This window comes from Burkholderia diffusa (assembly GCF_902499115.1).
GTDB classification, from domain to species: domain Bacteria; phylum Pseudomonadota; class Gammaproteobacteria; order Burkholderiales; family Burkholderiaceae; genus Burkholderia; species Burkholderia diffusa.
Window position 1 is genome coordinate 1 of sequence record NZ_CABVPN010000006.1, and the last position, 53,836, is coordinate 53,836.

General features: G+C 64.1%; 59 protein-coding genes, 5 tRNA genes and 2 pseudogenes. 37 read left to right on the top strand and 29 right to left on the bottom strand.

From position 1 onward, the window contains the following. Positions 1–123: 123 nt before the first annotated feature. The 3 genes and pseudogenes from BTE28158_RS07475 to BTE28158_RS07485 all read right to left on the bottom strand — a co-directional run bounded on the left by BTE28158_RS07475 (position 124) and on the right by BTE28158_RS07485 (position 1,331). Positions 124–210 (bottom strand) — tRNA-Leu (locus BTE28158_RS07475). 113 nt (positions 211–323) lie between these two features. After that, positions 324–1,062 (bottom strand): annotated as a pseudogene (locus BTE28158_RS07480) (type 2 periplasmic-binding domain-containing protein). Between the two features lie 182 nt (positions 1,063–1,244). Further along, positions 1,245–1,331 (bottom strand) — tRNA-Leu (locus tag BTE28158_RS07485). 249 nt (positions 1,332–1,580) lie between these two features. Here BTE28158_RS07485 and rnr point away from each other — a divergent pair. The 6 genes from rnr to BTE28158_RS07515 all read left to right on the top strand — a co-directional run bounded on the left by rnr (position 1,581) and on the right by BTE28158_RS07515 (position 8,807). Continuing rightward, positions 1,581–4,034 (top strand): ribonuclease R, encoded by a 2,454-nt coding sequence (gene rnr, locus BTE28158_RS07490; RefSeq protein WP_151048586.1) that lies wholly within the window; start codon positions 1,581–1,583, stop codon positions 4,032–4,034. A gap of 151 nt (positions 4,035–4,185) precedes the next feature. Continuing rightward, positions 4,186–4,929 carry a 23S rRNA (guanosine(2251)-2'-O)-methyltransferase RlmB gene (rlmB, locus tag BTE28158_RS07495; RefSeq protein ID WP_124629669.1) on the top strand — a complete coding sequence of 248 codons (744 nt, stop codon included), beginning with the start codon at positions 4,186–4,188 and terminating at the stop codon, positions 4,927–4,929. Positions 4,930–5,046: 117 nt separating this feature from the next. Beyond that, complete coding sequence (locus tag BTE28158_RS07500; protein WP_124905109.1) at positions 5,047–5,919, top strand: N-acetylmuramoyl-L-alanine amidase; 873 nt, start codon at positions 5,047–5,049, stop codon at positions 5,917–5,919. A gap of 107 nt (positions 5,920–6,026) precedes the next feature. After that, a complete protein-coding gene (rpiA, locus tag BTE28158_RS07505; RefSeq protein WP_151048585.1) occupies positions 6,027–6,719 on the top strand; it encodes a ribose-5-phosphate isomerase RpiA in 693 nt (230 codons plus the stop codon). 283 nt (positions 6,720–7,002) lie between these two features. Next, a complete protein-coding gene (locus tag BTE28158_RS07510; RefSeq protein ID WP_059603302.1) occupies positions 7,003–7,719 on the top strand; it encodes a FadR/GntR family transcriptional regulator in 717 nt (238 codons plus the stop codon). Positions 7,720–7,820: 101 nt separating this feature from the next. After that, complete coding sequence (locus tag BTE28158_RS07515) at positions 7,821–8,807, top strand: Gfo/Idh/MocA family protein (protein WP_151048584.1); 987 nt, start codon at positions 7,821–7,823, stop codon at positions 8,805–8,807. 64 nt (positions 8,808–8,871) lie between these two features. Here the strand turns inward: BTE28158_RS07515 and BTE28158_RS07520 are convergent, their stop codons facing one another. The 7 genes from BTE28158_RS07520 to BTE28158_RS07550 form a co-directional block, all read right to left on the bottom strand. After that, positions 8,872–9,564 (bottom strand): amino acid ABC transporter permease, encoded by a 693-nt coding sequence (locus BTE28158_RS07520; protein ID WP_059684552.1) that lies wholly within the window; start codon positions 9,562–9,564, stop codon positions 8,872–8,874. 122 nt (positions 9,565–9,686) lie between these two features. Then, the gene (locus tag BTE28158_RS07525; RefSeq protein WP_059603294.1) at positions 9,687–10,481 is read right to left on the bottom strand and encodes a cystine ABC transporter substrate-binding protein; all 795 of its coding nucleotides are present in this window, start codon (positions 10,479–10,481) and stop codon (positions 9,687–9,689) included. A 102-nt stretch (positions 10,482–10,583) separates the two neighbouring features. Next, entirely contained in the window at positions 10,584–11,621 is a 1,038-nt protein-coding gene (locus BTE28158_RS07530; protein WP_059603292.1) for a quinone-dependent dihydroorotate dehydrogenase, read from the bottom strand. A 179-nt stretch (positions 11,622–11,800) separates the two neighbouring features. Further along, a complete protein-coding gene (locus tag BTE28158_RS07535; RefSeq protein ID WP_059603289.1) occupies positions 11,801–12,631 on the bottom strand; it encodes an arginyltransferase in 831 nt (276 codons plus the stop codon). A gap of 33 nt (positions 12,632–12,664) precedes the next feature. Then, positions 12,665–13,429, bottom strand: coding sequence for a leucyl/phenylalanyl-tRNA--protein transferase (gene aat, locus BTE28158_RS07540; RefSeq protein ID WP_059532910.1), 765 nt, complete (start codon positions 13,427–13,429; stop codon positions 12,665–12,667). Between the two features lie 11 nt (positions 13,430–13,440). Then, positions 13,441–13,986, bottom strand: a complete 546-nt coding sequence (locus BTE28158_RS07545; protein WP_059603283.1) for an NUDIX hydrolase — start codon at positions 13,984–13,986, stop codon at positions 13,441–13,443. A 172-nt stretch (positions 13,987–14,158) separates the two neighbouring features. Next, positions 14,159–14,235, bottom strand: a tRNA-Met gene (locus BTE28158_RS07550). Between the two features lie 216 nt (positions 14,236–14,451). On the opposite strand from BTE28158_RS07550, the gene BTE28158_RS07555 reads away from it, so the two are divergent. Genes BTE28158_RS07555 through BTE28158_RS07565 form a run of 3 tightly spaced genes read left to right on the top strand, consistent with a single transcriptional unit; the run spans position 14,452 to position 16,471 of the window. Then, a complete protein-coding gene (locus tag BTE28158_RS07555; protein ID WP_124629673.1) occupies positions 14,452–14,949 on the top strand; it encodes a heme-degrading domain-containing protein in 498 nt (165 codons plus the stop codon). Between the two features lie 3 nt (positions 14,950–14,952). Then, complete coding sequence (locus BTE28158_RS07560; protein ID WP_124610684.1) at positions 14,953–15,291, top strand: DMT family transporter; 339 nt, start codon at positions 14,953–14,955, stop codon at positions 15,289–15,291. Between the two features lie 31 nt (positions 15,292–15,322). After that, entirely contained in the window at positions 15,323–16,471 is a 1,149-nt protein-coding gene (locus BTE28158_RS07565; protein ID WP_151048583.1) for an enoyl-CoA hydratase/isomerase family protein, read from the top strand. Between the two features lie 124 nt (positions 16,472–16,595). Here BTE28158_RS07565 and BTE28158_RS07570 read toward each other — a convergent pair whose 3' ends face one another. Then, a complete protein-coding gene (locus BTE28158_RS07570) occupies positions 16,596–17,024 on the bottom strand; it encodes a hypothetical protein (protein WP_124629676.1) in 429 nt (142 codons plus the stop codon). Positions 17,025–17,365: 341 nt separating this feature from the next. Here BTE28158_RS07570 and ssuD point away from each other — a divergent pair, with 341 nt between their 5' ends. From ssuD to BTE28158_RS07610, 8 genes are all read left to right on the top strand, one after another. Then, complete coding sequence (gene ssuD / locus BTE28158_RS07575; RefSeq protein ID WP_151048582.1) at positions 17,366–18,523, top strand: FMNH2-dependent alkanesulfonate monooxygenase; 1,158 nt, start codon at positions 17,366–17,368, stop codon at positions 18,521–18,523. Between the two features lie 16 nt (positions 18,524–18,539). Continuing rightward, positions 18,540–19,352, top strand: a complete 813-nt coding sequence (ssuC, locus tag BTE28158_RS07580; protein ID WP_059603273.1) for an aliphatic sulfonate ABC transporter permease SsuC — start codon at positions 18,540–18,542, stop codon at positions 19,350–19,352. Continuing rightward, on the top strand, positions 19,349–20,308 hold the full coding sequence (locus BTE28158_RS07585) for an ATP-binding cassette domain-containing protein (RefSeq protein WP_151048581.1): 960 nt from the start codon (positions 19,349–19,351) through the stop codon (positions 20,306–20,308). Before ssuC ends, BTE28158_RS07585 begins: the two co-directional genes overlap by 4 nt. A 57-nt stretch (positions 20,309–20,365) precedes the next feature. Continuing rightward, on the top strand, positions 20,366–20,581 hold the full coding sequence (locus tag BTE28158_RS07590) for a TOBE domain-containing protein (RefSeq protein ID WP_006400187.1): 216 nt from the start codon (positions 20,366–20,368) through the stop codon (positions 20,579–20,581). Positions 20,582–20,721: 140 nt separating this feature from the next. Next, on the top strand, positions 20,722–20,919 hold the full coding sequence (locus tag BTE28158_RS07595; protein ID WP_124629678.1) for a hypothetical protein: 198 nt from the start codon (positions 20,722–20,724) through the stop codon (positions 20,917–20,919). A gap of 55 nt (positions 20,920–20,974) precedes the next feature. Continuing rightward, positions 20,975–21,229: a hypothetical protein gene (locus tag BTE28158_RS07600; RefSeq protein ID WP_059524526.1), complete on the top strand. Its 255-nt coding sequence runs from the start codon at positions 20,975–20,977 to the stop codon at positions 21,227–21,229. A 126-nt stretch (positions 21,230–21,355) separates the two neighbouring features. Next, entirely contained in the window at positions 21,356–22,342 is a 987-nt protein-coding gene (dusA, locus tag BTE28158_RS07605; protein WP_059603269.1) for a tRNA dihydrouridine(20/20a) synthase DusA, read from the top strand. Positions 22,343–22,401: 59 nt separating this feature from the next. Beyond that, a tRNA-His gene (locus BTE28158_RS07610) sits at positions 22,402–22,477 on the top strand. On the opposite strand, the gene BTE28158_RS32410 is transcribed toward BTE28158_RS07610, so the two are convergent. Both BTE28158_RS32410 and BTE28158_RS32415 read right to left on the bottom strand, forming a co-directional pair. After that, positions 22,466–22,732, bottom strand: coding sequence for a site-specific integrase (locus BTE28158_RS32410; RefSeq protein WP_239007073.1), 267 nt, complete (start codon positions 22,730–22,732; stop codon positions 22,466–22,468). The genes BTE28158_RS07610 and BTE28158_RS32410 overlap by 12 nt on opposite strands. Continuing rightward, on the bottom strand, positions 22,723–23,295 hold the full coding sequence (locus BTE28158_RS32415; RefSeq protein ID WP_239007074.1) for a site-specific integrase: 573 nt from the start codon (positions 23,293–23,295) through the stop codon (positions 22,723–22,725). Before BTE28158_RS32415 ends, BTE28158_RS32410 begins: the two co-directional genes overlap by 10 nt. A gap of 73 nt (positions 23,296–23,368) precedes the next feature. Here BTE28158_RS32415 and BTE28158_RS07620 point away from each other — a divergent pair, with 73 nt between their 5' ends. After that, positions 23,369–23,605 (top strand): hypothetical protein, encoded by a 237-nt coding sequence (locus BTE28158_RS07620; protein ID WP_151048580.1) that lies wholly within the window; start codon positions 23,369–23,371, stop codon positions 23,603–23,605. Positions 23,606–23,658: 53 nt separating this feature from the next. Here the strand turns inward: BTE28158_RS07620 and BTE28158_RS32420 are convergent, their stop codons facing one another. Beyond that, positions 23,659–23,988, bottom strand: a complete 330-nt coding sequence (locus tag BTE28158_RS32420; RefSeq protein WP_239007075.1) for a hypothetical protein — start codon at positions 23,986–23,988, stop codon at positions 23,659–23,661. A gap of 370 nt (positions 23,989–24,358) precedes the next feature. Here BTE28158_RS32420 and BTE28158_RS07630 point away from each other — a divergent pair, with 370 nt between their 5' ends. The 5 genes and pseudogenes from BTE28158_RS07630 to BTE28158_RS07645 form a co-directional block, all read left to right on the top strand. Further along, entirely contained in the window at positions 24,359–24,946 is a 588-nt protein-coding gene (locus BTE28158_RS07630) for a hypothetical protein (RefSeq protein WP_151048579.1), read from the top strand. A 237-nt stretch (positions 24,947–25,183) separates the two neighbouring features. Then, on the top strand, positions 25,184–25,483 hold the full coding sequence (locus tag BTE28158_RS07635) for an H-NS histone family protein (RefSeq protein WP_059603047.1): 300 nt from the start codon (positions 25,184–25,186) through the stop codon (positions 25,481–25,483). 142 nt (positions 25,484–25,625) lie between these two features. Beyond that, positions 25,626–25,702, top strand: a tRNA-Met gene (locus tag BTE28158_RS07640). A gap of 276 nt (positions 25,703–25,978) precedes the next feature. Further along, positions 25,979–26,137, top strand: a complete 159-nt coding sequence (locus BTE28158_RS33185; RefSeq protein WP_496349939.1) for a DUF8602 domain-containing protein — start codon at positions 25,979–25,981, stop codon at positions 26,135–26,137. A gap of 64 nt (positions 26,138–26,201) precedes the next feature. Further along, a pseudogene (locus tag BTE28158_RS07645) lies at positions 26,202–26,449 on the top strand (transposase); the annotation flags it as partial. Positions 26,450–26,575: 126 nt separating this feature from the next. Here the strand turns inward: BTE28158_RS07645 and BTE28158_RS07650 are convergent. The 4 genes from BTE28158_RS07650 to BTE28158_RS07665 form a co-directional block, all read right to left on the bottom strand. Then, entirely contained in the window at positions 26,576–26,815 is a 240-nt protein-coding gene (locus BTE28158_RS07650; RefSeq protein ID WP_174919770.1) for a hypothetical protein, read from the bottom strand. A 45-nt stretch (positions 26,816–26,860) separates the two neighbouring features. Further along, entirely contained in the window at positions 26,861–27,055 is a 195-nt protein-coding gene (locus tag BTE28158_RS07655) for a YoqU family phage-derived protein (protein WP_174919771.1), read from the bottom strand. Positions 27,056–27,224: 169 nt separating this feature from the next. Next, a complete protein-coding gene (locus BTE28158_RS07660) occupies positions 27,225–27,749 on the bottom strand; it encodes an aspartate carbamoyltransferase (RefSeq protein WP_151048578.1) in 525 nt (174 codons plus the stop codon). Positions 27,750–28,060: 311 nt separating this feature from the next. Next, the gene (locus tag BTE28158_RS07665) at positions 28,061–28,768 is read right to left on the bottom strand and encodes a succinate dehydrogenase iron-sulfur subunit (protein WP_124626080.1); all 708 of its coding nucleotides are present in this window, start codon (positions 28,766–28,768) and stop codon (positions 28,061–28,063) included. A 502-nt stretch (positions 28,769–29,270) separates the two neighbouring features. On the opposite strand from BTE28158_RS07665, the gene BTE28158_RS07670 reads away from it, so the two are divergent. From BTE28158_RS07670 to BTE28158_RS07680, 3 genes are all read left to right on the top strand, one after another. After that, complete coding sequence (locus BTE28158_RS07670) at positions 29,271–30,356, top strand: NAD(P)/FAD-dependent oxidoreductase (protein WP_151048577.1); 1,086 nt, start codon at positions 29,271–29,273, stop codon at positions 30,354–30,356. Positions 30,357–30,837: 481 nt separating this feature from the next. Beyond that, on the top strand, positions 30,838–31,458 hold the full coding sequence (locus BTE28158_RS07675; RefSeq protein WP_151048576.1) for a hemerythrin domain-containing protein: 621 nt from the start codon (positions 30,838–30,840) through the stop codon (positions 31,456–31,458). Positions 31,459–31,538: 80 nt separating this feature from the next. Beyond that, positions 31,539–31,886 (top strand): hypothetical protein, encoded by a 348-nt coding sequence (locus BTE28158_RS07680; protein WP_124626086.1) that lies wholly within the window; start codon positions 31,539–31,541, stop codon positions 31,884–31,886. Between the two features lie 108 nt (positions 31,887–31,994). On the opposite strand, the gene BTE28158_RS07685 is transcribed toward BTE28158_RS07680, so the two are convergent. Continuing rightward, positions 31,995–32,549, bottom strand: a complete 555-nt coding sequence (locus tag BTE28158_RS07685; protein WP_239007085.1) for a c-type cytochrome — start codon at positions 32,547–32,549, stop codon at positions 31,995–31,997. Positions 32,550–32,666: 117 nt separating this feature from the next. Next, positions 32,667–33,929 carry a cytochrome C gene (locus BTE28158_RS07690; protein WP_174919805.1) on the bottom strand — a complete coding sequence of 421 codons (1,263 nt, stop codon included), beginning with the start codon at positions 33,927–33,929 and terminating at the stop codon, positions 32,667–32,669. 899 nt (positions 33,930–34,828) lie between these two features. Here BTE28158_RS07690 and BTE28158_RS07695 point away from each other — a divergent pair. Beyond that, positions 34,829–35,506 carry a class I SAM-dependent methyltransferase gene (locus tag BTE28158_RS07695; RefSeq protein WP_151048575.1) on the top strand — a complete coding sequence of 226 codons (678 nt, stop codon included), beginning with the start codon at positions 34,829–34,831 and terminating at the stop codon, positions 35,504–35,506. Positions 35,507–36,405: 899 nt separating this feature from the next. On the opposite strand, the gene BTE28158_RS07700 is transcribed toward BTE28158_RS07695, so the two are convergent. After that, positions 36,406–36,870: a plasmid fertility inhibition factor family protein gene (locus BTE28158_RS07700; RefSeq protein ID WP_124626090.1), complete on the bottom strand. Its 465-nt coding sequence runs from the start codon at positions 36,868–36,870 to the stop codon at positions 36,406–36,408. Between the two features lie 321 nt (positions 36,871–37,191). Between BTE28158_RS07700 and BTE28158_RS32425 the strand changes: the two genes are divergently transcribed. Beyond that, entirely contained in the window at positions 37,192–37,818 is a 627-nt protein-coding gene (locus BTE28158_RS32425) for a hypothetical protein (RefSeq protein ID WP_239007076.1), read from the top strand. Between the two features lie 411 nt (positions 37,819–38,229). On the opposite strand, the gene BTE28158_RS07710 is transcribed toward BTE28158_RS32425, so the two are convergent. Beyond that, on the bottom strand, positions 38,230–38,973 hold the full coding sequence (locus BTE28158_RS07710) for a DUF695 domain-containing protein (RefSeq protein WP_151048574.1): 744 nt from the start codon (positions 38,971–38,973) through the stop codon (positions 38,230–38,232). Between the two features lie 203 nt (positions 38,974–39,176). Between BTE28158_RS07710 and BTE28158_RS07715 the strand changes: the two genes are divergently transcribed. Next, positions 39,177–39,485 (top strand): phosphatidylserine/phosphatidylglycerophosphate/cardiolipin synthase, encoded by a 309-nt coding sequence (locus BTE28158_RS07715; RefSeq protein ID WP_124522221.1) that lies wholly within the window; start codon positions 39,177–39,179, stop codon positions 39,483–39,485. Positions 39,486–39,604: 119 nt separating this feature from the next. Beyond that, a complete protein-coding gene (locus BTE28158_RS07720) occupies positions 39,605–40,078 on the top strand; it encodes a VOC family protein (RefSeq protein WP_059606617.1) in 474 nt (157 codons plus the stop codon). 73 nt (positions 40,079–40,151) lie between these two features. Here BTE28158_RS07720 and BTE28158_RS07725 read toward each other — a convergent pair whose 3' ends face one another. Then, entirely contained in the window at positions 40,152–41,123 is a 972-nt protein-coding gene (locus tag BTE28158_RS07725; protein ID WP_151048573.1) for a GGDEF domain-containing protein, read from the bottom strand. 293 nt (positions 41,124–41,416) lie between these two features. Here BTE28158_RS07725 and BTE28158_RS07730 point away from each other — a divergent pair, with 293 nt between their 5' ends. Next, positions 41,417–41,635: a hypothetical protein gene (locus BTE28158_RS07730; protein WP_151048572.1), complete on the top strand. Its 219-nt coding sequence runs from the start codon at positions 41,417–41,419 to the stop codon at positions 41,633–41,635. Between the two features lie 182 nt (positions 41,636–41,817). On the opposite strand, the gene BTE28158_RS07735 is transcribed toward BTE28158_RS07730, so the two are convergent. Further along, positions 41,818–42,441 carry a phospholipase D family nuclease gene (locus tag BTE28158_RS07735; protein ID WP_151048571.1) on the bottom strand — a complete coding sequence of 208 codons (624 nt, stop codon included), beginning with the start codon at positions 42,439–42,441 and terminating at the stop codon, positions 41,818–41,820. A 206-nt stretch (positions 42,442–42,647) separates the two neighbouring features. After that, complete coding sequence (locus BTE28158_RS07740) at positions 42,648–43,130, bottom strand: winged helix-turn-helix transcriptional regulator (protein WP_151048570.1); 483 nt, start codon at positions 43,128–43,130, stop codon at positions 42,648–42,650. A 169-nt stretch (positions 43,131–43,299) separates the two neighbouring features. Here BTE28158_RS07740 and BTE28158_RS07745 point away from each other — a divergent pair, with 169 nt between their 5' ends. Beyond that, entirely contained in the window at positions 43,300–43,737 is a 438-nt protein-coding gene (locus tag BTE28158_RS07745) for a PaaI family thioesterase (protein WP_059606628.1), read from the top strand. 201 nt (positions 43,738–43,938) lie between these two features. Then, a complete protein-coding gene (locus BTE28158_RS07750; RefSeq protein WP_151048569.1) occupies positions 43,939–44,991 on the top strand; it encodes an NADP(H)-dependent aldo-keto reductase in 1,053 nt (350 codons plus the stop codon). Positions 44,992–45,081: 90 nt separating this feature from the next. Here the strand turns inward: BTE28158_RS07750 and BTE28158_RS07755 are convergent, their stop codons facing one another. Both BTE28158_RS07755 and BTE28158_RS07760 read right to left on the bottom strand, forming a co-directional pair. Beyond that, the gene (locus BTE28158_RS07755; protein ID WP_151048568.1) at positions 45,082–46,368 is read right to left on the bottom strand and encodes an MFS transporter; all 1,287 of its coding nucleotides are present in this window, start codon (positions 46,366–46,368) and stop codon (positions 45,082–45,084) included. Between the two features lie 35 nt (positions 46,369–46,403). Continuing rightward, a complete protein-coding gene (locus BTE28158_RS07760; RefSeq protein ID WP_174919773.1) occupies positions 46,404–47,825 on the bottom strand; it encodes a M20 family metallopeptidase in 1,422 nt (473 codons plus the stop codon). A gap of 164 nt (positions 47,826–47,989) precedes the next feature. Between BTE28158_RS07760 and BTE28158_RS07765 the strand changes: the two genes are divergently transcribed. The 4 genes from BTE28158_RS07765 (at position 47,990) to BTE28158_RS07780 (ending at position 51,758) form a co-directional block, all read left to right on the top strand. Next, positions 47,990–48,943, top strand: coding sequence for a LysR substrate-binding domain-containing protein (locus BTE28158_RS07765; protein ID WP_059606636.1), 954 nt, complete (start codon positions 47,990–47,992; stop codon positions 48,941–48,943). Between the two features lie 64 nt (positions 48,944–49,007). After that, positions 49,008–50,135: a tRNA 2-selenouridine(34) synthase MnmH gene (mnmH, locus tag BTE28158_RS07770; protein ID WP_151050232.1), complete on the top strand. Its 1,128-nt coding sequence runs from the start codon at positions 49,008–49,010 to the stop codon at positions 50,133–50,135. Then, on the top strand, positions 50,132–51,190 hold the full coding sequence (locus BTE28158_RS07775) for a permease (protein WP_124626104.1): 1,059 nt from the start codon (positions 50,132–50,134) through the stop codon (positions 51,188–51,190). Before mnmH ends, BTE28158_RS07775 begins: the two co-directional genes overlap by 4 nt. Positions 51,191–51,335: 145 nt before the next feature. Next, positions 51,336–51,758, top strand: a complete 423-nt coding sequence (locus BTE28158_RS07780) for a hypothetical protein (RefSeq protein WP_059449632.1) — start codon at positions 51,336–51,338, stop codon at positions 51,756–51,758. 51 nt (positions 51,759–51,809) lie between these two features. Here the strand turns inward: BTE28158_RS07780 and BTE28158_RS07785 are convergent, their stop codons facing one another. Further along, on the bottom strand, positions 51,810–52,643 hold the full coding sequence (locus BTE28158_RS07785; RefSeq protein WP_124906100.1) for an ABC transporter permease: 834 nt from the start codon (positions 52,641–52,643) through the stop codon (positions 51,810–51,812). Between the two features lie 6 nt (positions 52,644–52,649). Next, on the bottom strand, positions 52,650–53,564 hold the full coding sequence (nodI, locus tag BTE28158_RS07790; protein WP_059606650.1) for a nodulation factor ABC transporter ATP-binding protein NodI: 915 nt from the start codon (positions 53,562–53,564) through the stop codon (positions 52,650–52,652). Between the last annotated feature and the right edge of the window lie 272 nt (positions 53,565–53,836).

Sequence of the window (53,836 nt, forward strand, 5' to 3'; positions counted from 1 at the left end):
CGTCCGCTTGATCCCTTGCTCCATTTGGCACCTCTTCGTTTCGGCGAAAAAGTGTCAACCTATTTCAGGACGGGTCACTGAAAAAGAAAAAGGCCGGCTAAAAGCCGGCCTTTCTTAAATAAGTGGTGCCCAGGAGAGGACTCGAACCTCCACGGTGTTGCCACCGCTAGGACCTGAACCTAGTGCGTCTACCAATTCCGCCACCTGGGCACGTTTCGCTTGCTGCGATGCGAAGACCGCTATTTTAGCGTGTCTCGAGAGTCTGTCAATACAATTCGAGCGACGGCGATAAAAATTCCTTCGCCCGTCGCATGGTCGGAGCATCACGCGCCGAGCGGAACTGCACGCTTTGCAGCGAAATTCCAGCGCAGCGATTCAGCCGTGTCGCCGCGGGCAGGCAACGAAGCTACTGCGCGGAACGTATCGGCGATGTTCTGCTGCTCGCCGAAGTTCTGAGAGGCTGCGGAATTCGCACGTCGGGATTCGCGTCGACCGATGCGACGTACGGATCCCGCGTGATCCATGCATCGACGCTGCCGCGTTCGAACGTTGCGCGGCCGTCCGCCGGCGTCAGGTAGTGGATTGCCGCGTCGTTGGGGGCAAGCTTTGCGTGTGCGCCGGCGGCAAGCACCCGGTAGCGGCTTCCGACAGCTTTCGTGACGGCGATCCGCTTGCTCTTGAGATCGGCCAAGCGTGGGCAGCGCGCTGTCGCGTTTGGCGATGATGGCCTGCGCTTTCGGTGACGGCGCTTGCTGCGCGACGTACACGAAGACGAAGCGCGCATGCGCGGCTTGCGCGAAGACGGGAGCCGTGTCGGGCACGTCGGCGCTGAAATCGACTGCGCCGACGTTGAGCGGTTCGGTCAGTGGCAAGCCGCTTGCGAATTCATGGCACGACACGCGCAGGCCGAGCGGCGCGAGCGACTGCTCGAGCGTGCCGCGCGTCTTGAGCGTCGACGATTTTTGATGTCCGATGCGCAGCGTGGACGGGGTGTTCTCGGCGTGCGCCGGGATGCGGGCCCGGCATCGCGCGTGCGAACGCGCGGCGATTCATCGAAGTCATAAGCCGTGCTCTCGCTGGATTCATTGAAAGCAAGGCGGCCGACGTACCAGCGGGGAGGGCAATCGATAACCGATCAATGCTGCTATCGATCGGTGCGATGGGCATATGGCGCGGCCAGCGCGCGTAATGCAAGGCTTGAAATGAAAAAAGGCCGGCATGAAGCCGACCTTTTCAAAAACAGATGGTGCCCAGGAGAGGACTCGAACCTCCACGGTGTTGCCACCGCTAGGACCTGAACCTAGTGCGTCTACCAATTCCGCCACCTGGGCACGTTTTGCAGTAGCTGCTTGCTGCAAAGAAGTGAAATTATAGCGCCCCAATTAATTGTGTCAACATTTTTTTGCAATGCACTGCAAACCCGCCGCTGCGGCGCCTGCACGCGGCATTCGCGTCTTTTGGCAACACAGGCGGGTGATAGAATGATCCGCCGCCGTCACTATAGAACTGTCTGACGGACACTTCTATGTTGATGCCGTGCACCATCAGTCAACGCAACGAGAACAATCATCGACAAACCCTTGAGCAAATATCCGTACCCCATTCCGAGCCGTGAAGAAATTCTCGGCGTGCTGCGTACGAGCGACGCGCCGCTGGCAGCCAACGACATCGCCGAAGCGTTGTCGATCAAACGCCAGGAACGCGAAGGGTTCTTCCGGCGTGTCGCCGCGATGGAACGCGACGGCCAGATCCGCCTCGACAAGCGCGGCCACTATCAGCTCACCCATCCGTCGAATTTCGTCGCCGGCCGCGTGCAGGGGCATCGCGACGGCTACGGGTTCGTGATCCGCGACGACGGCCAGGACGACCTGTTCTTGCCGAACGGCGAAATGCAAAAGGTCATGCACAACGACCGCGTGCTCGCGCGGATCGTCGGCTACGATCGCCGCGGCCGTCCGGAAGGCCATGTCGTCGAAGTGACCGAGCGCGCGAACAAGCGCGTGATCGGCCGCCTGCTCAACGAGAACGGCGCGCTGATCGTCGCACCCGAAGACAAGCGCATCGGCCACGACATCCTGATCACGCAGAACGTGAAGAAGGCGAAGGTCGGGCAGGTCGTCGTCGTCGAACTGACCGATTTCCCGAGCCGCCATTCGCAACCGCTCGGCCGCGTCGTAGAAGTGCTCGGCGACATCGACGATCCAGGCATGGAAATCGAGATCGCCGTGCGCAAATACGGCGTGCCGCACGAATTCGGCCAGCGGGCGCTCGACGATGCCGCCGCGCTGCCCGACGCGGTCCGTCCGGCCGACCTGCGCTTCCGCGTCGATTTGCGCGACGTGCCGCTCGTGACGATCGACGGCGAGGACGCCCGCGACTTCGACGATGCCGTCTACTGCGAGCCGACCAAGGTCGGGCGCGGCGACGGCTACCGCCTGATCGTCGCGATCGCCGACGTGTCGCACTACGTGCAGCCGGGCAGCGGCCTCGACGCCGACGCGCTGGAGCGCAGCACGTCGGTCTATTTCCCGCGCCGCGTGATCCCGATGCTGCCGGAGAAGCTGTCGAACGGGCTGTGCTCGCTGAATCCGCAGGTCGACCGCTGCGTGCTCGTGTGCGACATGGTGATTACTGCGCGCGGCGAGATCAAGGCGTACCAGTTCTATCCGGCGGTCATCCATTCGGCCGCGCGCCTGACGTACACCGAAGTCGCGGCCGTGCTGTCGAACACGAAGGGGCCGGAGGCCGCGCGCCGCGCGGACCTGCTGCCGCACCTGCAGGATCTGTACGGCGTCTACAAGTCGCTGTTCGCCGCACGCCAGAAGCGCGGCGCGATCGACTTCGACACGACCGAGACGTACATCGTCTGCAACTCGCAGGGCAAGATCGAACAGATCGTGCCGCGTCAGCGCAACGATGCGCACAAGCTGATCGAGGAATGCATGCTGGCCGCGAACGTCTGCGCGGCCGATTTCCTTAAGCGCAACAAGCATGCGGGCCTGTACCGCGTGCACGCGGGGCCGACGCCGGAAAAGCTCGAGAACCTGCGCGCGTTCCTGCGCGGCATGGGCCTGTCGCTCGGCGGCGGCGAGAAGCCGCATGCGAGCGACTATGCGGCGCTGATGGCGCAGATTCGCGACCGGCCCGACGCGCAGATGCTGCAGCCGATGCTGCTGCGCTCGATGCAGCAGGCCGTCTACAGCCCGGACAACATCGGCCACTTCGGTCTCGCGTATGAGGCGTACGCGCACTTCACGAGCCCGATCCGCCGCTATCCCGACCTGCTCACGCACCGCGCGATCTACGCGATCCTGTCGGGCAAGAAGTACACGCCGAAGGCACCGGACGGCTTCGAGCTGAACACCGCGCTGTCGCCACGCGCCCGCGCGATGCAGCAGGCCGACGACGAAGCGCGCGGCCGTTCGCGCGTGAACACCGCGATCTGGGAAGAGCTCGGCCTGCATTGCTCGGCGAACGAGCGGCGTGCCGACGAAGCGTCGCGCGACGTCGAGGCCTGGCTCAAGTGCTACTTCATGCGCGACAAGCTCGGCGAGGAATACGGCGGGATGGTGAACGGCGTCACGTCGTTCGGCATCTTCGTGCAGCTTGACACGCTGTTCATCGAAGGGCTCGTGCACGTCACGGAACTCGGCTCGGACTACTTCCAGTACGACGAGATCAAGAACGAGCTGCGCGGCGAGCGCACGGGCATCCGTTATCGCCTGTCGGATCGCGTGCGCGTGCAGGTGAGCCGCGTCGATCTCGATGCGCGCAAGATCGACTTCCGCCTCGTGCGCGACACGCCGGTGAAGGCGCCGCGTCCCGCATCGGCGCCGGTTGCTGTCGGCAACGGCAACGATCGCGGCGGCCCGCGCGTGCGCTCGTTGCCGCCGGTGGAGGAAGCCGCGCCGCGTCGCAAGCGGACGGCCAGCGCACCGGCCGCCGCGGTAAACGACACGCGTGCGGCGAAGAAGAAGGGCGGCGTGGCGGCGAAGACGGCCGCGAAGAAGGTACACGCCCGCAAAAAGTATTGAGCGTTTGGGGCAGCGCACGCGCGTGCCCCTGCAGTATCGAGAGACGCCGCGTTCTACCGGTCACCGGCCGGCAACGCGGCGCTTTCCTTTTCCATGGATCGCGGCTGCGCCCATCGCGCGGCCGCACGTTTGATCGAAGGTTGTTCCAGTCATGTCACGTCTGAAGGTTCTTTACGGTTTTCATGCGGTGACCGCACGTTTGCGGCACGATGCGTCGACGGTTGCGGAGGTGCTGTACGACCAGACGCGCCGCGACCGCCGCATGCAGGACTTCCTGCACGCCGCGAAAGAAGCGGGCGTGCGGCTGATCGCAGCCGATGAAACCCGCCTGTGGGGTCTCGCGCATACCGAGCGCCACCAGGGCGTCGTCGCGCGCGTCGAGGACGTTCCGCTCGCTCAGAACCTGTCCGAACTGCTCGACGGCATCCAGGGTCCGGCGCTGCTGCTGGTGCTCGACGGCGTCACCGATCCGCACAACCTCGGCGCATGCCTGCGTGTCGCCGATGCGGCCGGTGCGCATGCGGTGATCGCCCCGCGTGACCGCGCGGTCGGCCTGAACGCGACCGCGGCGAAGGTCGCGAGCGGCGCGGCCGACACGGTGCCGTACATCACGGTCACGAACCTCGCCCGCGCGCTGCGCGAGCTGAAGGAGGCCGGCGTGTGGATCATCGGCACGTCGGACGAGGCGCCGGGGACGCTGTACGACACGAAGCTCGATGGTCCTGTCGCCATCGTCATGGGTGCGGAGGGCGAAGGCATGCGTCGGCTCACGCGCGACACCTGCGACGAAGTGATGAGTATCCCGATGGCCGGCAGCGTCGAAAGCCTGAACGTGTCGGTCGCGAGCGGCGTGTGCCTTTACGAAGCGGTGCGGCAGCGGCGCGTGAAGGGCTGATACACGGGCTGATATACGGGCTGACCCACGCGGCCTCGCGCGATGCGCGGGCCGTTACGCCCCGAACGACGCGTGCCGCGATTGCGCGCGGCACGCGGCTCCCGGAACTCGCGGACCATGACCCTGTTTCGCCTCGGCGCATTGTGCGCCATCCTCGGCCTGCTGGCCGCCTGTACATCGCCGTCGCTGGTCGAGCGCGGTGCCTACTACGCCGATACGAGCCTGCATGCGCGCGGCGCCGATTCGCGGATCCGCTTTCTCGTGATGCATTACACCGAAAGCGACGAAGCGAGATCGCTGAGCACGCTGACGGGCGATTCAGTCAGCGCGCACTACGTCGTGCCGCCGCAACCACGCGTCGAACACGGGATGCCAGTCGTCTACCAGCTCGTTCCCGAATCGAAACGCGCATGGCATGCGGGTATCAGCGAATGGCAGGGCACGACCGAGCTCAACGCGGCGTCGATCGGCATCGAGAACGTGAACCGCGGCCCGCTCGATCCGCAAGACCGCACGTGGCAGCCGTATCCGCCCGAACAGGTCGATGCGCTGATCCGCCTGTCGAAGGACATCGTCGCGCGCTACGGAATTTTGCCGACGCGCGTGGTCGGGCACAGCGACATCGCGCCACAACGCAAGATCGATCCGGGGCCGCTGTTCCCGTGGCACGCGCTTGCGCAAGCCGGCGTCGGCGCGTGGCCGGACGACGCGACCGTAGCCGCGCGGCTAGGCGGTCGTGATCCGCACGCGCTCGTCGACGTGCGGGAATTGCAGCTGAAGCTTGCACGCTACGGCTATGACGTGCCAACCGACGGCGTGCTCGACGCGCGCACGCAACGCGTATTCTCGGCGTTTCAGATGCATTTCCGGCCATCCGACTATGCGGGCAACCCGGACGCCGGGACCGATGCGATCGCGCAAGCGCTGCTCGACAAGTATTTCCCCGCCACGCCACCTGCGGAGGACGGTGCCGCAACGGGCGCGCCCTGACGATCGATCAGCGCGCGAGGTGCCGCAACGCACACCGAAAAAGCCCGGGCCGTCATCCGAGTCCGGTAAACTGCCGGTTTTCCGCAATCCCGCTGTATTCCCACCCCATGACTCAAGACGAACTCAAACGCCTGGTCGGCCAGGCAGCCGCCGATTATGTGATCCAGAACGTGCCGGAAGGCGCCGTGATCGGCGTCGGCACCGGCTCGACCGCCAACTGCTTCATCGACGCGCTCGCGGCCGTCAAATCGCGCTACCGCGGCGCCGTGTCGAGTTCCATCGCGACGACCGAACGCCTCAAATCGCACGGCATCAAGGTGTTCGACCTGAACGAGGTCGAATCGCTGCAGGTGTACGTCGACGGTGCCGACGAGATCGACGCAAGCGGCGCAATGATCAAGGGCGGCGGCGGTGCGCTGACGCGCGAGAAGATCGTCGCGTCGGTGGCCGATACGTTCGTCTGCATCGCGGATGGCAGCAAGCGCGTGCCGGTGCTCGGCGCATTCCCGCTGCCGATCGAGGTCGTGCCGATGGCGCGCACGGCGATCGGCCGGCGCTTGGCCGCGCTGGGCGGCGTGCCGGTGTTGCGCGTGACGAAGGACGGCACGCCGTACATCACCGACAACGGCAACGAAATCATCGACGTGAAGGGGCTGCAGATCACCGATCCGCGCGGTTTCGAAGCGCAGGTGAACGCATGGCCGGGCGTCGTGACGGTCGGCCTGTTCGCCGAGCGCGGCGCGAATCTGTGCCTGCTCGGCACGGCAAACGGCGTTGAAACGATCGCTTATCCCGATTAATCGAAACTGAATGAGAAGCAGTCCGTAATGGCGTCAGGATGCCGTAATGGATTGCATGTTTAAATTCGACGGAAAGCCCGGCCCGGCAAGCGCAGCGCGCTTTCCGGGCTTTTTTTGAAGCCTTATAAATCACCACATCAGAAAGAGGGATAACCCTGTCAGGTGTTTACCAGATAGCGAAATATCCCCGAACTCATCAACTTATAGATCATAAGAACAGTAGTAACCAGGGCCGGCGGAACTGCGGAGCAGGTGTTCGCAAATCGACGCACGGGGAGGTGTCATGGAGCAGGGCAAAGACCGGTCACTGGTCGCCAAAGTGATGGATGGGCTTGTCTCGGGTATCGTCGAGGACAAGTACGGCGGCATCTTGCCGCCGCAGGACGTGCTGTCGAAAGAGTTCGACGTGAGCCGTACGGTGATGCGCGAAGCATTGTCGATGTTGCTTGCGCGCGACATGCTCGACGTGCGTCCGAAAGTCGGTACGCGCGTTCGACCGATGCGCGACTGGCGCATGATCGATGAAGACGTGGTGAGCTGGCGGTTCCGTGCAAAGCCGGATCCGCAGTTCATGCGCGACGTCATCGAATTCAGGATGCTGATCGAACCGCGCGCGACCGCGCAGGCGGCCGTTCGTGCGACGGCGGTCGACATCGCGGGCATTCGTGAGGCATTCGAAGCGTTCAAGGTGTTGCAGCCGGGCGACCCTGGATACGACACGGCGGACGAACTGCTGCACACGCGGATCGTTCAGGCGAGCGGCAACCAGTTTTTCCAGCAGATGGCGGCCATCGTGCGCGGCGCGGTTCGCCTTGTGAATCCGCGCGTTGCGCAGAAGGAGGGGGCACACGACGTAGCGGTGAAGGCGCATGCGCGCGTCGTCGATGCGATCGAACGCCGCGACCCGCGCGAAGCCGAAGCGGCTTCGCTCGCGTTGATCGATTTCAGCGCCGACGAGATTTCGCGCGATTTCTCCGTCGACGTACCCGTGCGCGCCTGAATCGACACGCGTCGCTTATCCGTGCGCCGGCGAGCCGTTTATCATGACGGCCGACCGGCAGCGTGCCGGCCACCGTCATACGACCGACACGGAAGATCCGGATGAACGACCTCGACAACCGCCCGGTGCGCTTCGGCATCGTCGGCGCAGGCAGCATCGCACGCCGATTCGCGCAAAGCCTCGCTCACGTGCCGGGTGCCACGCTCGCCGGCGTATGGGCACGCCGCGCCGACGCGGCAACCGCCTTTTGCGACAGCTGCGGCGGCGCGCCTGCCGCCAGCCTCGACGCGCTCCTCGCGAGCGACATCGACGCGATCTATATCGCGACGCTCCACGACAGTCACGCGCACTACGCGCAAGCGGCGCTGGCCGCCGGCAAGGCCGTTCTGTGCGAAAAACCCGCGACACTTAACGCGACGCAACTCGACGCCGTGCTGGATGCGGCACGCGTTGCCGGACGGCTCTTCATGGAAGCGATGAAGCCGCCGTTCTTTCCGCTGTATCGTCAGTTGCGCGCGCACCTGCACGACGACCCGATCGGCGAAATCCGGCTCGTGCGCGCGGGCTGCGCGTCGTCGTCGGTGCCGGGCGACCATTCCGTCTATCGACTTGACCGCGCCGGCGGCGCGCTGCTCGACATCGGGATCTACGAAGCGTTTCTCGCGGTCGACTGGCTTGGCGAGGCAGTCGACGTGCAGACGCTCGGCCGCATCGGCGCCACGGGCGTCGACGTGTTCGCGAGCCTGAACAGCCGTCACGCGAACGGCGGCATCGCACAGCTCTTTTGCGGGCTCGACGTGATGGGACGCGGTGACGCGCTGATCGCCGCGGCAGGCGGGCACGTGACGATTCACGAGAAGTGGTGGAACCCCACGCGGGCGACGATTCGCTATGCGGATGGGCGCACGGTCGAACTCGATGCGCCGATCGATGGCGGTGGCCTGAACTACGAGACCGCGCATTTCTGCGACCTGCTGCGCGCCGGCGAACTGGAGAGCCCGATCATGACGCACGACCATTCGCGGCGAATGATTGCGATGACCGACGCGGCACGCGCGGCGCTCGGCGTGCGCTATTCGGGCGAGTAGGCGGGAAGGAAGGGAAGGCGGCAGCCGGGCGCGCAATCGCGGCCCGGCGGGAGGTGTTTCGTGATCAGTGCCGCGCGGGCAGCGACAGGCGCTTTTCGTACCAGCGCTGGACCCATTCGAGAATCTGGCACAGCACCCAGTAGACAGCGGCGGCGGCCAGGTACAGCGGCAGCGGCTGGTAGGTCGCCGCGATCACTTCCTGTGCGCTGCGCAGCAGTTCGGTCACGGTGATCACCGATACGAGCGACGTGTCCTTGATCAGGCTGATCAGGCTGTTCGACAGGCTCGGCACCGCGATGCGCAGTGCCTGCGGGCCGATCACGTAGCGCAGCGTCTGCCCCCACGACAGCCCGAGGCTGTAGGACGCGAGCCACTGGCCGCGGTGAATGCCGTTGATCGCGCCGCGCATGCTTTCGGACATGTAGGCGGCGACGTTCGCGGACAGTGCGATCACGCCGGCCGGCGTCGGGTCGAGCGAGATGCCGAGGCTTGGCAGCCCGTAATAGATGACGAAGATCTGCACGAGCAGCGGCGTGCCGCGCATCAGGCTCACGTACGCGCGCGCGAGCCCCGCGAGCGCGTTGACCCAGATGCGTTCGAAGCCGTCGAGCGGCTCGCTTTGCCGGATGCCCATCATCGCGAGCACGACGGCGCCGAGCAGGCCGAACACCATCGACAGCACGGCGAACTTGACGGTCAGCACGGCACCCTGGGCGAGCACCGGCAGCGATTGGACGAGCAGGGACGTTGTCGACATGGAATACGAAGCGAATGCGTGCGCGAAAGCGCAATCATAAACCGGACCGATAAAACAAAGGGCGGCATCGTTTCGGATGCCGCCCTTTCCGGCCCGCCGTCAGGCGGGAAACAGAGGCGTGCTTACTTGATCGGCTTCGTCACGTCGATGCCGAACCACTTGTCCGAGATCTTCGTGAACGTGCCGTCGGCTTCGAGTTGCGCCATCGCGTCGCCGATCGCCTTCTGGAACTTCGGGTTGCCCTTCTTGAACGGGATGCCCGACGGGTTCGCCGAGCCGACGTTCGCGCCCGGGCGCAGCGGCAGTTGCGAGTTCTTCGTCAGGTACGCGAGCATCAGGCGGTCGTTGAGCGCCGCATCGAGACGGCCGGCGGCGAGGTCGCGCAGGTACTCCGGCGCGCCCGGGTACGTCTTCACGTCGACGCCGGGCACCGACTTCGCCATGTCCATGTAGTTCGTGCCGAGCGCGACGCCAAGCTTCTTGCCCTTCAGGTCGTCGAGCGACTTGAACTGGCGCGTGTCGTCCTTGCGCTGGATCAGCTGAGCGGACGAGTACGTGTACGCGGGCGAGAAGTCGAGCGTTTCCTTGCGCTTGTCGGTGATGCCGACCTGATTGGCGATCACGTCGAACTTGCCGGCCTGCAGGCCCGCGATGATGCCGCTCCATTCGGTCGTGACGAACTCGGTCTTCACGCCAAGCTTCGCGGCGACGGCCTTCGCGATGTCGACGTCGAAGCCGACGAGTTCGCCTTGCGGATTCTTCGAGTTGAACGGCGGGAACGTACCTTCGAGGCCGACGCGCAGCGTGCCGCGTTGCTTCACCTCGTCGAGGAGGTCGGCCGCATGCGCGGTGGCGGCAGCGAACGACGTCCCGATCAGGCCGGCGACCAGCAGCTTCTTCAGCAGCGAAATTTTCATCGTGTGGGCTTCCTTGCCCCAGCGGGGCGCTTGATTCTGAATGTGAAGTCGATCATAGCAAAAACACAATCGACATCTAAATATCGTTTGATTATAGCTATATTACGCGGCGCGTTCGTGCGCGATCGCCTTCACGCATTCGGCGACGAGCGCAGGGCCGCGATAGATGAAGCCCGTGTACAGCTGGACGAGCGACGCGCCGGCCGCGAGCTTCGCGCGTGCGTCCTCGCCCGAGAAGATGCCGCCGACGCCGATGATCGGCACCGCGCTGCCGACTTCGGCATGCAGCTTGCGGATCACTTCGTTCGATGCGTCGAACACCGGGCGGCCCGACAGGCCGCCGGCCTCGTCCGCGTGCGGCAGGCCCTGCACGGCTGCGCGCGACAGCGTCGTGTTGGTGGCGATGACCGCTTCGATCTTGTGGCGCAGCAGCGTATCGGCGATTTCCTTGACCTGCTCGTCGTCGAGATCGGGTGCAATCTTCAGCGCGAGCGGCACGAGCTTGCCGTGCAGGTCGGCGAGGCGCTGCTGCTTGTCCTTCAGCGCGGCGAGCAGCGCGTCGAGCTCGCCCGCGCCCTGCAGCTGGCGCAGGTTCTTCGTGTTCGGCGACGAAATATTGATCGTCACGTAGCTCGCGAACGGATACACGCGCTCGAGGCAGTACAGGTAATCCTCTGCGGCGCGTTCGATCGGCGTATCGGCATTCTTGCCGATGTTCAGGCCGAGGATGCCGCGGTAGCGGGCGGCCTGGACGTTCTTCACGAACTGGTCGACGCCGTGGTTGTTGAAGCCCATCCGGTTGATCAGCGCTTCGGCCTGCGGCAGGCGGAACATCCGCGGGCGCGGGTTGCCCGGCTGCGGGCGCGGCGTGACCGTGCCGACCTCGATGAAGCCGAAGCCGAGCGCCGCGAGGCCGTCGATGGCCGCGCCGTCCTTGTCGAGGCCGGCGGCGAGGCCGACCGGGTTGCGGAACGTGAGCCCCATCACGGTGCGCGGCGCATCGGGCACGCGGGCCGACAGCGCGCAGGCGAGGCCAGTGCGGCCGGCCGCGCCGAGCGCGCGCAGCGTGAGGTGGTGAGCGTCTTCAGCATCCATCTTGAACAGGGATGCGCGGGCCAGCGGATAGAGGGAACTGAACACGGGAATTGGGCGGACGGCCGGAATGAATGACAACCCGCTATTTTACCGGGAGTTGTGCGGCAAGGGCGGGCTTCGCTTCATGGCGGCCCGCGGCGACGGTCGCCGTGCCGCGCGTCAGCCGCTTCATGACCGGGACGGACGCGCGCCGCTCTCGTGCAACCACGCCGGTGTCGCTCACGTCAGCCCGACCCGGAATGTCCACCGGGCAGCGGCGCGCGGGCGAGTGCCGCGTCGACCGGCGGCAGGTCGACCCGATCCGGATCGAGCACTTTCCAGCGGCCGTCGAGCAACCCTTCGAGCGGATGGAAGTTTGCCTTGTAGGCCATCTTCGGGCTCTCGCGGATCCAGTATCCGAGATACACGTACGGCAGGCCGAGGCTTTTCGCCTGTTCGATCTGCCACAGGATGTTGTACGTGCCGTAGCTCGTGTGCTGGTCGTCCGGCTCGAAGAATGTATAGACCGACGACAGTCCGTCGCCGAGGATGTCGATCATGCTGACCATGCGCAGCTTGCCGGGCTCGCCGCCCGGCGCGTCGAGGTCGCGGAATTCGACGAGGCGCGAATTGATCCGGCTCTGCAGCAGGAATTGCTCGTACTGGTCGCGGCTGTCGCGATCCATGCCGCCGCCTGCGTGGCGCGCCGACTGGTAGCGCATGTAGAGCGCGTAGTGCTCCTCGTCGTAGTGCAGCGGCGAGACCGTCGCGACGAGCGCGCGGTGCCGCTTCCACATCCGGCGTTGCGTGCGCGACGGCTTGAACGCGCCGACCGGCACGCGCACCGGCACGCAGGCGCGGCAGCCGTCGCAGTATGGACGATAGGTGAACACGCCCGAGCGCCGGAAACCGGCCTTCACGAGCTCGGTATAAATATCGGAATTGATCAGGTGGCTCGGCGTCGCGACTTGCGAGCGCGCGACGCGGCCGTCCAGATAGCTGCACGGATAGGGCGCCGTTGCATAGAATTGCAGCGCCGAAAGCGGTGAAAGCGGCAGCTCAGTCGGGTGAGTCATGGGCAGCTCTCGATGCAGGGAGGGAGTGCCGCGCTAGCGCTCGATCCCGGAGGGGGCGGCCGGTTCTGCGGGGCCCGTCAGTGCGGCGAGCGCGCGCTTGTCGAACTGCCACGGAATCGGCGGTTCGGCTACCGCGCGGCGCACGTGAGCGACAAAGGCCTTGCGTGCGATCTCGCGGCCGCCGAGCGACGCTAGATGCGACGTATTCTGCTGGCAGTCTATCATCTCCAGCCCCTGCTCGCGAAGATGGGCGACGAGCGTCGCCAGTGCGATTTTCGACGCATCGGTGGCATCCGCGTACATCGATTCGCCGAAAAACATCCGTCCGAACGCGACGCCGTAGAGGCCGCCGACGCGGCGCCCGTCATGCCACGTCTCGATGCTGTGCGCGTTGCCGGAACGATAGAGCGATGTATACGCGTCGATGATTTCGGCCGTGATCCAGGTGCCGCGCTGCCCGCGACGCGGCGCCTGCGCGCACGCGCGCATCACGCCCGGAAAGTCGTGGTCGACGCGCACTTCCCACGCGGGGTCGCGCAGCACGCGCCTGAGCGTCTTGCGCAGCGACGGGGACACCTTGAATTCGGCTGGCACGAGGACCATCCGCGGGTCGGGGCTCCACCACAGCACGGGTTGACCGTCCGAATACCACGGGAAGATGCCGCGCAGGTAGGCCTCGATCAGGCGCGACGGTAGCAGGTCGGCGCTCGCGGCGAGCAGCCCCGGCGCGCCGGTCGCCGGACCGAGCGCGCGTTCGATGGGCGGAAACGGATCGTCCGGGCCGAGCCAGGGGACCATGGGGCGCGGGCTCAGCCGTTGCGCAGCGAGCGGAAGATATCGCCGGTATGCACGCCGTAGTCGCCGGCGGCGCGATCGGCGAAGAAGAAGCGCAGCGTCTGGCTGACGGTCGGGAACGCGATTTCGTCCCACGGAATGTCGGCTTCGTCGAACAGCTTGACTTCGAGGCTTTCCTCGCCGGCCTCGTAAGCCGGATCGGTGAGCCGCGCCAGATAGAACAGGTGGACCTGGTGCACATGCGGCACGTTGAGGAGCGTGAACAGGTTCTGCACCTCGACGCGTGCGCCGGCTTCCTCGAGCGTTTCGCGTGCGGCGGCCTCGGCCGTCGTCTCGCCCATCTCCATGAAGCCCGCCGGCAGCGTCCAGAAACCGTAGCGCGGTTCGATCGCGCGGCGGCACAGCAGCACCTGTTCGCCCCAGACCGGCACCGTGCCGACCACGTTACGCGGATTCTGGTAATGGATCGTGCCGCAGTGATCGCAGACGAAGCGCTCACGGTTGTCGCCCTGAGGAATGCGCGCGATGACTTCGTGACCGCAGACGGAGCAGAATTTCATGTCGAGTGGGAGGGACGAGGTGATGCGAGTGTATCACCGGGGCGGGGCATTCTTGAACGCGAGCGCATGCGCGCGGCGTGCGGTGCGAAGCACAACGTGTGATGCGCGGAATCGGGCGCCGAAAAACAAAAAGCCCGGCACTGAGCCGGGCTTTTTGCATGAATCGGGACGTTGGTTGCGGGGGTAGGATTTGAACCTACGACCTTCGGGTTATGAGCCCGACGAGCTGCCAGACTGCTCCACCCCGCGTCCGTCGAAGAAATGAATTATATGGACTATCCGGAACGCTTGCAAGCACTTTCTGACAATCGCGTTGCAATCGCCGGCGGGGCGCTTGCAGGGCCGGTACGGCAGGCGCGTGAGCTAGAATCGAGCGGTTTGCTTGTGTCGTTCATTCCTGCAGCGGGGTCGCGCGCGAATTGCGCCGGTGCCGTTGCAACACTTGACTACTGCATCGACGGATTCATGGACATCGCTCACGATCTGCAATCGATCGGCGCGCAGGAACAGGCGCTTGTGTTTCCCCATTTCGACCCGGCTCGCGCCTGGGCGCTCGGCAACCGGATGCATGCGCTCGCGACGTCGCGCGGTCATGCAATCGCGATCGACATCGTCACGTTCGGCCAGCCGCTGTTTTATGCGGCGCTCGCCGGTGCGACCCCCGACAACGCCGACTGGGTGCGCCGCAAGCGCAACGTCGTCGCGCATTTCCGCCGCAGCTCGTATGCGATCGGCCTGCGCATGCAGCAGGCCGGCGTCACGCTCGCCGAGAAGCACGGACTGCCGATCTCGGAATATTCACCGCACGGCGGCGCGTTTCCGCTGACTGTCGCGGGGGCCGGCGTGATCGGCTCGATCACCGCATCGGGGCTGCCGCAGCGCGCGGATCACGAGTTCGTCGTCGAAGCGCTGTGCGCCGAGCTTGGGCAGGACTACGCCGTGCTGGCACTTGCAAGGAGCTGAGCGATGCAGCTTCCGGGTTACGCATGGCTCGCGATCGCGATCGTCGCGGAAGTGGTCGGCACGTCCGCGCTGCGCGCGGCGGACGGTTTCACGCGCTTCTGGCCGTCGGTGCTCGTCGTGGCCGGTTACGGCATCGCGTTCTACTGTCTGTCCCTCACGTTGCGCACGATGCCCGTCGGCATCATCTATGCCGTGTGGTCGGGTGCCGGCATTGTGCTGATCACGCTCGTCGCGATGCTGCTCTATCGCCAGGTGCCGGACCTGCCGGCCGTGATCGGCCTCGGGCTGATCATCTCGGGCGTCGTGGTGCTGAACCTGTTCTCGAAGATGCAGGCGCACTGAGCGTGCGCCCGCGATATGCCGGATGACTCACATGACCGATTCCACTTCCGCGTCCGCGGAATCCGCCCAGCCCGATGTCCGCGCGTATGTCGCGAACCGCATCGGCTATCTCGAACTGAACCGGCCGAAGGCGCTGAATGCGCTGTCGGTCGGGATGATCCGGCTGATGCAGCAGGCGCTCGACGCGTGGCGCGACGACGCCGACGTGGTCGCCGTCGTCGTGCACAGCCCGCATCCCCGCGCGTTCTGCGCGGGCGGCGACGTGCGTTTCTTCCACGACGCCTGGCAGCGTGACGACCGCGATGCGGTCGATACGTTCTTCATCGAGGAATACACGCTCAACCATACGATCTTCACCTATCCGAAACCGTACATCGCGTTGATGCACGGCGTCGTGATGGGCGGCGGCATGGGCATTTCGCAGGCGGCACGGCATACGGGCGGCCTGCGTGTGGTCACCGACTCGACGAAGATGGCGATGCCCGAAACGCGCATCGGCCTGTTCCCCGATGTCGGGATGAGCTGGTTCCTCGCGCGCACGCCGGGCGCGATCGGCGCCTATCTCGCGGTGACCGGCGCGACGCTCGACGCGGCCGGCGCACTGTATGCGCAGCTTGCCGACGCATACCTGCCCGATGCCGCGTTGCCGGCGCTGTTCGATACGCTGCGCAGCGCGCGCATCGACAGCGGCGCACAGGCGGTCGCGTGCGTGGCCGACGCGGCCGCGTCGCACAAGGTCGTGCCGACGCCCGACATGTCGGCGCTGGCCGACGCGCGCGCCGGGATCGACCGGCATTTCGCTCAAGCCGATATCGGTGCGATCCTCGCATCGCTCGACGCCGAGCAGGATTGCGCCGCGGTCGACGGATGGGTCGGGAAGGCGACCGATGCGATGCGCAGCCAGCTGTCGCCGCTGTCGATGGCCGTATCGCTCGAAGTCGTCGAACGGGCGCGCGGGGCGACGATGGCCGATTGCCTGCGGCGCGACCTCGACCTCACGCGTTCGACGTTCGCGCACGGCGACGTGATCGAAGGCGTGCGCGCGCTGATCGTCGACAAGGACCATCAGCCGGCCTGGCGTTTCAAGTCGATCGCCGATATCGACCGCGCCGACGTCCTCGCGATGTTCGACAGCCCGTGGACGCCCGACACGCATCCGCTGCGCAACCTGAAGGACTGACGCGCCGCGGTATCGACGCGAAAAGCAAAAAGGCCGCCTGCATCGTGTGCAGGCGGCCTTTTCATTTGAGGATGCCGACCCGGCCTGGCGGCAGTGGGCCGGGGGCCTTGCAGCAAGACGTGCGTTATTCGTCGCCGGCGTCGTCCGACATGAACGCGCGCATGAACACGAGCGCGCCGAAGCCCCAGACCGCGTTCGCTGCGAAACCGGCGGCGAGCACCGGCATCATGTTGCCCGACGGCCAGATCCCGCGCAGCGGATCGATCGCGAATACGCGGGCGGCCGTCAGCACGATGCCGCCGAACACCAGCGCGCCGATCCACGGCGCCTCACGATCCGGCGTCACGCGCAGCAGCCACGCCATCGGAATCGCGCAGCACGCGCTGATCAATGCGTTCGCAACAAATTCAGGAATGCCGAGCGGCGCGAACGGTTGCGTGGAGAACCCGGTGGCGGCGATCAGGTCGGCCGTATGCAGGAGCGCGAGCGTCGCTTCGCGAAAGAAGAGGGCGGCCAGGAAGCCGGACAGGAACGGCAGGATGACTTTCTGCATCGGTGAGTGCATTGCACGCGCGGCCGGCCGGGGCCGTCCGGGCGAAGTTATTCGGATAGGTGCGTCATTATAGGGCCCGGCCGACGCGATATTCGCTGGAGCGTCGTGCTAATCACGAAAGCGGAAAACCTAAGCTCAAAAAAATCGTTCCAAAGCCCTGCAGCGATCCATAGACTGATTTCCCAGAAACAGCCGTGCAATAGCGTACTCGCCCGCGGCACGGCCTGACCGGCGAGCCATCCCGATTCGAACGCACACCATGCATGCGTCGCTCATCCGCGACGCGAGCAGGGGCTCGTTTTATCCAGATTCCGGCAAGAACAGTCAAGCAGGAGCAGCAGATGAATGTTTTTTGGTTTATTCCCACACACGGCGACAGCCGTTACCTCGGCACCGCTGAAGGCGCGCGCGCCGCGGATTACGATTATTTCAAGCAGATCGCCGTCGCGGCCGACACGCTCGGCTATGAAGGCGTGCTGCTGCCGACTGGCCGTTCCTGCGAGGATGCGTGGGTCGTCGCGTCGAGCCTGATTCCGGCGACGCAGCGCCTGAAGTTCCTGGTCGCCGTGCGACCCGGCATCGCATCACCCGGCCTGGCGGCGCGGATGGCCGCGACGTTCGACCGTCTGTCGGGCGGCCGCCTGCTGATCAACGTCGTAACGGGTGGCGATGCCGCCGAGCTCGAAGGCGACGGACTGTTCGCCGACCACGACACGCGCTACGAAATCACCGACGACTTCCTGAACATCTGGCGCGGGCTGCTGTCCGCATCGCACGACAACGGCGGGTTCGACTACATCGGCAAGCACCTTCAATCGAAGGGCGGCAAGGCGCTGTATCCGCCCGTGCAGCGCCCGCATCCGCCGTTGTGGTTCGGCGGATCGTCGCCGGCCGCGCACGCGATCGCCGCCGATCACATCGACACCTATCTGACCTGGGGCGAGCCGCCCGAGGCCGTCGCGAAGAAGATCGCCGATATTCGCGCCCGCGCCGAGGCGCGCGGCCGCAAGATCAGGTTCGGCATCCGCCTGCACGTGATCGTGCGCGAGACCGAGGACGAAGCCTGGCGCGATGCCGAGCGCCTGATCAGCCGTCTCGACGACGAGACGATCGCTCGCGCGCAGAAGGCATTCGCGAACATGGATTCGGAAGGCCAGCGCCGGATGGCCGCGCTGCACGGCGGCAAGCGCGGCGGCCGCGAGGCGCTCGAGGTGTATCCCAACCTGTGGGCCGGTGTCGGTCTCGTGCGCGGCGGCGCGGGTACCGCGCTCGTCGGCAACCCCGAGCAGGTCGCGCAACGCATGCGCGAATATGCGGATCTCGGCATCGAGACGTTCATCCTGTCCGGCTATCCGCACCTCGAGGAGTCGTACCGTTTCGCCGAGCTCGTGTTCCCGCTGATCAAGGGTAAGGATGCGGCGCGGCCGTCCGGTCCGCTGTCGGGTCCGTTCGGCGAGATCGTCGGCAACAACTACCTGCCGAAGGCGAGCCAGAGCTGAACGAAGGAGGCCTGAGATGACAACGAAGACGTCGACGACGCGCGCGGCCGTGGCCGCCCGCGCCTGGCGCGGCATCGCACCGTGGCTCGTGCCGCTCGTGCTGCTGGTCGCATGGGAGGTCGGCGCGCGCGTCGGCTGGCTGTCGACCCGCGTGCTGCCCGAGCCGGTGGCGGTCGTGCGTGCCGCGTGGTCGCTCGTGACATCGGGCGAGCTGTGGGCGAACGTGAAGGTCAGTACCTGGCGCGCGCTGTTCGGTTTCGCGATCGGCGGTGGCGTCGGCCTGGCGCTCGGGCTCGCGACCGGCCTGTCGAAAGCAGCGGAGGTCGCGCTCGATTCGACCATCCAGATGATCCGCAACATCCCCGCGCTCGCGATGATTCCGCTCGTGATCCTGTGGTTCGGCATCGACGAGAAGGCGAAGCTGTTTCTCGTCGCGCTCGGCGTGTTCTTTCCCGTCTACATCAACACATATCACGGGATCCGCTCGGTCGACGCGAACCTGATCGAGATGGCGAAGAGTTATGGGGTGCGCGGCTTCGCGCTGTATCGCGACGTGATCCTGCCCGGTGCATTGCCGTCGATTCTCGTCGGCGTGCGCTTCGCGCTCGGGCTGATGTGGGTGATGCTGATCGTCGCGGAAACGATCTCCGCGCAGTCGGGCATCGGCTACATGACGATGAACGCGCGGGAATTCCTGCAAACCGATGTGGTGGTGGTCGGCATCCTGCTGTATGCGGTGCTTGGCAAGTTGGCCGACGTGCTGGCGAAATCGATCGAGCGCGTGACGCTGCGCTGGCACCCCGCTTATCAATCTGGAGCAAAGGCATGAATGCGACGACTTCGGCGGTCTCCTACGGCCCGCTCGCCGGTGCAGACCTTGAGGCCGAGCTGGCGCACGCACGCGTGACGGACGACGACGCACGCAATGCGGCGATCGTCGACCGGAACGGCGGCGCATCCGTCGTTCCGCTTGCGCGGCGGCGGACGGGCGGCACGGCGCAGGACGACGCGGTGACGCTGTCGGGCGTCAGCAAGCGTTTCGGCGCGCGCACCGTGCTCGACAACGTCGAACTCGGCATCGCGCGCGGCAGCTTCGTCGCGATCGTCGGCCGCAGCGGCTGCGGGAAATCCACGCTGCTGCGTCTCGTCGCGGGGCTCGAGGAACCGAGCAGCGGCGCGCTCGTGACGCGCGGCGACAGCGGCGGCGCGCTCGACACGCGGATCATGTACCAGGATGCACGGCTGCTGCCGTGGAAGACCGTGCTGCAGAACGTGATGCTGGGCCTCGGCCGCGGTGCACGCGATCAGGCGCGTGCGGTACTCGACGAAGTCGGTCTGATCGAGCGTGCGAACGACTGGCCTGCGCAGCTGTCCGGCGGACAGCGGCAGCGCGTCGCGCTCGCCCGTGCACTCGTGCACCGGCCGCAATTGCTGTTGCTCGACGAGCCGCTCGGTGCGCTCGACGCGCTGACCCGCATCGAGATGCATGCGCTCATCGAACGGTTGTGGCGCGAGCATCGGTTCACCGCGCTGCTCGTCACGCACGACGTGCAGGAAGCCGTGGCGCTCGGCGACCGGATCCTGCTGATCGAGCAGGGACGTGTCGCGCTCGACCAGCCGGTGCCGCTCGACCGGCCGCGTGCGCGCGCGTCGGCCGCGTTCGCGGCGCTCGAGGACCGCGTGCTGCAGCGTGTGCTCGCGGGCGGGCCCGGCGGTGCCGGGCAGCACGTCGCGGCTGAAGCCGATCACGTACGGCCGGCCGGGCAGATTCGCTGGGCCGTTTAAATCCGGGCGGCACCGGCCGCCCGTTCTCAGACTTTTTTGTTCGGAGCGATCAACCCGATGAGCATCACTGCAATCAACGTGCGCAATCAGTTCAAAGGCAAGGTGAAGGAGATCATTCGCGGGCCCGTGGTGTCCGAGGTCGACGTCGAGACGCCGTTCGGCATCGTCACGTCGGTGATCACGACGCGCTCGGTCGACGAACTTGAACTGAAGGTGGGTGCGGAAGTCGTCGCGCTCGTGAAATCCACCGAAGTGTCGATCGCGCGACTCTGAGCGTGTTTCCGATGCCGGGCGCCGCGGACGGGCCATCTGGCTATCCGTCGCGCCTGGTATTTTGGGTGTGCGTTTGCCTCGGTATTCGCCGTCCGGACGAAGTGCTAGGATGGAACGACACCGACGCCGGAGGGCAACGCATGACCCCCATCCTTTCCCCCGAAGCCTTCGAGGCGCTGAAGTGGATCGACCAGTTCGGCGACACCCGTCCGGTCCCCGCCGCGTTCGACGATGTCGTCTATGCGTTGCTGAACGAAGGGCTGATCTATCAGGCGGCGGCCGACCGTGTCGACCTGACCGCCGACGGCAAATCCGTTTTGTCTAACGAATACGATTGAGCGCACGGCGCCGGCCGCCGAGGCGGCCCGGCGTTGCGTCGCCACGGAGCGAGCGATGGAACCGAGAGGCAGCGATCTCGGCGATTTCAGCGAGCCGTACCGCGGCTACGAGATCGAAGTGAAGACCGAGCAGGTGTGGGACGGCGAGCATGCGCACTACCGCGTGCTGCAAGGCGCGGCCGTGCGGATCGACTGGCGGCTCGTGAAAGTCGACGGGATGCTGCTGACCGAACGGCGCGTGATCGAGCGCGTACTCGAAGAGGCGCGGCGGGCCGTCGACGCCGAACTGGGCGAGGGCGGGCCGGTCTAGTCAGGCTGCCGGGCCGGCCTGGTCGCGTTGCGGTAAAATATCGGGTTGTTTCCCGCGCCGCTTGCTGCCCCGAATTCCATGTCCGCATCGTCCTCGCTTCCCCCCCGCCGCGTTTCCGTCGCGCCCATGCTCGACTGGACCGACCGTCATTGCCGGTCGTTCCATCGCACGTTGACGCGCGACACGTGGCTGTATACGGAAATGATCACGACGGGCGCGCTGCTGTTCGGCGACGCCCAGCGGCATCTCGCGTTCACGCCGAACGAATCGCCGGTCGCGCTGCAGCTGGGCGGCAGCGAACGGGACGATCTCGCGCGCGCCGCGAAACTCGGCGAGCAGTGGGGCTATGACGAGATCAACCTGAATTGCGGTTGTCCGTCCGAGCGCGTGCAGCGCGGTGCGTTCGGCGCGTGTCTGATGAACGAGCCGCAACTCGTTGCCGATTGCGTGAAGGCGATGCGCGATGCGGTGTCGGTGCCGGTCACGGTCAAGCATCGGATCGGGGTCGACGCGGTCGAGGACTATGCGTTCGTGCGGGACTTCGTCGGCACGGTGGCTGAGGCGGGCTGCGAGACGTTCGTGGTGCACGCGCGCAATGCGATCCTGAAGGGGCTGTCGCCGAAGGAGAACCGCGAGATCCCGCCGCTCAAGTACGACTACGCCTATCAGCTGAAGCGCGATTTCCCGTCTCTGGAGATCGTGATCAATGGCGGGATCAAGACGCTCGACGAAGTCGCGCAGCATCTCGAACATGTGGACGGCGTGATGCTCGGCCGCGAGGCGTATCACAACCCGTATGTGCTCGCGGGCGTCGATGCGCGCTTCTATGGGTCGACTGCGGCGATGCCCACGCGCGAGGAGGCCGAGGCGAAACTGATCGAATACTGTGCGGCGGAACTGAAGCGCGGCACGTATCTCGGTGCGATCGTCCGGCACGCACTCGGGCTGTATCGCGGCGTCGCGGGCGCGCGCGGCTGGCGTCGCGTGCTGTCGGACAACAAGAAGCTCGCACGTGGCGATCTGGCCGTGTTCGACGAGGCACGCACGCATCTGAACGACGCTCTCGAAAATTTTGAAAAAAATGCTTTGCAAGACGGAAAAGTCTTCGTATAATCTTGTTCTTCGCTGCTGAACACGAAGCGAAACAGCGAAGAAACAAAGCAGTATCAGTGGTGGCTGTAGCTCAGTTGGTAGAGTCCAGGATTGTGATTCCTGTTGTCGTGGGTTCGAGTCCCATCAGCCACCCCAAAGAATTCCAAGCGGTATCCAGTAGTTAGAAACGGCACTGTCCAAAAAGACAGTGCCGTTTTTGTTTTGGAATTCCCTAATTGGGAATTCCATACCTCCCCGCTTCACCATCTTCGTTCGATCGTAGACGCGCGCCGTCGTTGCCGGATCCGCATGCGAATCCGGCAACTTGCAACGTTCCGCCTTGTGCCGAGTCACGTAATACGCGCGCAGGTCGTGGAACGTGAAGCGCCTCCCGATCTTCTTCAGTTCCAACCATTGTTCATCAGCTTCGACCACTCGGTCTTGGAGCCGGCCGGCGAGTAGTGGGTCGCGTAGCGATTGGAGAACACGTACAGACAGTCGTCCTGCCGAGCGGCGCGCAGGCGCGCAACGAGTTCCGACAGGGTGGGCGTGATCTCGATGTGCTCGATGACTTCGCCGCGGTTCTTTCCGCGCTGCTTCGCCCGCTTCACTCGAATCACGCCTGCCGCCTCGTCAATATGCGGCCACGAAAGGTCGAGGAATTCCACTTTCCGATTGCCCGCGAGCGCCGCGTACTCTGCTGCCATGCCGATCACCGCCTTCTGGCTGCCGAGCGACGCGACCAAGGCGGCGAACGCCTGTAAGTCTTCCGGCTCGGGGGCCTCGGTGCGCGGCTGCTCTTCGTTGCGCCGAACCTCGCGGCAGGGGTTGTGCTTCGCCTCGCCGCGGTCGATCGCCAGGCCGATCAGGTTCGAAAGCAGCGCGACTTCGCGGTTGGCGCGCACCGGCGCAGCCGCGCGCTCGATGCGCAGGCAGCGCGAGACGTGAGTCGCATCGATGTCGGTGGTGGTCATGGTGTGGTCCTCAGGACGTCGGAAGGTTGTATTGCATTCGTGCTAGGCTCCCAGTCATATTGCGGAGGTTGTCATGCAGCGAACAATCCAGTACCGCGGCTTTGAAATTGATGTCCAACTGACCTCATCCGCTCCGGACATGTACGACGTCACCTTCCAGATAAAGGGTCACGATAATCTCGGTATCCTCGGTGCGCGTGGACATCGGATACAGATTCGAAACGGCCCATTTACCCGACGCTGGGCATACCTCGTGGCCGAGATCGCGGGTCAGGCGGCGATTGATGTATTGCTTGGTCCCTCCGAGTGATCTGCGTCCTCGGCCGTCAATTCGAGAGCTAGGCCCTTTCCTTGCCTAAGGTTCTAGGCCGGCGTGCCGTTATCTCCTGAGGACAGTCCTCGTGCCTCGATTGCTGTTCTGTTTTCTTGCCCGCTCGCGTTCAGCGTGAGCGGGCTATTTTCGTTTGGGGTGGTCATAGTGTGGTCCTCGGTGGTCAGGCCGCGACGTCGGGACACACACTGTTGCCGATCATGCGCACCTGCGCCGATTTCGACAGCGGCTCGCCCGCCGTTGACGACCGGGTCGAGCATGTAGCTGTCGGGGAGCCCCTGCGCGCGGGCCAACTCGCGCGGTGTGAGCATGCGCATGCCGATGTCGACGATCGCGTCGTCTTTGCCGTGGATCGTGATCAAGCCGATGCGATCGCGCGTCGGGAACGTGTGCAGCGGCGCGCGCGTCTTGCCACTGGCCGCCCTCGCTGTAGTACTTGATCAGGCGCGCGCGCACCTCGGCAGGATGCGTGCCGCCGGCGCTGACCGTGTGCAGCGGGTCGTCGACCGGCGCGCCTTCGCGGCTCGTGCCGCGCGACTTCACAAGGTTCGATGTCACCTGGTGATGATGGTCCTGCGTCGTGATCGTGTCGATCGACGCGTCGAGCGTCGAGCGTCGAGCCGGGCGATTCGTGTCCACCGTAGGAGTTGCATGAGCGCGACAAGGACGAGTACAAAAAGATGAAGGCCGGTCAGAGCAAAGGCCATCGATGGACCTATTCAGGTATTTGTTATGCCGATCACATTCTCCGAAACTAAGTGGTGGTTGTGTGCAGCGGCACTTTCGATTGCCGCAAGCGCGTTCGCAGAGACTGCAGCACCCAATTCGATCCGGCTATCGAATGGCCGTGAGATGCAACTAGACGGTAAGCACTTGGTTGAGGTCGATGCTGGACACCATCGCTCAGCGACGGTGCAATTGCCGCTCGCACTTCGTCGGGCCGTAGCTTCTGCGTCGAGTATCGGATTCCCATCGGCGAGCTCGAAGGTCGTCGACGGGAAGGAATTCGTATTGGTTGTTGTGAATCAGTCGTCCAGCAACAATCCGTTGGGCTTCTGCGGCTCAGGAGAGGAGGGTACCCTCTACGTCCTCCAAATGAAGGGAAATGTCGCCGCCTCGAAGTATGCGGTGCCCGTGCAAAGCTGTTTGAATAGCGTGTCGCTCGACACCGACGTGAACAATCGCTCACCGTACCTCGCGATCGAATGGCTAGACGGCTCCCCGGGTTTCAAGATTGCATGGACCAATATCGACGATGCTGGTCCCGCAACCCGTGAGTATCGCTACAACGGCAGTACATTCGTCGAAAGCAAGAAGTAGTTTTTGTCGAGACCGGCTTGCAAAAATTCTGCGACTTCGTCGGCAGTGGGCCGAGTAGCTCGGTCTGGTCGACGAGCGTACTTGCGATCAGGTGTCGTACCTCTGAAATTGAAGTTGTGCGATTTCCTGCGGGTAACCGAGGTTTCCATTGGAATCCGCACTTGCAGGATATCGATGTGCTCCTTCGCTTAAGCCAAAGCGTCTATCATATGCATAACACAACAATTGGAGGAATGCATGGCGACCTACAAGGAACTGAAAGCCCAAGCGGAGGCATTGGCCGAGAAAGCCGAGGCTGCGCGCCGGGCTGAGATGCAATCCACTATTGATGACATTCGTGCCAAGGTCGCGGAGTACGGCATCACCGAAAAGGACATCTTCGGAGTGCGTCGTGGCAAGTCGGCAAAGCAACCGAAGGCTCCGGCGGAGGCGAAATATCGCGATCCGAAGACTGGCGCGACCTGGTCGGGCCGCGGTCGTGCGCCGGCTTGGATTAAGGATGTCAAGAATCGGAATCGATTCCTGATCCAGGAGTAAATCGACTTTGGGGCTGTAAACTCGCTCGCGTTTCGTTGTATTGACGACGTCGGGCGCGATGTGCGTCCAAGCGAAGCCCGCAAGCGAAAGCAAGCGGGCTTTTTTGATTGCACTGATGCGCCAGTTCGCCTACAATCTCGGCCGCGGGGTGGAGCAGTCTGGCAGCTCGTCGGGCTCATAACCCGAAGGTCATAGGTTCAAATCCTATCCCCGCAACCAATACCGAAGCCCGCTCTGCGACAGCAAGCGGGCTTTTTGCTTTGTGCCATCATGTGATCGAGTAGCATTTGAGGCTGGGTGTAAGTTAGAGGCCGAAGACGACTCGAGAGGCTTGCCTGATTGGCTGGGCACTGGCTCGGATTAGAGCGGCCGCCTGGCCCTGTCGGCTGGAGTGGGTAGTTCGAATCTCATCACCCGACCATTTGTTGAAGCCCGCAAGGTGAAAGCCTCGCGGGTTTTTTTCGTTTACGCGTCCAATCCGCATGAGGTACGTCTATGCCCGCCCGACAGACGAAGCCCTGCAAGCACCGGGGACGCGGTGCGCTTGTTGCGGATGGTAAGACGCACTGCGATCAGCACGCGCACAAGGCCGTCAAGTGGAAGCCAGATACCGTTCGCGGCAATTGGAGCAGCCCCCTGAAACACCGGACATAGCCCCTCACTTAAACTAGCGGGCAGGCATAAGACTGTGCTTTTGACTAACACCAGGTAGGAAGTGATGGAAGTGTTGACGGGCCCGGAGCGTCGGTCGCGCTGGACGGCGGAGCAGAAGCTGGCGATGGTTCGCGAGCGTTTCGAGCCGGGGAAGTCGGTTTCGCTGGTTGCGCGCCGGCACGGCGCGAACCAAACCAGTTGTTCCACTGGCGCAAGCTGTACCAGGGCGGGAGCCTGTCAGCGTTCAAAGCTGGTGAGGAAGTGGTCCCGGCATCGGAGCTGGCCGATGCACTCAAGCAGATTCGCGAGCTGTAGCGGATGCTCGGCAAGAAGACAATGGAGATCCCCACAGCGCACTGAAGTATCGCTCGCCTCGCGAGTTCCGGCGCTCAATGGATTTGGCAACCTTAGTGTGATGCTTCGTCCTGGATTACAGGGTCAACTCCAGAGGCGGTGCTCCCGCATTGTGCGGTGCATGCTGATGACGTAGTAGTCGCGCGGGGTGTCGCTGGGCCACGGCGCGGGCGCCATGATCGGCAGGATAAATGCGGCGTCGCGCACGGCGGCCGCGGCCTCGCGCTCATAATCCCATACGTTATCTCCCGCGGCGTCGCCCATGTACGGCGTAGCAATGACGTCGCGCGGCAGTTGCCAGCCGGTGGTGACGTAGTCGCGCATGCGCTCAACCAGACCGCGCAGCGTGCCGCCGTGCGTGAAGCTGCGCTAGCGGCCACGGGTGTCGTGCGTACAGACGCGCTTATCGGTGTAATCGTCGACGAACCACACGCGTCCTCGGCTGTCGAGCTCGATGCGTGCGTAACGGTCGTGCTGCGGGTTATAGAAGAAGTGCCGCCCGTCCGACCCGATGGCCTTGATTAACTGGTTGGTGTGCTCGGTGCGTTCGGCCTTGGCGGTCAAGGGGCTCAGGACCGACAGAGGTCAGCCAGCAACAGACGTTGGCCCACACTTTCATGGGGACGTTCGAACGCCGGCTTCGCCCAAAAACGGACCTTTGTCCTTGGATCATGTGGTTCTCGTTACCGACGTCCCCGCTCAGCCGATGGTCGGTGGCTACATTGCGCCCGAGCTATTTGGGAAGATGGGAGTGCGCGGCGTGGTCGGAACGCTGGGCCGCGAACCACGCATGAACAGCGGCAATCACGTCCGGGTCGTTGCTTGCATAAGTCAGGCTCGCTCCGGAGGGCAGACTCCTGTATTCAATATGAAGTTTCTCACCCGCCCTTGTCAGGATGGCGAGCCCTGCCATATCGTGGCCGTGAATCGCCGCAGGATCGGCGAAGTCGCCGCGGCGGAAACGTTGAGCTTCGATTGCCAGATGAGAACGAATAAGCGCGACCTGTCTGGTGTCGTGTTTGTCGTTCGCCGTGATTGTCTCAATCCCACCGCTTCCGGTATCGTCGAAAAAATGGGTGGTCCGCGCCAGATCAAACGGCATCACAGTCGCACCCTTGCGGGCCACCTCCGCCCGGTGCGACGTCATGTCGTGGTTCGACATCATGTCCTCGTGCGACGTGGTCTGCTCCGGCTCCCCTGCAACCGCGATCGATACACCGATCAGCGCGCCTGCCGCCGCTGTCATGATTTTTTTCATTGCTTCGCTCCTCCCTGGAAACCGTAAAAGCTGATGCAAGTTTCCCATACGTCAGTGCGTGGATCACCCTGGTCAATTTGTGTGGCCAGCGGTTCCCGGATCGAAACCCATAGTCTGCGATCGTTGCTCATGCGCAGACAGACATTTGCGTGCTGGAATCACGAGTCGGACAACCTCCAAGTGGTCCGACCGCACGAGGGTGATCGATTTCGAATCCAGCAATGCATCACTGAGCGGTCGAACGTCGATCAATTCCCCCGGTGTCGCACGGGGTATTGCCATAAAAGTCTCGCAGCGTCAGGTTGCGTCACTCAGATCGTCCGGCGCGCGAGCATGGTGCGGATCTCCCCGATCGCCTTGGCCGGATTCAGGCCTTTGGGACAGACGTCCGTGCAGTTCAGTATCGTCCGACACCGGAAGAGGCGATACGGATCGTCAAGATTGTCCAGCCGCTCACTCGTACCCTCGTCACGGGAATCGACCAGAAAGCGATAGGCCTGCAGGAGCCCGGCAGGACCGACATATTTATCGGGATTCCACCAGTACGAGGGACATGCGCTGGAACAGCACGCGCACAAGATGCACTCGTACAGACCGTCCAGTTGATCGCGTTCCTCAGGCGTCTGGCGCCTTTCCCGCTCCGGCGGGGGCGTGTCGTTGATCAGGTAGGGCTTGATCGAGTGGTATTGCTTGAAGAATGCGGTCATGTCCACGATCAGGTCGCGAATGACCGGCAACCCAGGCAGCGGACGCAGGACCGTGTGGCGGGGAAGGTCGTTGAGGTTGGTGATGCAGGCGAGCCCGTTCTTGCGGTTAATGTTCATTGCATCCGAGCCGCACACGCCTTCACGGCACGAACGCCGAAAGCTGAGCGTCTCGTCCCGTGCCTTGAGCCGGACAAGGACATCCAGCAACATCCTGTCAGTCGAGGGCACCTCGATCTCGTACGTTTGCATGTACGGCCTGGCATCCCGGTCTGGATCGTAGCGGAAGATTTCAAACGTCCTTGTTCTACTCACGATGTTCCTCCTTTGTGGAACGGATCGCGTATCCGGCGCGCGTTATCTCCCCGTCACTTCGTTCCTGTCGATTGCAGACCGACGGTATCCCAGACGGAGCATCCGGTCGCCCGCGCCCTAAATTCCTTGTTCGCCTTGATCGGACGCCCCAACCACTCGCAGCCACGGCCGTTCTGCGAAAAATTGGGAGCAATGTAGAAAACGGGTCGGGTCTATTTCGCCCGAGGTGCTACGACAGTCACATCGCGTCATAGATCACTCGCTCTCGCTTTATCGAGAGGAAGCCGCAGGGATTTGCTCCACGTCGATGTATCCATGTATATCACGCCATGATACAAAGAGATACTTACGATGATGGCTTGGAGCCGGCTGGGCCGCGTGCCTTGAACGTTGGAGTAGTCGACGGGTGCGGTAATGGCGTCGTTGCGAGTTTGTACCGGCTCGATATGGGAAAAATGCAGGCGTAGTGCTGCGCCCCGCATGACATTCACGAGGAGGACACGTGACATCACCGGAAAATTCCTCGCTTGCGAGTCCTTTAAGAACCGACGTGCTGATTGTCGGTGCAGGTCCCGTGGGCCTTTTCGCCGCGTTCGAGGCAGGCGTGATCGGCCTGTCGTGCCGGATCGTTGACGGGATCGAGCGCCCGGGTGGCCAGTGCATCGCACTGTATCCGGACAAGCCGATCTACGATATCCCTGGCATACCATCGTGCACTGCACGCGATCTTGTCGATCGCCTCGTCGAGCAATGCCGGCCCTTCGATCCTCCGATGCATCTCGGTCAGCGTATCGAGACGCTTGACCGGCTCGAGGGCGGTCGATGGCTCGCTCGCACCGACAAAGGGTATGCGTTTGACGCCGCGGCGATCTTGCTTGCTGCTGGCAACGGAGCGTTTGTGCCGCAACGGCTGGCACTCGACGAGGCGTCGTTCCTTGAAGGCCGATGCATCCATTACAGCGTTTCCGACGTGAACGGCTTCGCAGGAAAAAACGTCGTGGTCGCGGGCGGTGGCGACTCCGCGCTCGACTGGGCGCTGGCGCTGCGCTCGGTCGCGGGGCGCGTCACGCTCGTTCATCGGCGGAACGGCTTCAGCGCGACGGACTCGAGCATCGCCCGGTTGCAGCAGGCGGTCGCGGCGGGCGAGATGGATTTCGTGGTTGGCACGATTGCTGGGCTGAATGCGCCCGGGGGGACACTCGAATCGATCGAGGTTCGCCAGATCGGTGGCTCGGTGTGCCTCGACACAGATCAATTGCTCGTGCTCTACGGACTTGTCGCGGACCTTGGTCCGATCGCCAACTGGGGGATCGCCGTGCAGGCCGGACGGATCGTCGTCGATACGTCGTACTACGAAAGCTCACGGCCAGGTATCTTCGCGGCAGGCGACATCGCCGGTTATCCGAACAAGCAGAAGCTGATCCTGTCCGGGTTTCATGAGGCATCGCTCGCGCTGCGCAAAGCATACGTCTATGCGTTTCCCGACAAGAAACGCGTGCATGTGCACTCGAGCTACGATGCAAAGCTCGCCGAGCGCGTGGCCGCCGTTCATCCCTCGCGGGGCGCCCGGGATTTCTCCGCGCTTTAGAGACATGGACCGACCTGGGCGCGACGGGGAAGGCGAGGAATCAAGCATCGTGTCGACGTTGCTAAACGCGTCGTCATTCGTCCAAAGCAGGACGCAATAGGCCTCGAATGACAACAACGGTGTCAAACCGCCGCGGCTGCTTTGCTTGGTTGAGCGAAAGGCTGGAGTACCTCGGACGCTGCCGTTGAGGTTTCGCCGGGTCAAGGAACAGATGATGCATCTGATAAAGACCAGACAAATGCCAAGGAATCATTTGCCCTATAGTCGGTTGAAAGGGGCGCAGGCCGCCATCGGAACACATCCCGGTGATGATGCCCGCACAGATCGTTGATCTCCATCAACGCGGTGGTGTTGGTGCACTTTGATGTCGGGCGGCGGATGAGCAACATTGAAGTATCGAAACAGGCTTTCTCGCTCGCTGTCGGGGTGAGTCAGTAAGCTGATTCGCAAACAAACTTCACCTTCCGGTGCGGAGGTTGAGATGCCGTTGCTTAGGCCGCGTAGCGCTATAACCGTCATCCTCCAGGAGCACGACCAGTTGCTTACCGTGATCGGGGGCATGCAGCGCTTTGTCCATCTGCTTGTTGCAGGGGCACCCGTTCCGGGCCTCATGGTGTTTCGGGCGATGCTTTACTACATTCGGGAATACCCGCAACAGGTACACCATCCCAAAGAGGATCGCTACCTGTTCAGGCCATTGCGGGATCGAACCGACGAGTTCGACAGCGTCCTTGATGAACTGGAGTCACAGCACGATCGAGGCGAATTGAAGTTGAGAAATCTGGAGCACGCGCTGACCCGGTACGAGTTGAAGGGCGCGCCAGCGCTTCGTACGCTGGGCGCGCTGATGGACGATTATGCGGAGTTCTATGCGGACCACCGGTGTCTGGAAGAGACACTGATTCTGCCGGCCGCCAAACGTCTGTTGACAATGGATGATTGGGCAGAGATCGACGCCGCCTTTGGCGCCAATCGCGATCCATTCGACGGAGAAAAGCTTGAAGAAGATCTGGGCAAATTGTTCTCGATGATCGTCCAAACCATCCCGGATCAGGACGCTGGCTGTTCAGTCGCGTCGTTCGATGGACGGCCGGTCATGTGATGCACATGCGGATCAGCAGGATCTGCCACCACGAAATGCAGGAAGGCTTTTGAGTACCGGAAGCCGACGCAGGAGGAGATATGCAAGCCATTCACCACTTTCATCTGGAACTGCGGCACGCAAGTGTTCCCACCTACGTCGCCAGTTACGTCTTTCCGATCCTGTTGTTGGCATATGAAGTGCTCAGGGTGGGCAGGTCGGTCGCCGAATACGGCGTGAACTTCTCGAACTTCCGGTTCATGGGCTACGAGTTCCTGTTAATGCTCGTGTTTGTTGCGCTTCAGGTCGTCTTCGAAGGCGTTTTCCTGATTGGAGCCTGGATCAGCCGCCATCACGATTTCGAACATCGTGTCGGAAACGTCCTGGCCGGCCTCGGCTGCTCGCTGGTCGTAATCGGTTTCGACCTGGCATTGCAGTACGCGCTATAGCGCAAGTGGCGCGGGGCGAACTGTCGTTTGGCCGAAATCGCGAGCATCTCATTACGGATGTCGCGAGCGGTCATCCGACTTCCGCCCGTCAACGAGGGGCGGCGAGGACTAATGGGACTCCAGCCACTCTGCGACGGCTTTCGCTTGATCGGCGTCCAGCGTATGCGCGACAGCGGTCATGACGGGCGCATTTGCGCGTGTTCCGTTCCTGAAGACTTCGATCTGACGAAGCAGATACTCCTTGTGCTGGCCGGCAAGGCGCGGAAACTGGCCGATTCCCTGGCCCTGTGCGCCGTGGCACGACGAGCACGCGGGAGTTCCGCGATCAGGCACGCCATGTTCGAAGATTTCCTGTCCCTTCGACATCGTTGCCGCGTCGCCCGGTGCACCGCGCACCGGCTCCTGGTGCGAGTAATAGTCGGCCAGCGATGCGATCGTCGCATCGTCGAGTTGCGACGCGATTGCCCACATGTACGAACGGGCATCCGTTTCGCCGCGCGCATGTTCACGGAATCCTTTGAGCTGCGCAGTCAGATACTCCGGTGTCTGAGCGCTCAGCCGGGGAAAAATCGGCGATTCGCTATGCCCGTGTACGCCGTGGCAAGCAGCGCAAAGCTGGGTGGCGAGGCGCGCGCCATCTTCGGCGTGCGTGGTTGATGGCATCCCGATCAGGATCGCGAGGATGCCAAGAGCCCGCACCAGCGACATCGGCAAGCGAAGCAAGTTCGTCGGGACGGCTCCAGAGCGGCAGAAAATCGTGCGCATGAGTTACCTCGCGGGTCAGAAGACAAGCCAGGCGAGCAGATACAGCGTGTTGTTATCGCTGGCGTTCCGTCCGCTTCCGTCATAGTTGAATCGTGCGCCATTGAACTTGAGGAACCAGGTGTACTGCACGGACAGCTTCACTTGCGGCATCGGCAGGTAGTCGAGTTCGAGGATGATGCCTCGCGTATCGGGCAAGCCATTTGCACTCCCTGTCACTGGAACGGCGCCGTATAGCCCCGCATCCGCATTTCCTGTCGTCGAGAAGTACCCCAGCGTGGCACCGTACTTGCGCTGGTAGTAATACGACGCCTTGAGCTTGAGGGTATTCAGGTGGTCCGTCGGATTGGTGGGAGTCGGTCCTGCACCGATCCCTCCGCTTGGGAAACTTGCGCTCCAGTCCTGCTTTTCGTGAATGAACGCGATCTGGGCCGTGAATGCATTTGACAGCGTAATGTACTGGTACTGGGCGTCCAGGCCAAAATCGGTGAAACGGTCGGTTGGGGTCGTCGGGATCGTGTTATCCGGATAGACATCGGCGATCATGCCGAAGGTGCCCACCTCGAGAGAATGTGGCCCGAACTCGCGGTTGTAAGCGAGCCGCCAGTACGGATTGGCGCCTTTCAGGCGCTTGACACCGCCGGGTGTCGCGGAGTCCTGACCGGTCCGAAACACCGAAAACATCTGATCGGCCGTACGGTAAAAGCCGAACTCTGCATATATGGTCCGGTTCCAGAAGGCGTAGGCGGATACACCCGCAACCTGTTGAGCGAGACCGCCATCGATAAGCGTACTTGCGGTCGGCGTCAAAGAAATGCTGCTCGACGCATACGGAAAACCAAAGGCAGGGGTGGTATTCCAGACATCGGAAACGGTCGGATTGTTGTTGACCGTAACGCCGTAGATGAAATCGATATCGTCCCGCGTGAAATGCCCTGCGGCACGGATATCCGTATTGTCGATCCCGCTGTGGTGAGCGATCCCGTCGTACGTCCACTGCGCAAACGCACCGACCGGACCTGCAATGCGGCCGCCGTAGAATAAGCTCGCCTGCTGCAGCACAACGTCTTGATTGCGGGCGAAGTCGTAGTTGGCGTTGTTGATGCTGCGAGTGTTGGTCTGGGACATCTGGACCATCCCTGCGAGCGGAATAGTCCATTTGTTGGAAAGCGTGTAGGCGGTCAACTTGAAGAAGCGGCCAAAGGGCGTCAACTCAGGGAAGCTGACATGACACGCGACGCAGGCCAGCCCGGTTTGCCGCGCGAACGCAGGTACCGCCATGACCTTGGATGAAAATGACAGCACAGCCGCAGCCAGTACAAACACGGCAAGGGAATACTTTCTCGTCCGGTTGACCATGTCGTCCCCTTCGTCGTTCTTCTCGATGGACTTCACGCCCGATCTCGTTGGCGCTGAAACGGGCTGTCGCTGACGGCGTCTTTTTAACAGTATTTAACAGAATACGACGGAATGCCGTTTCGTCAACTCTAACGTGCATCAGATACGTAGGTCCGCCGGCGGCCTGCGTCGAATCCGGCATATGTCTACAGGTGAAACCCCATGTTCGTGATGCGGGTTACGCCGAACTCAAGGTCAATATAGAGGCAGCCGGCTGAGGAAATATGATCGAAGTCAAAAACTCTAACTCCTGCATTGATCACGGCGCGTGGCATATGGAACCCCCCTCGATGAGAGGGCGTGCTGGCCGATGATGTGGACGGTGCCGTGGCGGAACAGCAGCAGGCGCTCCTGCGGAATCGAATGGCCGGTAGAGACGGCGGATTCAGGCCAGCCTCGGCTTCCTACAAGATGCCGATGATTTGTTCTTCGGTGAATCGCTTTTTCGTTGCCATTCCTCTCTGGAACGGACTCTACACCGTCACCGTACTAAACGCGGGGAGCAGGTCACGAGTTGAGCCGCAACGAATATTTCACGGCCAACCGTGGAGCGTTGCATCTCGCTGGCCCGGCGTCGCTTGCATCGGCTGATCGGTCTCTGCTGCACGCGACAATACAGCGAAAACGCGGCTCGCTGAAGCACAACACCCGAAGGCGATACCAAGAAAAGTAAGATCGCCCCCATTTTTCTGTCAAACGAATCACTTTTCAGACATATCTAATATGAGTTGCGATTGTCGGCTGGTATACAGACTTATACCTATCGCCGCCAGCACTATAAAATGAAACATCGCGACCACAGCTACTACCTTCGCGGTCAAACGGAATACATGAAGCAGGTGCTCCAGTATTTCGCAGCCCGATGCCGCGGGAAGACCAGAATCCTCGATATACCGTCAGGTTCCGGCGTGTTCGCCGCATCATTGAATGCGCTCGGCCATGATGTAGTGCAGGCAGACATCCATGACTACGACGATTCCGTCGTAGCCGACATGGAAGCTCCCCTCCCGTTCCAGAATGACGAGTTCGATGCAGTCACCTGCCTTGAAGGGGGCGATCACGTACCGATTCCGGCGAATCTCATTTCGGAGCTGGTTCGCGGAACGCGGCAGAATGGCATCATCATCGATTCAACGCCGAATGTTTCGAATCTGCATTCGCGCTTGCAGTTTCTCTTTACCGGTACTTTCTTCCAGTTCGCTGCGCGTGGTGTGCGCCAGACTCACGGGGCGTCGCCTGGTCGTGGCCACGTGAGTCCGTTCACGCCGCTTCAACTGATCTATGTGTTTGGTGCGATGGGCTGCACGCTCAAGGATATCCGCATCGATCGCTGCGTGCGCATGGCGCTGCTCCCGTTCTACCTGCTCCTGAAGCCCCTCTCGATCCTGTGGACCCGGAAAATCACGGGCGGAACTGCCGTCGGAACATACCCGGCGTTGCGCGTCTTAGCCGCCTCCTGACGGGATTCACGCTGATGTTCGGTCGATCGCAAATTTTGATCTTCGAAACAATGCAGTGACCGAGATGCGCCGATACATAGGCCATGAAAAAAAACCGTCGCGAACCATCTCCGGGAATCGTGGCTCTTCCAGTCCGACACATTCAGTTGAAATATGATTCAGAACTTCTGGCTCGAGTTACTCATAATTGCATGCGCAGCACCATTGGTAGCACATCATTTGCGGACGGAACAAATGGCAAAAATCTGCCGGAAAATCGGCCTGCCGTGCAACATTACTTTCTGGACGATGGTGTTTCATCCGCGCTATTGGCACCTCTGGAGCTTGAGGCAGTGGGAGGTTCATCTTGCGCGTCAAGAGGATGCCGAGGGCAAATTGAGACGCGACTAAACCGTCGCCGACTCATTGTTCGAACGTCGGCCGGTGATTCAGGCATCACATGATGCTGAGCTGAAACCTGCAGATTGGCGGAATAAGCCAGTGACTTGGCATAAACCACCAAAGATTGACAGTCTTACATTGGTGTAATATTTCGATTCCTCGTGCCCTCAGCTTTGCAGGGCCGTTCGGTCCCGACGACCCGGAAGGCGTCGGGACATTTTTTTGCCAGTGGTGCCCTCGTGCAACATCTTGTGTGACTCGCGATTCAACCCACCGTCAAAAATATCGGTGCGGACAGGGTTCATCTTTCGGGGCTTGAGGGCAATGTCAGCGCGATTGGCTTCGACGAGCACAATGGATGCGATTGGCAGGCGCTGGAACGAGCTTCATTGGCTCGACGAAAGTCGCTGACCGGATCTACGTGATCGAAGCCTGACGGCCTGCCGGCACCGGGTCCAGCGTTCGCACGTTGCACGACCGATTCCGCAAGAGACGGAAAAGATGGCGCATCGCGCCAGTCACTCGCCGCAATACCGCATGAGCAAATCCGCCTCCGTTTCATGTACCTCGACCGGCAGGCTCGTTGCCCCGGCATACGCCAGATATCGCGCGCGATGCTGACCGTTTCGGAACGACGCGACGCCGACTTTCGACAGCCCCGGAATGCCGAACAGCATCCGCGTTCTCGTCTCGCGAAAGGTGATGAAGGGCATCTCGGGAATCCGGGCTTGGGCCGGGTCGAGGAAGTCGCGGATGCCGGCGGCCTTGCCGGGCGCCCAGTACTGAACCGATGGCAACACATAGTCCGTCGTGTCGCGATCGGCGCAGGCGAGCAGTTTCGTCAGGTCGACCGTCACGACGCGATGTCGCGAGTCGTCGGATGCGAATACACGCTTGAGATGCGTGGAGGCATAGGCGGCATGCCCCGAAAGCTGGATGATCCAGACATCGACACCATCATGTTGTGCCCGAGCGAGTGACATTGATTGTTTCCTTGGGGGGGCAAGCGATTTTTGTGGCGGGAGTGTAGCAGCACGGCCGCAGCCGCGGAGCAGTCGGATATCCGGAATCGACAGGGCGAAATCATGCGCGAACGACCGAGGCGCGGAATCGATCACGCAACGGATACCGGACGCGACGGCCATGTATTTTCAGTCGAGGTCGATAGCTCGCGAGAATATCGCGATACTGCCTGCACGGAATGACGTACAGCCCCGGATTCACACAAGATTCACGCAGCGCGTGAAGCCGGACCGGCGCAGCGCGTCATAAGAACCGAGCGGGCGGATTGGCCGGAGAAAATCATGTCGCCGGAACTTGAGATCGAATATCTCGATTACCGCTTCACGTCGACACTCGAAACGCGGGAAACGGGGCGAGTCGCCGTGGTCGACTGGCAACTGGATTCCATTTCGCGAGGCAAGACGTTCGCGTCGGTCATGTTCGAACGCTTTCTGAAACGCAATGACTTCGCCGACGAGGACGACGCGCGCGCCAATCTCGTCGACTGGCTGGCACAGCTGGTCAGCCCGCAGGGCGCGCCACTGATCGAAATCCCTGCGGCGCAGGCTGCTGCCGCCGATGCAGTCGACAATACGGTCGACGGCGATGCTTCAGCCGCGAAAATCGTCAGTGAGGTCGTCGTTGAAATCGTCAGCGATCTCGACTGGAACGAACTGAGCATGGACGGCGCGCTGAACGGTACACGCTATCGGGCCGGCGGTTTTGAGCGATGCAAGACGTGGTCGTTTTCCCATACCTGCAAGATTGAGGTCGACGATCGCCTCACGAAGGGCGGCAAGGCCCTGCGCGTGCTCGCGCCCCCCGTCACGCTGGCGGCCGACGGCGTAATGATGATCGGGGCCATCGTGTTGCTTGCCGTGATCCTCATGATTGCCGCACCGGCCGCAGGCGTCCCGCTTGGGCCGTGACGTGCTGCATGCTGCGCCAGGCAGCCGGACTCTCCGTATGAAAGGGTGAGTTGCCGCACAGACGGTTGCACGGGGCGCGATCACAATCTGGCCGGTTGACCGTTCTACCCCGGCCCGGTCAACCATTTCCCCGCTCGCTCGCGCAGGAGCGGGGGCTTTTTCCCTGCACGACGCATGCAAGCCGCGTCGGCGGAAACGGACAGGCGTTCGGCAGGCGGCGTCTCGCGCCACGGCATCCGTTCGCCCGAGCCGCATGAATCGCTTTCCTCGTGCCTGAGCGGTTGCTTGGGCCCATTGCCGGTTACGGCCGGCGATGCCTTGGTCCCGGCGGCGCACAGTCGCGCTGCCGGGATGTTTTTTGTACCGAACCCGTCGAGGTCCGACACGCGCGCAACGCGCGTGACGGCGGGATCAGCCCGCCTGCTCGACGCTGGTTTCCCAGCCGTCGTATTCGCCGCCGAGCGAGCGTACCTCGCGATTGATCTCGAGCGTATGGTGCGTGATGTCGGCCAGCACCATCGTGCCTTCGTGCGCAAACCTCACGGCCGATTTGCCGTCCTCGGTCGGCGCGACCGATTCGACCAGATAGCCTTTCGACTCGGCCCAGTCGGCGAACTGGTGCGCGTCGCTGGGTTCAGGGAAGTAAGCCCAGTGCATCACGCGCCGGCTCGCGTCGCTCACGTCGCCTTTCTGCCGCAGCGCATCGAGCACGCGCATGTCGCGCATCAGTTGCCAGTCGTCGTCGGTCGGGTAGAGCGTGCGCCAGTACGTTTCCTTGTCCGGATCGTCCTGGTAGGCGTACTGAAGCGCGTAGGTCGTGTGCTCGGCCAGCGAGTCGACGATCCCGGCCGCGGCTTCCTCGTCGAACGGCACGTAGAACAGGAAATCCTGGTTGCCTTCAACCGTGATGCGGCCGACCTGCACGCCGTCTTTCGCGGTCACTGCGGCGTCCAGCAGATCTTCGACTTTCGTGAGACCGGCGAACTCGTCGCTGCTCGGCAGGCCGTCGGGCGTCGGATGCGCGAACGTGACGCGCACGCTGAACAGCGACGTGCGCGGATCGCTTTCGGCGATTTCCGCAAAGCCGTGATTGAAGCTGATGAAGGCCTGATGGTCGCCCATTCTGGCTGGGAAGGTTCCCCAGGCGTCGGTCATGTGTTTCTCCCGTGCACGATTGTCTGTTGACGGTTGCAAAGCGTCCCAATGTATCATCGAAAATCGCGTTGGCCGAAGCCGCGTGCGGGGATGATCGTGCGTCAGGCTGGTCCGGCGGCGGTCAAATTCGCGTGCTGTCGCGCCATCGCCGGTTTCCATCGTCCGGCGTTCGTCCGGCCGCAATCGTTTCGAAGGAGATTCCGATGTCGATGTTCGCGGTGAATGGTGTCCGAATCGACGTGCTCAGCGCGCGTGTGACGCACGTGCGCTGGGCGGCCGTCAATCCGGCGGACCGGTCGTGGGCGGCGACGCCGAGCGAGGCGTCGGTGGCGGAAGTTGCGCGCGCGCTTGCAGCCGGCAACGACGTTCGCGCAGTGTTTGACGAAGCGGACGGGACGGCGGTGGGGCCGAGACTGAAGCGCGTGCTCTATCGCGACGCGTCGGAAGGGATCGAACTCGACATCGATGCGACTAGCGAGTCGCGTACGCTGCGTGACCTACCGCAGATCTGAAAAAAATGTCTGCAGGCGTGTCGATTTCCGTCGAGTCCGCCCGTCGTAGCATCGGAGGCGTGCGCATCGTGCGTCCGCCCCGATTTCCGCCACGATAACCGACTGAAGGAGCGACACCCATGGCCACGTCCGTCAACCCGATCCCGGAAGGGATGCGCACGCTGACACCGCATCTGATCTGCGCAGGCGCCGCCGCCGCCATCGACTTCTACAAGCGTGCGTTCAACGCGACCGAACGGTTTCGCCTGCCGACCCCGGACGGCCGGCTCGCGCACGCGTGCCTCGCAATCGGCGATTCGACACTGATGCTCGTCGATGAAATGCCGGAGCACGGCGCGCTCGGGCCGAAGACGCTGAACGGCACGCCGGTCTGCCTCCACCTGTTCGTACCGGACACCGATGCGGCGATCGCGCAGGCCGTCGCGGCCGGCGCGACAGTCAGGATGCCGGCCGCCGACATGTTCTGGGGAGATCGCTATGGCCAGGTGGAGGATCCGTTCGGCCATCGCTGGTCGATTGCGACCCACAAGCGCGACCTGACGCCCGAGCAGATCGCGGAAGCGATGGCGAGCGCGCCCCCGTGCGGAAGCTGACCGAACGGCGCGTATCGGACCGAACGCGGCTTGCGGCAGCGGCGCCGCGTATCGGCGAGCGGTTCATCCGTGCTCAGGCGCCGGCGGCTTTGCGGCGCTGCTTGTCGTCGTACATGTGGCGATCGGCCGATTCGAGCAGGTCGGCCACGGTGCGATGTTGCGCGGGATCGTATGCCACGTAGCCGACACTGAACCGGATCGCATAGCCGCGTGCGTCGGCCGCGTTGCGCAGCGCGAGTGCCTGCGTGACGCGCTCGATCGGCTCGCCGACGTCGGCCGGATCGCTGGCGCTCAACAGCACGACGAATTCGTCGCCGCCGAGTCGGGCGATCACGTCGCTGTCGCGCAGTGCACCGGTCAGCGTGTCCGCGAAGGCCACGAGCGCGCGGTCGCCTTCGGCATGGCCGAAGCGGTCGTTGATCGCCTTGAAGTCGTTCAGGTCGAAGAAGAGCAGTACCGCGTGCCGGCCCACGCGCTCGCACAGGCTCAGCACGTGGCGCGCGAGAATCTCGAAGCCGCGCCGGTTCGTCAGTTGGGTCAGCTCGTCGGTCGTCGCGAGATGCAGGGCCGCGATTTCGCGTTCGGTCATGTGCGCGAGATCACCGAGCAGCGCGAGTTCGTCGACGGAGAGTTCGCGTGGCCGCGTGTCGATCAGGCACAGCGTGCCGACGGGTGCGCCGTTCGGCGCGGCAAGCGGCCGGCCCGCGTAGAAGCGGATGCCGGGCTGGCCGGTGACCAGCGGATTGTCGTGGAAGCGATCGTCGTTGCGCGCGTCCTGGATCACCATCGTGTCGTCCGCGAGCAGCGCATGTGCGCAGAACGAGACGTCGCGCGAGGTCTGCGTGGCGCCGAGACCTGGATGACTCTTGAACCACTGGCGATTCTCGTCGACGAGGCTGACGAGTGCGATCGGAACGTCGAACAGCCGGCGCGCGAGGCGCGTGAGGCGGTCGAACCGTTCTTCCGGCGGCGTGTCGAGGATCGACAATGAATGAAGCGTCTCGAGCCGGGCCGCCTCGTCGACCGGTTTGGAAGCAATCTGCATTGGTTTTTGTCTCTGGTCCCGGCTGCGGAGCCGGTTATCGATCGTCTGTATGTCACTCGGCGCGTGCGCAAGCCCGTCGGCGCATTCGTGTCGATATCGCCGCGCACGCCGAACAGTATCGCGCATTCGCCATTGCGCTGCACGCCGTGTTGTGCGGAGTCGCCATGTCGATGCGACGCGAACGCTTCACATGTCGTGCGTCGCTGCCGGGCATGCAATTTGATGCCCGGCGGCTCAAGCTCTTCGGCGCGATGCCGTAAACAGGGCAAGATCAATCGCTCATCCACCGCACCATGGTTCGAATTCTGTACGCGGGGTATCTCGCGTTGGCGCTGTATCTGCTCTATCCGATGGTCCAGGACACGCTGACCTTCAGTGCGGACTGTGTGCTCGGCGCGCTGCCGGGCGGGGCTCGCGATCGACCGAAGCCTTCGGCCAGCGATGCGCGTGCGCATGCGAGCCGGTGTGTCGCGACCACGCAGATCGCGGAGCGATCGCCCGAGATCCACTGATTCCTTCAACCGATTCCACCGATCGCGGCGCCGTCACGCCCGGTATGCAGGCCATTCGGCCAGATTGACCGGCGTGCTATGCGCACCGATCATCGACGACATCCCGGCGCGAATGCGCGCAACGATGCGCGTCGGCCGCGCCGCATGCGAACGGCGTCTGACGATCGCACGCGTACGAACGGTCAGTACGTCGAGCGGTACGGCGTCCCCTGGTCGAAGCGGCTTTGCCAATGCGCAAGGTAGCGCGACGCGAGTTGCGGATTGTTCCAGACCACGACGACGTTTTCGGAATTGCGGCTGGCTGCCGAGGCGCTGTAGTTGAACGAGCCCGTCTCGACATGCTCGGCATCGACCACGAGATACTTGTCGTGATGGATTGCATAGGCGTCGATCGTGCGTGTCGGAATGCCAGCGTTGACGAGCAGGTTCAGTGCCTGCTTGCTGCTCTTCGCGCGATTGCCCTTGTCGTCCACGACGACCGCGACATTCACGCCGCGCCGTTTCGCGGCGAGCAGCGCGCGCGTGACGGGTGGCGACGTGAACGAATAGGCGGCCACGCGAATCGAGGTGCGCGCGGCGCCGATTGCCTTCAGCACGAGCGCCTCGGCACCGCCATCGGGCGAGAACGCAGATTCGACAACCTGCGTGGCGGGCGCCTCATGTGTCGGGGCCGGCAGAAGTCGCCCGATGAAGTCGATCGCCTGCTGCAGCAGCGATTCATTTTGCGTCTTGCCGAAGGCGGCGAAGGGCGTGGCGAGCAGGGAGGCGGCGAGGCAGGCAGCGGCGAGGCGTTGGCGCGACAACATCTTGGACAGCGAATGATTTTGAGACAGCGGGCCGTGAGTGTAACGCAGACACGGCGGCGCGGTCACGCGCGGATGCGAATGCGCGACATCGTGCGACGGTCCGGCGCGGTCGACGTGATGACGTTCATCGTGCCGAGCGGTAACTGCATTGGCTCCGTGATCGTGCGGCGCTGCCATGCGGCACGACACCCGCTTCGCGCCATGCGTCAGGCATCGAGCGGTCCGACCGCCTCGCGTGCGATCCATCCGGGCCCGGGCTCCGGCTGCACGTCGTGCGCGTCAAGCGGCTCGCCACACGCCGAGCACACCGCGACCGCGTGCATCAGCTGACCACAGGTGCGATGGCGCAATTGCACCGGCGGCCCCTGGCCGTCGTCCTTCCAGCGATCGCCCCATGTCATCAGCGCGAGCAGGGCCGGGTAGAGGTCGAGGCCTTTTTCCGTCAACCGGTACTCGAAGCGCGGTGGGCGCGCCTGATACGCGCGCTTGACGAGCACGCCTTCGTCGACGAGGCGCGCGAGCCGCTCGGCCAGAACGTGGCGCGTGAGGCCCAGTTGCGTCTGGAACGCATCGAAGCGGCGGCAGCCGAGAAACGCGTTGCGCAGGATCAGCATGGTCCACCGATCGCCGAGCACGGCGAGCGTGCGCGCGACCGAACAGTTCAGCGTGCCGATGTCATCCCATTTCATGATCGATTCTCGTGCGGCGGTTCAGCGAAAGAGCGGGTTGGATTATAGAACTTGCCTTCGGTTGCAACGGGCGGTGGTTGCGTTGACAAGCCCGGTGCGGTTGTCAATAATAAGTTCCAATTTAGAACTTACTCGCGCGGCGACGCGCTTTCAATCAGGAGACAACCCGATGAATCCGCTTTCCCTGTCCGGTCTCGAACTGCTGCGCGCGGCCGCGGCGGGCGATCTGCCGCTCGCGTCGATCTCGGAAACGATCCCGATGCGGCCGCTGGGCGTCGAGCTCGGTTACGTGAAGATGTCCGCGCGTGCGGACGGCCGGCACCTGAATCCACTCGGCGGCGTGCACGGCGGGTTCGCCGCGACGGTGCTCGACTCGGTCACGGGCTGCGCGGTGCATTCGATGCTCGACGCGGGCGTCGGTTACGGCACGGTCGACCTCCACGTGAAAATGCTGCGCCCCGTGCCGCGCGACGTCGACCTGATCGCGGAGGGGCGCGTGATTCACCTGTCGCGTTCGCTCGGCGTAGCGGAAGGCACACTGAAGACGCCGGACGACAAGATCGTCGCGCACGCATCGGCGACTTGCTTCATTCAGCGGCCGCAATGACGCGGCGGGTGGCGTCCTGATACCAGCCCGGCCGTCCGGCATCATCGGGACCATGCACGCACACGCGAAGGCCGCCGTACCACGAATGAGCGAGGGTCGGGCGCACATCGAAGGCGGCCTGTAAGCGAACGCATCGGCCGTCTGAAGCGCTCGCTTCAATGTGATAGCGTTCCTGCTTTCCACTGACGCGACAGGAACAGCATGGAATACCGCACACTCGGCGATTCAGGCATCGAGGTCAGCCTGATCGGTCTCGGCACGATGACGTGGGGCGAGCAGAATTCTGAACGCGACGCCCACGAGCAGATCGATTTCGCGCTCGGGCAGGGCGTCACGCTGATCGATGCCGCGGAAATGTACCCGGTGCCGCCGAAACCCGATACCCAGGGACGCACGGAGCAGTACATCGGCACCTGGCTCGCGCAGCATCGTGCGCAGCGCGACCGGATCGTGCTCGCGACGAAGATCGCGGGCCCGGCGCGGCAGCCACACAATCCGCGTCATATTCGCGGCGAAGGCAACCAGTTCGACCGCAAGAACCTGACCGAGGCGCTCGACGGCAGTCTCAAGCGCCTGCAGACCGACTATGTCGACCTGTATCAACTCCACTGGCCCGATCGCAGCACGACGACGTTCGGCCGCCCCGCGTATCCGTGGGTCGACGATGCGTACACGGTGCCGATCGAGGAAACGCTGGGCGTGCTCGCAGAATTCGTGAAGGCCGGCAAGGTCCGCGCGATCGGCGTGTCGAACGAAACGCCGTGGGGCGTCGCGCAGTTCCTGCGCGCGGCCGAGAAGCTCGGTTTGCCGCGCATCGCCAGCATCCAGAATCCGTACAGCCTGCTGAACCGCACGTTCGAGAATGGCCTGTCCGAGTTCACGCATCGCGATGGCGTCGGCCTGCTCGCGTATTCGCCGCTCGCGTTCGGCTGGCTGTCCGGTAAGTACGAGAACGGCGCGCGTCCGGCCGGCGCGCGGATCACGCTGTTCGAGCGCTTCCAGCGTTACAGCAAGCCGCAGGCCGTCGAGGCGACGTCGCGCTACGTCGCGCTCGCGAAACGACACGGGCTGTCGCCCGCGCAGCTGGCGCTCGCGTTCGTCAACAGCCGGCCGTTCGTGCGCAGCAACCTGGTCGGCGCGACGTCGCTCGCGCAACTGAAGGAGAACATCGGCAGCATCGACGTGACGTTGTCCGACGAGATCCTCGCCGAGATCGACGCGCTGCACGAACTGCAGCCGAACCCGGCACCGTAATCGGCGAGCGGCCCGCGCGGCACGGTGCCGCGACGGGCCGCGCCGCGCCCGGCGCGCATTGCCGCGCCGTGGTTTCCTTCGTGAGTGGGCTCAGCGCATCCCGAGCCGCGTGCGCGCGACCATCAGTGCGACGAGACTCAGCACCGCGCAACCCATCAGGTACAGCGCCGGCGACAGCCGGTTGCCGGTTGCGCTGATCAGCCACGTGATCACGAACGGCGCGAAGCCGCCGAACAGCGTGACGCCCGTGTTATAGCTGACGGCGAGGCCGGTCGCGCGGGTCTGCGACGGAAACAGTTCGGCCATCAGCGCCGGCAGCGCGCCGCAGTACGTCGCCTTCAGCAGCCCGATCCAGATCAGCGCCGCGAGCATCGTCGCGAACGACGCGTGATGCGTGAGCCACACGAACGTCGGCCACACGGTGGCGAGCATCAGCAAGGCTGCCGCCGTCATCACGCGGATCCGCCCGGTGCGATCGGACAGATGGCCGACCAGCGGCGTGACGAGCGTCAGCACGAAGCCGGTCGCGAGCGTCGCCGCGAAGCCCGTCGACGCGGGCAGTCCGAGCTGTTTGATCGCATACGTCGGCATGTACAGCACCATGTAGTTGATCGCGGTCGAGATCACGAGCACCCCGATCGACAGCAGCACGCGCATCTTCTGGTCCGCGAACAGCTCGCGCACGGGTGCTTCGGAGCGCGCCTGCGTTTTGAACTCGATCCCCTCGTCGACGTAGCGGCGGATGTAGAGTCCCACCGGGCCGATCGCGAGACCGAACAGGAACGGCACGCGCCACCCCCAGCTTTCGAGTTGCGCGACGCTCAGCGTCGATGTCAACAGCGCACCGAAGCCCGATGCCAGTAGCGTCGCGAGGCCCTGGCTCGCGAACTGCCAGCTCGACATGAAGCCGCGCCGCTGCGGCGCGTGTTCGACGAGGAACGCGGTTGAGCTCGCGAATTCGCCGCCGGCGGAAAAGCCCTGCATCAGCCGCGACAGCATGATCCCGAGCGGTGCGAGGATGCCGATCGATGCATAGGTCGGCATCAGCGCGATCAGCAGCGTGCCGGCCATCATCATCCCGATCGACAGCAGCAGCGACGCCTTGCGGCCCGCGCGGTCCGCGTAGGCGCCGAGCACGAAGCCGCCGATCGGCCGGATCAGGTAGGACAGCCCGAACGTGCCGAGCGTGAGCAGCAGCGACGTCGCCTCGCTCGTCGCGGGGAAGAACAGCTTGGCGATCGTCACCGCGAAAAAGCCGTAGACGATCAGGTCGAACCATTCGAGCGCATTGCCGATCGACGCGGCGAAGATGATGCGCCGGATCTTCGCGGCGCTGGGTCGCGCGGCGTCCTGCGAGGTCAGGGTGGTCGTATTCATCGTGTGAGCAGGTCCCGAGAAAGAGGCGAAGCGCGTTACAGGGCGGCGCCGGCCGCGGCGGGTGCCGCGTGGCGAACAGGCGGCGCGGCCTCGCCGAGATCCCAGAAGAGGCCGGCCATCATCTGCAGTCCCTCGCGCACGACGCTCGCGAGCAAGTGCTCGTCGGGCGCGTGCTGCGAGCACGCCGGATACGAGTGCGGCACCCACAGCGTCGGCAGCCCCAGCGTATCGGCGAATACTTCGTTTGGCAGCGTGCCGCCGAGGTTCGGCAGGATCGCGGGCTTCTTGCCGGTCGTGCGCGCGAGCGACGCGACAGCCCAACGGACCCACGGATCGTCCGGCGACAGGCGCGTCGCCGGCGCGCCACGTTCGACGTCGATCTCGATGTCGCTGAAGCCGTGCGCATCGAGATGCGCGCGCAGGTGCGCATGCAGCGCTTGCCAGTCAGTGCCGACCACGAAACGCAACTGGCAGTGCGCGAATGCGACGGGCGGAATCGCATTGACCGGATGGTCGGGATTGCCGGCCTTGAACGCGAGAATTTCGAACGTGTTCCAGCCGAACACGCGCTCGGCGGCGGAGAGGCCCGGCTCGCCCCAGTCGGCGTCGAGCGCCGGATCGCCGGGACCGCCGCCGACGGACAGGTCGGCGAGCGCGGCGCGCACGGCGGCCGGGATCGGAGGCGGGCGCAGCCCGGCGACACGGATCGCGCCGCGCGCGTCGACGAGGCTCGCGAGCGCATTCGCGAGCACGGTCGCCGGGTTGCGCAGCAGGCCGCCCCAGTTGCCCGAGTGATGGCCGCCGTCGCGTGCGCGCAGGCTGAGCTTGAAGTTGACGGAGCCGCGCGAGCCGAGGAACACGGTCGGACGTTCGGCGGTGACGCGCGGTCCGTCGGATGCGATCAGCACGTCGGCCGCGAGCGCGTCGCGCTCCTGGCGGCAGAGCGCGTCGAGGCCCGGAGACCCCGTTTCCTCGCCCATCTCGATCAGCAGCTTCGCGTTGAAGCCGAGCCGGCCGCCCCGCGCGTCGAGCACGCTCGCCAGCGCGGCCAGGTTGATCGTGTGCTGACCCTTGTTGTCGGCACTGCCGCGGCCGTACCAGCGATCGCCGTCGACGGTCAACGTCCACGGCGACAGCGGCGCGCGCCATTGCGCGTCGTAGCCGCGCACGACGTCGCCGTGACCATAGATGAGCACGGTCGGCAGCGCGTCGTCCTCGTGGCGCGACGCCAGCAGGAACGGGCCGCCGCCGTCGACGGGGTTCTCGACGATGCGCGACGTGAAACCCAGACGCGTGGCCTCCGGCGCGATCTCGTCGGTCAGGTAGGCGCGCAGCGCGGCGCTCGAGCCGCTGTCCTGGCTTTCGGTGCGCAGGCCGACGCGGCGGCTCAGGGTCGCGAAGACCGCGCCCGATTCGAACTGGCTCAGCGCGTGCTGGATGGCTGCGGTACGGCTCAAGACGTGTCTCCTGTATCGGTTTTCCGGCGGGCGCGGCGCGCAGGGCCGGGAGTGCGATCGATTCTAGAAAGCCGTTTTTTTTGTCACAATGATCGAATTTCGAACATTTCTTTGCCGAAAAGGCAAAGCGGAGCGGCCTGGACAACGGGCCCGGGGACAGAACGATGGCGGTTTTCCTGCATGGGCTTGCGTTGCGGTATTTCGTCGAAGTCGCGCGCACCGGGTCGATCAGCGACGCATCCACGAGGCTGCACGTGGCCGTCTCGGCGATCAGCCGGCAGATCGCGAAGCTCGAGAGCGAGCTCGGCGCGCCGCTGTTCGAGCGCCGGCCGCGCGGGATGGCGTTGTCGGAGGCCGGCGAACGGCTGCTGGGCTTCGCGCAGCGTAGCCTGCTGGAGGCCGAGCATGTGATGAAGGAAATCGGCGGGCTGGAGGCGCTGCACGGCAGCCTGTTGAAGGTCGCGTGCTCGGAGGGGTTCGCGATCGATTTCCTGCCAGGCGTGCTGGCAAGCTTCAAGGCGCGCCACCCGGGTGTCGATTTCTCGGTGTGGGTCGTGTCGCCGGCGGAGGCGACACGGCGCGTGCGCGACGGCGATGCAGACATCGGGCTGACGTTCAGCCTCGCGCCGGAGCAGGGCGTGCGCGTCGAACACACGGAGCGTGCGCCGGTCTTCGCGCTCGTGCGGCGCGACCATCCGCTCGCGGCGCGCGATTCGGTGTCGCTCGCCGATGTCGCGCGGCACCCGCATGTGCTGCCCGAGGCCGGCACGACGGTGCGCCAGCTGATCGACATCGCGTGCGTGCTCGACGGGCTCATGCTCGAGCCGGAACTGACCAGCAACAATACCGCGGTGATGTACCGCTACGCGCAGCGTACCGGCGCGGTGATGTTCACGGGGCTGCTGTCGGTGCGAGACCGTTTCGACGCGGACGGCTTCGTCGCCGTGCCCGTCACGAATCCCCAGTTGCGTGAGCGCAGCATCCAGGTGCAGACCATGGCGGGGCGCGATCTTCCCGCGTCGGTGCGCGCGTTTCGCGACCATCTGATCGACGTGATGAGCAGCGCATCGCCCCCGCCGGTTGCCGTGCGCGGCCCGAGACGCCCGGGCATGAGATAATCGCGAATCCGCCTTCCATTCCCGTGCGGCTCGCCGAGCCGCATCGCCCCTGTTCGACGCCAAATTGAAGAACCTGATTGTCACCCTCGATCGCGCTGGCGAGTTCGACGAGATCATCGACGTGCGCACGCCGCTCGAGTTCGCCGAGGACCATATTCCCGGCGCGATGAACGCGCCCGTGCTCAGCAACGAGGAGCGCGTGATCGTCGGCACGATGTACCGTCAGGTGTCGCCGTACGAAGCGACGCGCGTCGGCGCGGCGATGGTCGCGCGCAACATCGCGCGCCATCTCGACACCACGTTCGCCGACCGTCCGCGCAACTGGCGGCCGTTGATCTACTGCTGGCGCGGCGGCAAGCGTTCGGGTTCGATGACGACCTGGTTCAACCTGATCGGCTGGCAGGCGCGCCAACTCGAGGGCGGGTACAAGGCGTACCGCCGCTCGGTGTGCGCGACGCTCGATACGTTGCCGACCCGGTTTCGCTACATCGTGCTCGTCGGTCACACGGGCTGCGGAAAGACGCGGCTCCTGAACGCGCTGCGCGACGAAGGGGCACAGACGCTCGATCTCGAGGCGCTCGCGTGTCACCGTGGCTCGCTGCTCGGTGCGCTGCCGGGCGTGCCTCAGCCGACGCAGAAGTCCTTCGATTCGGGGCTCGTCGGTACGCTCGAGCGTTTCGACCCCGCTTGGCCCGTGTTCGTCGAATCGGAAAGCCGCAAGATCGGGCTCGTGCAGCTGCCGCTCGCGTTGCTGGACGCGTTTCGCGCGGGGCCGTGGGTGCAGGTCGAGGCGGCGCATGACGAACGTATCGCTTTCCTGCTCGAAGACTACGCCCATCTGTTCGATGAACCGGCCACGTTCAAGTCGCAGCTCGATCGACTGATCGGCCTGCATAGCCGTGAAGAGGTCGCGCGCTGGAACGCACTGATCGACGCGAACGAGCGCACCGAACTGTTCCGCACGCTGATCGACAAGCATTACGATCCTGCGTATGCACGCACCTATCGTTCGTCGTACGACAAACCGAACCGCGTGCTGACGTTCACGTTCCGGCCGAATGCGGCCGACGGGCGCCAGCAGGCGCGCGCGCTGCTCGACGCGCTCGCGCTGGCCGGGCTGCCGGCATCGCCCGCTGCCGGCATGGCGGCGCGAGCCGACACCGACAACAACCCTACGACCACCACACGATGACGACCACACGCCCTCAACCCAGTCCAGCGCTCGGCTGGATGACCTTCCTGCTGATCGCGGTCGCGGGACTGTTCTACGTGAAATGGTTCCCGTATTACAACAAGGCGTTCGTCGCCGCCGAGCATCATTCGATCGGCCAGTCGATCCTGATGGGCACGTCGGCGAGTGCTCCCGAGCCGTCGCTGAAGGCGGCGCTCGACTACGCGTGGGCGTACGGCAAGGCGATCTGGCAGGCCATGGTGCTCGGCCTGCTGCTCGGTTCGGCCGTGCAGGCGCTGCTGCCGGCGCACTGGGTTGCGCGTGCGCTCGGCCGCACGGGCTTCGGCAGCGTCGCCGCGGGCGGCCTGCTTTCGCTGCCCGGCATGATGTGCACGTGCTGCGCGGCGCCGGTCGTTGCGGGCCTGCGCGCGCGGCACGCGTCGCCGGGCGGCGCGGTCGCGTTCTGGCTCGGCAACACGGTCCTGAATCCGGCCGCGCTGGTGTTCATGGGCTTCGTGCTCGGCTGGCACTGGAGCGCGCTGCGGCTCGTGCTCGGCGTCGCGATGGTATTCGGGATCGGCTATCTGCTGAACCGTGTCGCGCGCCCCGAGGATCGCAGCGTCGACGACGCGCAACTCGCCGCGCTGGCAGCCGAGCAGGCCGCCGCGGGCAATCCGTTCGTCCGCTGGATGAAGCTGCTCGCACGCATGGCCGTGCGGCTCGTGCCCGAATACATCGTGCTCGTGCTGCTGCTCGGCGCGGCGCGCGCGTGGCTGTTCCCGCATATCGGCCCGGACATCGGCAATCATCTCGGCTGGATCATCGCGTTCGCGGTCGCGGGCACCTTGTTCGTGATCCCGACGGCCGGCGAAGTGCCGATCATCCAGGCGATGCTGTCGCTCGGCATGGGCGTCGGCCCGGCTGCCGCGCTGCTGATGACGCTGCCGCCGATCAGCGTGCCGTCGCTCGCGATGCTCGCGCGTTCGTTCAAGCCCTACATGCTGGCGATCGTCACGGGCCTCGTCGTCGTGTTCGGGATCGTGAGCGGGCTGCTCGCGATCGCGTTCGGGTTCTGACGGACACGCGGGCGGGAAGGCGAGCGGCCTGCGCGATGGCTGCCGTGCCGCGCGCTGACCGATTCCGCCGCGCGACGGCCGTATTCATCCGGCGCCGCCGCTTCACGCGTGCGGTGCCCTTTACAAGAAGCAAACAGGAAAACGCATGACCCAACCGAAGATTCATCCTCGACTCGAAAAGGCGCTGACGCGCGGCGATCTCGCGATCCGCCAGGCCAATTCCGCGCGGGCGACTGCCGTGCTGAACGCGCTCGGCACGATGATCATCGAAGCCTCCGCCACGATCGGCGTCGAGGCCAGCATCGACATTCCGCAAGGCGACCGCATTTACGATCCGGTGAACGGCCTGTGGCCGCAGAAGATGCTGGTGTCGTTCGACGGTCCGGTCGACGAGGCCGACGCGGAAGAGCTGCGCGCGGTCTATCTCGTCGCCGACGATCCGGGAACGCAGTTCCGCGTCGAATGGCACCGCGCTGACGGCAAGCTCGGCCGCCACGAAGGCGGCCCGCTGGCGACCGTCGCATTCCTGACCGACGTCGAGATCCCGTGGAGCGACGACGACGAGTAACGTCGTCGCCATTTCATCGCAGCATCGAGCGGGCGCCGTGCGCGCCGGCCGTCAGCGCATCATCCGCCGCCGGAACAGCCACGCGGAGACCACGAATCCGCCGACCGCATAGCCGGCGAGCACCGCGAGATGCAGGCCGACGTCCGTCGCCGGCCGGCCGAGCATCGCGGGGCGGATGAGTTCGACCGCGTTCGCGAGCGGCAGCATGTGTGCCGCGTGCTGCGCGACCGGCGGCAACTGCGTGATCGGGAAGAACACCCCCGACAGCAGCAGCATCGGCGTCAGCACGAGCGTCTGATAGAACATGAAGAAGTCGTAGGACGGCGCGAGCGCAGTGACGATCATCGCCGTGCTCGCGAACGCGAGGCCGGCGAGTGCGATCACGGGCAGTGCCGCGAGCATCGACGGAAACCGCGCATAGCCGAGCAGGCCCGCGACGAGCATGATCGCGACGCCCGACAGCAGCGCCTTGCTCGCGCCCCAGACAATCTCGCCGAGCACGATGTCGCCCAGCGCGAGCGGCGTGTGCATGATCGCTTCCCAGGTGCGCTGCACGTGCATTCGCGAGAAGCCCGAATACATCGATTCGAAGCTCGCGGACATCATCACGCTCGAACTGACCGTGCCGGCCGCGAGGAACGCGATATACGACACACCGTCGACGTGGCCGAGCATCAGGCCGAGCCCGAACCCCAGCCCGAACAGGTAGATCATCGGATCGGCGAGATTGCCGAACAGCGAGGCGAGCGCGAGCTTGCGCCACACGAGGTAGTTGCGTCGCCACACGGCAATCCAGTTGGTGGCATTCGCGGGCAGCGCGATCGCGAAGCGTGATTCGCGTGGCGGTGCGGACGGCGCGGCGGCGGAATAGTTGCGTACGTCCATGATCGATCAGTCCTGCATTTCGCGGCCCGTGAGCCGCAGGAACACGTCCTCCAGATTGGCCGGACGGTGCAGATAACGCAATCCCGTGCGACCCTTGAGTCGCGCACTGAGCGGCTCGGGATCGGTCACGTAGCAGAACAGCGTCTCGCCGCTGATCTCGGTGTGCTTCGCGAACGGCGCCAGTTCGTCGCGCAGCGCGACCGGGTCGAGTCCGTAGATCTCGATCACGTCGCAGCCGATCTCCGATTCGATCAGCGCGTGCGGCGCGCCTTCGGCGATCTTGCGGCCTTCCTCGATCACGCACAGCCGGTCGCACAGGCGCTCCGCTTCTTCCATGAAATGCGTGGTGATCAGGATCGTCTTGCCGCGGGCGAGCAGCGACCGCAACCGCTCCCACATCAGGTGCCGCGCCTGCGGATCGAGGCCCGTCGTCGGCTCGTCGAGCACCAGCACGTCGGGATCGTTGACGAGCGCGCGTGCGAGCGTCAGACGGCGCTTCATGCCGCCCGACAATTCGCCGACCTTCGCATCCGCCTTGTTTTCCAGCTTCGCGAATTCGAGCAGTGGTTGCACGAGCGCGCGTGCGGCGTGTGCCGACATTCCGAAATAGCGGCTGAACACGAGCAGGTTCTCGCGGACCGTGAAGTCGGGGTCGAGGTTGTCGAACTGCGGGACGACACCGACGCGCTGGCGCGCATGCCGTGCGCGTGACGGAACCGGCTCGCCGCAAAGTGAAATGGTGCCGGCGTCGGGATACGCGAGGCCGAGCAGCATCTTCAGCGTCGTGGTCTTGCCGGCGCCGTTCGGCCCGAGCAGGCCATAGCATTCGCCGGCCTGCACGTGGAAGGACAAATCGTTGACGACGAGCTTGTCGCCATAGCGCTTTTCGACGTTCCGGAAATCGATCGGTGCAACGGACATGGGCAGGTTGTCGTTGTAAGCGGACGCGGACGCGTTTCGCGGCCGGTCGGACGGGCATGCCGGCCGGCGAACGGATCGGGTGAATGCGTGTCACATGGGCATGACCGAGGCGAACGCACGTCGACGGCACGGACGGGCCATTCTAGTGCATCGGCTGCGTCTCTTCAGGGCAGGCTCGCGCGACACGGTGCATGCGCGCACGGATCGTGCACCGCATCATCGCCGACGCGCCCCGCGTGGCGAATCAGCGTTTTCCATCCCTTGCGTCCGGA

Coding starts and splice junctions, on each gene's coding strand:
- rlmB (WP_124629669.1), top strand. CDS start 4,186: ATGTCACGTCTGAAGGTTCTTTACGGTTTTCATGCGGTGACCGCACGT.
- BTE28158_RS07500 (WP_124905109.1), top strand. CDS start 5,047: ATGACCCTGTTTCGCCTCGGCGCATTGTGCGCCATCCTCGGCCTGCTG.
- rpiA (WP_151048585.1), top strand. CDS start 6,027: ATGACTCAAGACGAACTCAAACGCCTGGTCGGCCAGGCAGCCGCCGAT.
- BTE28158_RS07510 (WP_059603302.1), top strand. CDS start 7,003: ATGGAGCAGGGCAAAGACCGGTCACTGGTCGCCAAAGTGATGGATGGG.
- BTE28158_RS07515 (WP_151048584.1), top strand. CDS start 7,821: ATGAACGACCTCGACAACCGCCCGGTGCGCTTCGGCATCGTCGGCGCA.
- BTE28158_RS07520 (WP_059684552.1), bottom strand. CDS start 9,564: ATGTCGACAACGTCCCTGCTCGTCCAATCGCTGCCGGTGCTCGCCCAG.
- BTE28158_RS07525 (WP_059603294.1), bottom strand. CDS start 10,481: ATGAAAATTTCGCTGCTGAAGAAGCTGCTGGTCGCCGGCCTGATCGGG.
- BTE28158_RS07535 (WP_059603289.1), bottom strand. CDS start 12,631: ATGACTCACCCGACTGAGCTGCCGCTTTCACCGCTTTCGGCGCTGCAA.
- aat (WP_059532910.1), bottom strand. CDS start 13,429: ATGGTCCCCTGGCTCGGCCCGGACGATCCGTTTCCGCCCATCGAACGC.
- BTE28158_RS07545 (WP_059603283.1), bottom strand. CDS start 13,986: ATGAAATTCTGCTCCGTCTGCGGTCACGAAGTCATCGCGCGCATTCCT.
- BTE28158_RS07555 (WP_124629673.1), top strand. CDS start 14,452: ATGGACATCGCTCACGATCTGCAATCGATCGGCGCGCAGGAACAGGCG.
- BTE28158_RS07560 (WP_124610684.1), top strand. CDS start 14,953: ATGCAGCTTCCGGGTTACGCATGGCTCGCGATCGCGATCGTCGCGGAA.
- BTE28158_RS07565 (WP_151048583.1), top strand. CDS start 15,323: ATGACCGATTCCACTTCCGCGTCCGCGGAATCCGCCCAGCCCGATGTC.
- BTE28158_RS07570 (WP_124629676.1), bottom strand. CDS start 17,024: ATGCAGAAAGTCATCCTGCCGTTCCTGTCCGGCTTCCTGGCCGCCCTC.
- ssuD (WP_151048582.1), top strand. CDS start 17,366: ATGAATGTTTTTTGGTTTATTCCCACACACGGCGACAGCCGTTACCTC.
- ssuC (WP_059603273.1), top strand. CDS start 18,540: ATGACAACGAAGACGTCGACGACGCGCGCGGCCGTGGCCGCCCGCGCC.
- BTE28158_RS07585 (WP_151048581.1), top strand. CDS start 19,349: ATGAATGCGACGACTTCGGCGGTCTCCTACGGCCCGCTCGCCGGTGCA.
- BTE28158_RS07590 (WP_006400187.1), top strand. CDS start 20,366: ATGAGCATCACTGCAATCAACGTGCGCAATCAGTTCAAAGGCAAGGTG.
- BTE28158_RS07595 (WP_124629678.1), top strand. CDS start 20,722: ATGACCCCCATCCTTTCCCCCGAAGCCTTCGAGGCGCTGAAGTGGATC.
- BTE28158_RS07600 (WP_059524526.1), top strand. CDS start 20,975: ATGGAACCGAGAGGCAGCGATCTCGGCGATTTCAGCGAGCCGTACCGC.
- dusA (WP_059603269.1), top strand. CDS start 21,356: ATGCTCGACTGGACCGACCGTCATTGCCGGTCGTTCCATCGCACGTTG.
- BTE28158_RS32415 (WP_239007074.1), bottom strand. CDS start 23,295: ATGACCACCACCGACATCGATGCGACTCACGTCTCGCGCTGCCTGCGC.
- BTE28158_RS07620 (WP_151048580.1), top strand. CDS start 23,369: ATGCAGCGAACAATCCAGTACCGCGGCTTTGAAATTGATGTCCAACTG.
- BTE28158_RS07630 (WP_151048579.1), top strand. CDS start 24,359: ATGCCGATCACATTCTCCGAAACTAAGTGGTGGTTGTGTGCAGCGGCA.
- BTE28158_RS07635 (WP_059603047.1), top strand. CDS start 25,184: ATGGCGACCTACAAGGAACTGAAAGCCCAAGCGGAGGCATTGGCCGAG.
- BTE28158_RS33185 (WP_496349939.1), top strand. CDS start 25,979: ATGCCCGCCCGACAGACGAAGCCCTGCAAGCACCGGGGACGCGGTGCG.
- BTE28158_RS07650 (WP_174919770.1), bottom strand. CDS start 26,815: ATGCGCGACTACGTCACCACCGGCTGGCAACTGCCGCGCGACGTCATT.
- BTE28158_RS07660 (WP_151048578.1), bottom strand. CDS start 27,749: ATGAAAAAAATCATGACAGCGGCGGCAGGCGCGCTGATCGGTGTATCG.
- BTE28158_RS07675 (WP_151048576.1), top strand. CDS start 30,838: ATGCCGTTGCTTAGGCCGCGTAGCGCTATAACCGTCATCCTCCAGGAG.
- BTE28158_RS07680 (WP_124626086.1), top strand. CDS start 31,539: ATGCAAGCCATTCACCACTTTCATCTGGAACTGCGGCACGCAAGTGTT.
- BTE28158_RS07685 (WP_239007085.1), bottom strand. CDS start 32,549: ATGCCATCAACCACGCACGCCGAAGATGGCGCGCGCCTCGCCACCCAG.
- BTE28158_RS07690 (WP_174919805.1), bottom strand. CDS start 33,929: ATGGCGGTACCTGCGTTCGCGCGGCAAACCGGGCTGGCCTGCGTCGCG.
- BTE28158_RS07695 (WP_151048575.1), top strand. CDS start 34,829: ATGAAACATCGCGACCACAGCTACTACCTTCGCGGTCAAACGGAATAC.
- BTE28158_RS07700 (WP_124626090.1), bottom strand. CDS start 36,870: ATGTCACTCGCTCGGGCACAACATGATGGTGTCGATGTCTGGATCATC.
- BTE28158_RS32425 (WP_239007076.1), top strand. CDS start 37,192: ATGTCGCCGGAACTTGAGATCGAATATCTCGATTACCGCTTCACGTCG.
- BTE28158_RS07710 (WP_151048574.1), bottom strand. CDS start 38,973: ATGACCGACGCCTGGGGAACCTTCCCAGCCAGAATGGGCGACCATCAG.
- BTE28158_RS07715 (WP_124522221.1), top strand. CDS start 39,177: ATGTCGATGTTCGCGGTGAATGGTGTCCGAATCGACGTGCTCAGCGCG.
- BTE28158_RS07720 (WP_059606617.1), top strand. CDS start 39,605: ATGGCCACGTCCGTCAACCCGATCCCGGAAGGGATGCGCACGCTGACA.
- BTE28158_RS07725 (WP_151048573.1), bottom strand. CDS start 41,123: ATGCAGATTGCTTCCAAACCGGTCGACGAGGCGGCCCGGCTCGAGACG.
- BTE28158_RS07730 (WP_151048572.1), top strand. CDS start 41,417: ATGGTTCGAATTCTGTACGCGGGGTATCTCGCGTTGGCGCTGTATCTG.
- BTE28158_RS07735 (WP_151048571.1), bottom strand. CDS start 42,441: ATGTTGTCGCGCCAACGCCTCGCCGCTGCCTGCCTCGCCGCCTCCCTG.
- BTE28158_RS07740 (WP_151048570.1), bottom strand. CDS start 43,130: ATGAAATGGGATGACATCGGCACGCTGAACTGTTCGGTCGCGCGCACG.
- BTE28158_RS07745 (WP_059606628.1), top strand. CDS start 43,300: ATGAATCCGCTTTCCCTGTCCGGTCTCGAACTGCTGCGCGCGGCCGCG.
- BTE28158_RS07750 (WP_151048569.1), top strand. CDS start 43,939: ATGGAATACCGCACACTCGGCGATTCAGGCATCGAGGTCAGCCTGATC.
- BTE28158_RS07755 (WP_151048568.1), bottom strand. CDS start 46,368: ATGAATACGACCACCCTGACCTCGCAGGACGCCGCGCGACCCAGCGCC.
- BTE28158_RS07765 (WP_059606636.1), top strand. CDS start 47,990: ATGGCGGTTTTCCTGCATGGGCTTGCGTTGCGGTATTTCGTCGAAGTC.
- BTE28158_RS07775 (WP_124626104.1), top strand. CDS start 50,132: ATGACGACCACACGCCCTCAACCCAGTCCAGCGCTCGGCTGGATGACC.
- BTE28158_RS07780 (WP_059449632.1), top strand. CDS start 51,336: ATGACCCAACCGAAGATTCATCCTCGACTCGAAAAGGCGCTGACGCGC.
- BTE28158_RS07785 (WP_124906100.1), bottom strand. CDS start 52,643: ATGGACGTACGCAACTATTCCGCCGCCGCGCCGTCCGCACCGCCACGC.
- nodI (WP_059606650.1), bottom strand. CDS start 53,564: ATGTCCGTTGCACCGATCGATTTCCGGAACGTCGAAAAGCGCTATGGC.